Origin of the sequence: Roseburia sp. AM16-25, assembly GCF_003473825.1 — a bacterium.
GTDB lineage: Bacteria > Bacillota > Clostridia > Lachnospirales > Lachnospiraceae > Pararoseburia > Pararoseburia lenta.
Genome location: NZ_QUCW01000005.1, coordinates 57,672 through 103,565, shown reverse-complemented (window position 1 = coordinate 103,565; position 45,894 = coordinate 57,672). Strand labels below are relative to the sequence as shown.

At 39.3% G+C, this 45,894-nt stretch carries 52 protein-coding genes and 2 pseudogenes; 43 read left to right on the top strand and 11 right to left on the bottom strand.

The annotated features are described in order from the left end of the window. Positions 1–78 precede the first annotated feature (78 nt). The 7 genes from DW183_RS11605 (at position 79) to DW183_RS11575 (ending at position 8,224) form a co-directional block, all read left to right on the top strand. Positions 79–3,108, top strand: coding sequence for a type I restriction endonuclease subunit R (locus DW183_RS11605; RefSeq protein ID WP_118282331.1), 3,030 nt, complete (start codon positions 79–81; stop codon positions 3,106–3,108). A 10-nt stretch (positions 3,109–3,118) separates the two neighbouring features. After that, positions 3,119–4,108, top strand: a complete 990-nt coding sequence (locus tag DW183_RS11600) for a restriction endonuclease (RefSeq protein WP_118282328.1) — start codon at positions 3,119–3,121, stop codon at positions 4,106–4,108. A gap of 199 nt (positions 4,109–4,307) precedes the next feature. After that, entirely contained in the window at positions 4,308–5,552 is a 1,245-nt protein-coding gene (locus tag DW183_RS11595) for a helix-turn-helix transcriptional regulator (RefSeq protein WP_118282326.1), read from the top strand. A gap of 133 nt (positions 5,553–5,685) precedes the next feature. Beyond that, a complete protein-coding gene (locus DW183_RS11590) occupies positions 5,686–6,603 on the top strand; it encodes a hypothetical protein (RefSeq protein ID WP_118282323.1) in 918 nt (305 codons plus the stop codon). Beyond that, positions 6,600–6,818, top strand: coding sequence for a hypothetical protein (locus DW183_RS11585; protein ID WP_118282321.1), 219 nt, complete (start codon positions 6,600–6,602; stop codon positions 6,816–6,818). The genes DW183_RS11590 and DW183_RS11585 overlap by 4 nt, the downstream gene beginning before the upstream one ends. Positions 6,819–7,000: 182 nt before the next feature. After that, positions 7,001–7,210 (top strand): hypothetical protein, encoded by a 210-nt coding sequence (locus DW183_RS11580; protein WP_118282318.1) that lies wholly within the window; start codon positions 7,001–7,003, stop codon positions 7,208–7,210. 321 nt (positions 7,211–7,531) lie between these two features. Beyond that, the gene (locus DW183_RS11575) at positions 7,532–8,224 is read left to right on the top strand and encodes a hypothetical protein (RefSeq protein WP_118282315.1); all 693 of its coding nucleotides are present in this window, start codon (positions 7,532–7,534) and stop codon (positions 8,222–8,224) included. Positions 8,225–8,283: 59 nt separating this feature from the next. On the opposite strand, the pseudogene DW183_RS11570 reads toward DW183_RS11575, so the two are convergent. Beyond that, positions 8,284–9,327 (bottom strand): annotated as a pseudogene (locus DW183_RS11570) (DNA polymerase); the annotation flags it as partial. 85 nt (positions 9,328–9,412) lie between these two features. Here DW183_RS11570 and DW183_RS11565 point away from each other — a divergent pair. The 17 genes from DW183_RS11565 (at position 9,413) to DW183_RS11485 (ending at position 21,672) form a co-directional block, all read left to right on the top strand. After that, complete coding sequence (locus DW183_RS11565) at positions 9,413–9,913, top strand: hypothetical protein (protein ID WP_199649445.1); 501 nt, start codon at positions 9,413–9,415, stop codon at positions 9,911–9,913. Continuing rightward, positions 9,910–10,326: a recombinase family protein gene (locus tag DW183_RS11560; RefSeq protein ID WP_118282310.1), complete on the top strand. Its 417-nt coding sequence runs from the start codon at positions 9,910–9,912 to the stop codon at positions 10,324–10,326. The genes DW183_RS11565 and DW183_RS11560 overlap by 4 nt, the downstream gene beginning before the upstream one ends. After that, complete coding sequence (locus DW183_RS11555) at positions 10,319–11,887, top strand: recombinase family protein (RefSeq protein WP_118282307.1); 1,569 nt, start codon at positions 10,319–10,321, stop codon at positions 11,885–11,887. The genes DW183_RS11560 and DW183_RS11555 overlap by 8 nt, the downstream gene beginning before the upstream one ends. A 131-nt stretch (positions 11,888–12,018) precedes the next feature. Further along, a complete protein-coding gene (locus DW183_RS11550) occupies positions 12,019–12,210 on the top strand; it encodes a DNA-binding protein (RefSeq protein ID WP_199649456.1) in 192 nt (63 codons plus the stop codon). A gap of 5 nt (positions 12,211–12,215) precedes the next feature. Beyond that, the gene (locus DW183_RS12710) at positions 12,216–12,980 is read left to right on the top strand and encodes a phospholipase D-like domain-containing protein (protein WP_118282345.1); all 765 of its coding nucleotides are present in this window, start codon (positions 12,216–12,218) and stop codon (positions 12,978–12,980) included. A gap of 38 nt (positions 12,981–13,018) precedes the next feature. Beyond that, positions 13,019–13,657, top strand: a complete 639-nt coding sequence (locus DW183_RS11540; protein WP_118282301.1) for a GyrI-like domain-containing protein — start codon at positions 13,019–13,021, stop codon at positions 13,655–13,657. Between the two features lie 19 nt (positions 13,658–13,676). Continuing rightward, positions 13,677–14,681: a PDDEXK nuclease domain-containing protein gene (locus tag DW183_RS11535; protein WP_118282298.1), complete on the top strand. Its 1,005-nt coding sequence runs from the start codon at positions 13,677–13,679 to the stop codon at positions 14,679–14,681. A gap of 224 nt (positions 14,682–14,905) precedes the next feature. Beyond that, positions 14,906–15,136 carry a 23S rRNA methyltransferase gene (locus tag DW183_RS11530; protein ID WP_186854749.1) on the top strand — a complete coding sequence of 77 codons (231 nt, stop codon included), beginning with the start codon at positions 14,906–14,908 and terminating at the stop codon, positions 15,134–15,136. A 157-nt stretch (positions 15,137–15,293) separates the two neighbouring features. Then, positions 15,294–15,848, top strand: coding sequence for an RNA polymerase sigma factor (locus DW183_RS11525; protein WP_243069573.1), 555 nt, complete (start codon positions 15,294–15,296; stop codon positions 15,846–15,848). Next, complete coding sequence (locus tag DW183_RS11520; protein WP_118282295.1) at positions 15,817–16,587, top strand: hypothetical protein; 771 nt, start codon at positions 15,817–15,819, stop codon at positions 16,585–16,587. The genes DW183_RS11525 and DW183_RS11520 overlap by 32 nt, the downstream gene beginning before the upstream one ends. Further along, complete coding sequence (locus DW183_RS11515) at positions 16,568–17,446, top strand: ABC transporter ATP-binding protein (protein ID WP_118282292.1); 879 nt, start codon at positions 16,568–16,570, stop codon at positions 17,444–17,446. Before DW183_RS11520 ends, DW183_RS11515 begins: the two co-directional genes overlap by 20 nt. Further along, positions 17,443–18,666: an ABC transporter permease gene (locus DW183_RS11510; RefSeq protein WP_117889485.1), complete on the top strand. Its 1,224-nt coding sequence runs from the start codon at positions 17,443–17,445 to the stop codon at positions 18,664–18,666. The genes DW183_RS11515 and DW183_RS11510 overlap by 4 nt, the downstream gene beginning before the upstream one ends. Further along, the gene (locus DW183_RS11505; RefSeq protein ID WP_118282289.1) at positions 18,667–19,383 is read left to right on the top strand and encodes a M15 family metallopeptidase; all 717 of its coding nucleotides are present in this window, start codon (positions 18,667–18,669) and stop codon (positions 19,381–19,383) included. It abuts the gene before it with no gap. 221 nt (positions 19,384–19,604) lie between these two features. Further along, entirely contained in the window at positions 19,605–19,832 is a 228-nt protein-coding gene (locus DW183_RS11500) for a hypothetical protein (RefSeq protein WP_118282287.1), read from the top strand. A gap of 98 nt (positions 19,833–19,930) precedes the next feature. Beyond that, positions 19,931–20,128 carry a helix-turn-helix domain-containing protein gene (locus DW183_RS11495; RefSeq protein ID WP_118282284.1) on the top strand — a complete coding sequence of 66 codons (198 nt, stop codon included), beginning with the start codon at positions 19,931–19,933 and terminating at the stop codon, positions 20,126–20,128. 53 nt (positions 20,129–20,181) lie between these two features. Then, positions 20,182–21,129 (top strand): ORF6N domain-containing protein, encoded by a 948-nt coding sequence (locus tag DW183_RS11490; RefSeq protein WP_118282282.1) that lies wholly within the window; start codon positions 20,182–20,184, stop codon positions 21,127–21,129. A 138-nt stretch (positions 21,130–21,267) separates the two neighbouring features. Continuing rightward, on the top strand, positions 21,268–21,672 hold the full coding sequence (locus tag DW183_RS11485) for an LptM family lipoprotein (protein WP_118282279.1): 405 nt from the start codon (positions 21,268–21,270) through the stop codon (positions 21,670–21,672). Between the two features lie 143 nt (positions 21,673–21,815). On the opposite strand, the gene DW183_RS11480 is transcribed toward DW183_RS11485, so the two are convergent. Together DW183_RS11480 and DW183_RS11475 are read right to left on the bottom strand one after the other, a co-directional pair. Continuing rightward, the gene (locus DW183_RS11480; protein ID WP_008392857.1) at positions 21,816–23,111 is read right to left on the bottom strand and encodes a tyrosine-type recombinase/integrase; all 1,296 of its coding nucleotides are present in this window, start codon (positions 23,109–23,111) and stop codon (positions 21,816–21,818) included. Positions 23,112–23,271: 160 nt separating this feature from the next. Then, on the bottom strand, positions 23,272–23,901 hold the full coding sequence (locus DW183_RS11475; RefSeq protein ID WP_117719006.1) for a helix-turn-helix domain-containing protein: 630 nt from the start codon (positions 23,899–23,901) through the stop codon (positions 23,272–23,274). Between the two features lie 174 nt (positions 23,902–24,075). Between DW183_RS11475 and DW183_RS11470 the strand changes: the two genes are divergently transcribed. The 13 genes from DW183_RS11470 (at position 24,076) to DW183_RS12885 (ending at position 34,723) form a co-directional block, all read left to right on the top strand. Beyond that, entirely contained in the window at positions 24,076–24,306 is a 231-nt protein-coding gene (locus tag DW183_RS11470) for a helix-turn-helix domain-containing protein (RefSeq protein ID WP_003505382.1), read from the top strand. Positions 24,307–24,450: 144 nt separating this feature from the next. Next, positions 24,451–24,765 carry a hypothetical protein gene (locus DW183_RS11465; protein WP_041254741.1) on the top strand — a complete coding sequence of 105 codons (315 nt, stop codon included), beginning with the start codon at positions 24,451–24,453 and terminating at the stop codon, positions 24,763–24,765. Continuing rightward, complete coding sequence (locus tag DW183_RS11460) at positions 24,765–25,070, top strand: hypothetical protein (RefSeq protein ID WP_118049357.1); 306 nt, start codon at positions 24,765–24,767, stop codon at positions 25,068–25,070. The genes DW183_RS11465 and DW183_RS11460 overlap by 1 nt, the downstream gene beginning before the upstream one ends. Continuing rightward, entirely contained in the window at positions 25,046–26,767 is a 1,722-nt protein-coding gene (locus DW183_RS11455; RefSeq protein ID WP_118282276.1) for a MobA/MobL family protein, read from the top strand. The genes DW183_RS11460 and DW183_RS11455 overlap by 25 nt, the downstream gene beginning before the upstream one ends. After that, positions 26,745–27,455: a DUF6040 family protein gene (locus DW183_RS11450; RefSeq protein ID WP_118282273.1), complete on the top strand. Its 711-nt coding sequence runs from the start codon at positions 26,745–26,747 to the stop codon at positions 27,453–27,455. The genes DW183_RS11455 and DW183_RS11450 overlap by 23 nt, the downstream gene beginning before the upstream one ends. A 353-nt stretch (positions 27,456–27,808) precedes the next feature. After that, positions 27,809–28,522, top strand: coding sequence for a LytR/AlgR family response regulator transcription factor (locus tag DW183_RS11445; RefSeq protein WP_118282271.1), 714 nt, complete (start codon positions 27,809–27,811; stop codon positions 28,520–28,522). After that, positions 28,519–29,889: a GHKL domain-containing protein gene (locus DW183_RS11440; RefSeq protein WP_118282268.1), complete on the top strand. Its 1,371-nt coding sequence runs from the start codon at positions 28,519–28,521 to the stop codon at positions 29,887–29,889. The genes DW183_RS11445 and DW183_RS11440 overlap by 4 nt, the downstream gene beginning before the upstream one ends. Before the next feature lie 291 nt (positions 29,890–30,180). Further along, a complete protein-coding gene (locus DW183_RS11435; RefSeq protein ID WP_199535144.1) occupies positions 30,181–30,957 on the top strand; it encodes a FlxA-like family protein in 777 nt (258 codons plus the stop codon). Between the two features lie 21 nt (positions 30,958–30,978). Next, on the top strand, positions 30,979–31,734 hold the full coding sequence (gene fliD, locus DW183_RS11430; protein ID WP_117465675.1) for a flagellar filament capping protein FliD: 756 nt from the start codon (positions 30,979–30,981) through the stop codon (positions 31,732–31,734). A 29-nt stretch (positions 31,735–31,763) separates the two neighbouring features. Then, positions 31,764–32,663 (top strand): hypothetical protein, encoded by a 900-nt coding sequence (locus DW183_RS11425; RefSeq protein ID WP_118282265.1) that lies wholly within the window; start codon positions 31,764–31,766, stop codon positions 32,661–32,663. Positions 32,664–32,690: 27 nt separating this feature from the next. Continuing rightward, a complete protein-coding gene (locus DW183_RS11420; RefSeq protein WP_118282262.1) occupies positions 32,691–33,638 on the top strand; it encodes a hypothetical protein in 948 nt (315 codons plus the stop codon). A gap of 40 nt (positions 33,639–33,678) precedes the next feature. Further along, a complete protein-coding gene (locus DW183_RS11415) occupies positions 33,679–34,428 on the top strand; it encodes a DUF6033 family protein (RefSeq protein ID WP_118282260.1) in 750 nt (249 codons plus the stop codon). Between the two features lie 46 nt (positions 34,429–34,474). Beyond that, positions 34,475–34,723 (top strand): HTH domain-containing protein, encoded by a 249-nt coding sequence (locus tag DW183_RS12885; protein WP_334294467.1) that lies wholly within the window; start codon positions 34,475–34,477, stop codon positions 34,721–34,723. A 121-nt stretch (positions 34,724–34,844) separates the two neighbouring features. On the opposite strand, the gene DW183_RS11405 is transcribed toward DW183_RS12885, so the two are convergent. Then, positions 34,845–35,084: a DUF6061 family protein gene (locus tag DW183_RS11405; RefSeq protein ID WP_118282254.1), complete on the bottom strand. Its 240-nt coding sequence runs from the start codon at positions 35,082–35,084 to the stop codon at positions 34,845–34,847. Between the two features lie 736 nt (positions 35,085–35,820). Here DW183_RS11405 and DW183_RS11395 point away from each other — a divergent pair. Both DW183_RS11395 and DW183_RS11390 read left to right on the top strand, forming a co-directional pair. Continuing rightward, positions 35,821–36,129: a type II toxin-antitoxin system RelB/DinJ family antitoxin gene (locus DW183_RS11395; protein WP_118282249.1), complete on the top strand. Its 309-nt coding sequence runs from the start codon at positions 35,821–35,823 to the stop codon at positions 36,127–36,129. Next, positions 36,126–36,458: a type II toxin-antitoxin system RelE/ParE family toxin gene (locus DW183_RS11390; RefSeq protein WP_118282246.1), complete on the top strand. Its 333-nt coding sequence runs from the start codon at positions 36,126–36,128 to the stop codon at positions 36,456–36,458. Before DW183_RS11395 ends, DW183_RS11390 begins: the two co-directional genes overlap by 4 nt. A 110-nt stretch (positions 36,459–36,568) precedes the next feature. Here the strand turns inward: DW183_RS11390 and DW183_RS11385 are convergent. From DW183_RS11385 to DW183_RS12880, 7 genes and pseudogenes are all read right to left on the bottom strand, one after another. Then, a pseudogene (locus tag DW183_RS11385) lies at positions 36,569–37,210 on the bottom strand (phage tail tape measure protein); the annotation flags it as partial. Positions 37,211–37,341: 131 nt separating this feature from the next. Next, positions 37,342–38,250: a radical SAM mobile pair protein B gene (locus DW183_RS11380; RefSeq protein ID WP_118282243.1), complete on the bottom strand. Its 909-nt coding sequence runs from the start codon at positions 38,248–38,250 to the stop codon at positions 37,342–37,344. Then, positions 38,238–38,927: a radical SAM mobile pair protein A gene (locus tag DW183_RS11375; RefSeq protein ID WP_118282241.1), complete on the bottom strand. Its 690-nt coding sequence runs from the start codon at positions 38,925–38,927 to the stop codon at positions 38,238–38,240. The genes DW183_RS11380 and DW183_RS11375 overlap by 13 nt, the downstream gene beginning before the upstream one ends. After that, complete coding sequence (locus DW183_RS11370) at positions 38,924–39,361, bottom strand: radical SAM mobile pair system MarR family transcriptional regulator (protein WP_118282238.1); 438 nt, start codon at positions 39,359–39,361, stop codon at positions 38,924–38,926. The genes DW183_RS11375 and DW183_RS11370 overlap by 4 nt, the downstream gene beginning before the upstream one ends. 98 nt (positions 39,362–39,459) lie before the next feature. Continuing rightward, on the bottom strand, positions 39,460–39,741 hold the full coding sequence (locus DW183_RS11365; protein ID WP_118282235.1) for a type II toxin-antitoxin system YafQ family toxin: 282 nt from the start codon (positions 39,739–39,741) through the stop codon (positions 39,460–39,462). Beyond that, positions 39,738–40,010 carry a type II toxin-antitoxin system RelB/DinJ family antitoxin gene (locus tag DW183_RS11360; RefSeq protein WP_118282233.1) on the bottom strand — a complete coding sequence of 91 codons (273 nt, stop codon included), beginning with the start codon at positions 40,008–40,010 and terminating at the stop codon, positions 39,738–39,740. Before DW183_RS11360 ends, DW183_RS11365 begins: the two co-directional genes overlap by 4 nt. 137 nt (positions 40,011–40,147) lie before the next feature. Further along, the gene (locus tag DW183_RS12880; RefSeq protein WP_118282231.1) at positions 40,148–40,327 is read right to left on the bottom strand and encodes a helix-turn-helix domain-containing protein; all 180 of its coding nucleotides are present in this window, start codon (positions 40,325–40,327) and stop codon (positions 40,148–40,150) included. A 357-nt stretch (positions 40,328–40,684) separates the two neighbouring features. Here DW183_RS12880 and DW183_RS11350 point away from each other — a divergent pair, with 357 nt between their 5' ends. The 4 genes from DW183_RS11350 (at position 40,685) to DW183_RS11335 (ending at position 45,892) form a co-directional block, all read left to right on the top strand. Beyond that, positions 40,685–41,374 carry a response regulator transcription factor gene (locus tag DW183_RS11350; protein WP_118282228.1) on the top strand — a complete coding sequence of 230 codons (690 nt, stop codon included), beginning with the start codon at positions 40,685–40,687 and terminating at the stop codon, positions 41,372–41,374. Continuing rightward, positions 41,350–42,615: a sensor histidine kinase gene (locus DW183_RS11345; RefSeq protein WP_118282225.1), complete on the top strand. Its 1,266-nt coding sequence runs from the start codon at positions 41,350–41,352 to the stop codon at positions 42,613–42,615. The genes DW183_RS11350 and DW183_RS11345 overlap by 25 nt, the downstream gene beginning before the upstream one ends. A 161-nt stretch (positions 42,616–42,776) precedes the next feature. Further along, complete coding sequence (locus DW183_RS11340) at positions 42,777–43,451, top strand: ABC transporter ATP-binding protein (RefSeq protein ID WP_118282222.1); 675 nt, start codon at positions 42,777–42,779, stop codon at positions 43,449–43,451. Then, a complete protein-coding gene (locus tag DW183_RS11335) occupies positions 43,448–45,892 on the top strand; it encodes an ABC transporter permease (RefSeq protein ID WP_118282219.1) in 2,445 nt (814 codons plus the stop codon). The genes DW183_RS11340 and DW183_RS11335 overlap by 4 nt, the downstream gene beginning before the upstream one ends. The last annotated feature ends 2 nt before the right edge of the window (positions 45,893–45,894 follow it).

The window sequence follows — 45,894 nt, the reverse complement described above, 5'->3', positions numbered from 1 at the left end:
ATGTTGAAAAATTGCTTGTGTCTGCTGAGATAAATTATTGTTTAACATATTATTATTAAAATACATAAGGAGGGCCGTATGTCTATTAATGAAAATACACTAGAACAGGCCATCATAGCTGAACTTCAGGAAAAGGGCTATGCATATTCATATGGTCCTGATATTGAAAGAGACTATCATGACGTAATTATTGAGGAGACGTTTGTTTCTATGATGCAGACGATCAATCCTGGAATTACGGATGTGATTATCAATGAAGCTTATAAGGAAATTCGTAATCTTGGACTGCTTAAGCTTGAAGATTTAAATGAGACATTCCATAAGTACCTTATTGAAGGTGTGGGGATTCCATATCAAAAGAACGGTGAAAACCGAACGTTCACAGTTAAGCTGATCGATTTTGAACATCCTGGAGTTAACGACTTTAGGGTGGTTAATCAGTATACAATTATTGAATATAAAACTAAGCGACCAGACGTAATCGTGTTTATTAATGGCATCCCGATGGTGGTATTCGAGTTAAAGAATACTGCAAAAGATTACACCACAATTGAACAGGCTTACCAGCAGATTCGAAATTACCAGTTGGATATTCCTACTTTATTCCACTATAACGCCTTTAATGTTATTTGTGATGGATTGGATACCCGTATCGGAACTATTACCTCTGACTTTACAAGATATATGGCGTGGAAGTCAGAGAATGGCGAAAAGCCAAATGACAACGGTATAAATTTTTTTACTGTACTTTTGAATGGTGTATTTCCGAAAGAGCACTTGCTGGATATTATTCATAATTTTATTGTATTCCAAAATATCAAGGGCAAGACAGTGAAGATCCTTGCTGGTTATCATCAGTATTTTGCTGTTAAGAAGGCGGTTGAAAGAACAAAGCAAGCGATTCGTGACAAGAGTCGAAAGGTCGGGGTTGTATGGCATACTCAGGGAAGCGGTAAGAGCCTCTCGATGGTTTTCTATACCGGATTGGTTGTTAGCAATCCAGTATTTGAGAATCCAACTATTGTTGTGCTGACTGATAGAAAAGACTTAGACAATCAGTTGTTTGGTACCTTCTGTGCAAGTTCTAAGTTGCTGTTAAGACAGACTCCTGTTCAGGCAGAAAGTCGTAAAGAATTAAAAGAGCTTCTGGATGTTAATGCTGGTGGAATAATTTTTACTACGATTCAAAAATTTGAGGAAAGTAGAGAGGTTATTAACGCCAGATCTAACATTATCTTTATGGCAGATGAAGCACACCGTTCTCAATATGGAATGGAAGGAAAGATAGATCGAGAAACTGGTAAATGGAAGTATGGCATGGCGAAGTATATGCGCGACGCCCTTCCAAATGCTACGTTCATTGGATTTACTGGAACACCGATTGATATGAAGGATAAGTCAACAATCGAGGTATTCGGTAATTATATCGATGTCTATGATATGACACAGGCGGTTGAAGATGGCGCTACCGTACCAATTTACTATGAAAATAGAACTGCTAAGTTGAAGCTGAATGAAGCGATACTGAAGAAAATTGATGAAGAATATGCCGCGTTATCGTCAGATGCCACTGAGATTGAAATTGAAAAATCTAAAACTGACCTCACATCGATAGAGGCGGTTGTTGGCTCGCCGGAACGTTTGGATATGTTGGCAAATGATATTATTGCTCATTACGAGGATCGTCAGTATGTGCTTACAGGCAAGGCAATGATTGTCTGTATGACAAGACGAATTGCCATCAATCTGTATAAAATCATCCTGGAGAAGCGCCCTGATTGGAAAAATAAAGTTAAGGTTGTTCTGACCGCAAGTAATCAAGATCCAGAAGAGTGGCATGACATTATTGGCAATAAAACTTATAGAGACGAGCTGGCTACTGAATTCAAGGACATCACGAGCGAGTTCAAAATTGCAATCGTAGTTGATATGTGGTTGACGGGATTTGATGTTCCTTCGATGGCGACAATGTATATCGATAAACCTATGAAGGGCCATAATCTGATGCAGGCTATAGCCCGCGTTAACCGCGTGTATAAAGATAAAGAAGCAGGTCTCATTGTTGATTACATTGGAATGGCTGCAGATCTTAGAAATGCCCTTAAGCAATACACAAAGCGAGATCAGGATAAGGTTCCGGACCTGGGCGTAGCTTACGACATTGCTATGGCTAAATTAGAAGTTATGCGTGACTTCTTCTATGGTCATGATTATAAAGAATTCTTTGGGGATTCTGATACCGCTCGCCTCAAGGCGATTGCCGATGGAGTGGATTTTGCCCTCGGCTTTGAAGATGAAGAGCAGAAAGAATTTGTAAAAGAAGCGACTGCCCTTAGCCAGGCGGAGACTTTGTGCAGAAGTTTGCTGGATGTCCACACAAAACAGGAGATTGAATATTTTAAATGCGTGAAAGTTGGCGTGTCAAAGATTGGTGGTAATGGAAAGATAACTGCTAATGAAATAAATGCACGAATTACCAAGATGCTTAGTCAGGCGATTGAGCAAGATGGCGTATTTAATATCTTTGCAGAAACAGGAAAGAAGAATCCAGAAATCTCAATTCTCTCTGATGAATATATGGCGAGAGTACGAGCAATGAAGCATAAGAATATTGCTGCTGAATTGCTGCGCGATTTGTTAGAAGATAATATAAAAATCTTTTCCAGAACTGGTGTAGTTAAATCACAACTTTTCTCGGAAAAACTCCAAAATGTGCTGAAGCGGTATAATAATCGTATGATTACAAGCGCAGAGGTAATTGAGGAATTGCTGAATTTGTCTAAAGAAATGACGGACGCTTATTCTGCTGGTGAGGAAAAAGGCCTTACTCCAGAAGAATTGGCTTTCTATGATGCTTTAGTGGCTGATCCAGAAGTTCTAAGAAATATGGAAGATAAAATATTGGTTCAGATGGCGCATGAGCTGACAGAATTGATCCAAAGAAGTAGAACTGTCGATTGGGATAAGAAACAATCAGCAAGGGCGTATATGCGTACACAGGTTAAACATCTGCTTCGTAAGTACAAGTATCCGCCTGAACAGGCCAAGAGCGCAATTGATACTGTTATTAAACAGGCAGAGCTTATGAGTGCAAATATAGAATTGTAGGAGGAAACAAATGTCTGATATGGATAAGAAGATCTGGGGCATTCATACGCTAGACGATTACTTGTTTTTGAAACAAAATGTGATCGCATTAGGCTGGAAAGATATGGGTGACCTCAGCGTTATAGCGGATAATCGTGATGATTTTAAAGCCAAATATGTAGAAGTATATCCAGATGCAAAAAAGGGGTCAATTCCAACGAGCTCTGGAATGTTGTATCGATTTTGTCATGAGGTGCAGATAGGAGATTATATAGTTTATCCATCAAAGGTTGATCGAATGATTAATCTAGGTGAGGTCACCGGTGAATATAAGTATGTCGATTCTCAGGCAGAATATGTACAGCAGAGAGCGGTTAAGTGGATTAAACATTTGCCGCGTACTGAGTTTTCACAGGGAGCGTTATATGAGATTGGTTCTGCAATGTCATTCTTCATGGTGAAGAATTATGCTGATGAATACTTGGCAGCGCTGGACAAGAATTTCAAAAAAGGTAGTTCTGTAAGTGATGAAGACGAAACGGTAGGAGCAACAGCTGAGGCTATCATTGAGAGTACAAAGGATTTTGTACTTATGGAATTAAGTCGTAATTTAAAAGGATATGCGCTAGAAGAGTTTGTTGCTAACTTGCTTCAGGCCATGGGGTATAGAACTACCATTTCTCCTCAAGGTGGAGACAGCGGCATCGATATTACCGCATATAAAGATGAACTCCCGCCTAGAATACTGGTTCAGGTTAAGAGTCAGGATAGCGATATTCAGGAGAAAACTATACAATCACTTAAAGGCGCGATGACAGAAGGTGATTATGGTTTATTTGTGACTCTTTCGAATTATACAAAAAATGGTCAGAAGTATTTAAGGGAGCATCCAATTATAAAAGGGATTAATGGAACGGAATTGGTTGACCTGATTTTGAAGTATTATGAAAAACTTGATGACAAGTACCAGAAGATGATTTCACTAAAAATGGTATACATACCTGTTCCAAAAGAAGATTAGAAATACATGCCAACGACATTTATTGTTCGTTGGCATTTTCTATATGCAAATACGCCTTGTAAATGCATGTTAAACGAATAAAATGGGTTAAACAACAAGATAAAAAGAAAAAAGATATTCAAAATCCGCCCAATACGCCTCATTACAGCCCAATAAATACGTGATAATATAATGCTATAACGATAGAGGAGGCAAAAATATGTTGAATGAAAATCAAATCGAGATAATTGATAAATATGTACCAGAGAAATATTTTGATCGAAATAGGTTGAAGAAATATTTGGAACTCCATGATATGGTTGGCGTTGAGGTGTTTCAGTATGTTGCAATACGTAATGAGAATGGGCTACCGGACAGATTTGAGACCGTCTTGCCTTCTATGTTTGCAAACCCAGATGGTTGGAAGAAGCGTGATGACGATGATGAGGCTTACAGAGAATTTGTGGAATATCAGCCTGAAGATAGAGATACCTTTATAAGAAGGATTCCTTTTAATTTTTATCATAAAAATGATGATCGTAAATATGAAGAAGGAGAAAAAGAGTATACCTTATGGTATGCGTGCGAGATAGAAAATATTTTCTGTGAGCTTGGAAATGAACCGTTTAGTACGCAAAACTATCATAGAAGCACTCCGCTGGGATTGGAAGATGCATATCAAAAGCTCGAATATCTATTCTATGAAAGAGGCTATAGTTTAGAAGACATATTTGGATATTGTGATAAGGTTACGGATGGGAGTTTTGAATCTATTTATGGAGATTGGTTTGATTATATAGACAAATGTCTCCAGCTTGGCTGGGATGATGTCATGCCGGATGCTTTTTACTACAAATATAATCTTGCGAGAGAACTTACTGGTGAGGTACCAATAACATTTTACATTATGGAATATGATCCTGAAGCATGGAAGGAAAGGCGCGAGCAAGTTAAATTCTTTCGGCGTAATGGAAATAAATTGGAGTTCTATGGAAAGTTCCCTTGCGATGACAATGGCGAGCCGGTTCTCCGTTGGATAGGAGTAAATATAGACAATGCTGTATCTGTAGAATGTGTAAGAAAAAGAGGATTGGACTGTTACATGGAAGTAACGCTGGCTCCTAATACAGTTGTTCGAGCTTTAGTGACAGAAAGAGATGAAATTGGAAATGAGCTAGAAGATGTTGATCCGGAATGGGTGCAAATATATGCTGGCCCTCAAATCATGACTTTTAATTATAAATTATTGAAAAAAAGAAGAACGGAACTAGGTTATACACAACAACAAGTGGCTGATGCTGTTGAGGCAAATATCAGAACTTATCAAAAGTGGGAAAATGGAGAAACAAAGCCTGATGGATATTATTTGTTGAGGATTCTGAACTGGCTTGATATTCCGGATGTTAATGACATTATCACGTATGATGAAAATTTGAGAAAACTAAAACCTGCGTTGCAATTGTGATGGTGTTTCAACTCGTTGAAATAAAATTTCAATAAATTGAAATTTTATATTGACATTCATATTGTCTTGGTAGTATTATTATGTTGCAAGATGATGAAATGATATTTCTCGCTAGTGAAACGGAGGCGGTGATATGTATATACAATTTAGAAAACCTCAACAAGAAGAGATAGCTAAGCTAATTAGCGAAGTAAGAGGAACTCGTTCATTGATGAAATTTGCAGATGACATAAAGAGAACATCTCCAAATATTAAGGTCAGTGCATCAACGTTATCTCGTGCATCAAATTGTGGGGATAATCCGGTAAGTATTGAACTGCTGGAGGCCATAGCTGAGGTTTCTCAAAATAAAGAAGAGATTTTCGCAAAATTGCTAGAGGCCAATGGTACACGAAGTCAGGAAGATGATAAGCAACTGACACAGAAGAGCGCAATAGAGCTTAGAAGAGAATATAGAATTCAATTTGAGAACTCGGTCAAGATGCTATTGCAAAATGAAATTGTCGAAAGAGATTATCCGGTGAGAGCTTTAAGTAGCTTCTTTAAGGGAAATAATCTTCACGGCTATATGGCTCAAAATGACAGGGTATTCCCAAGGAATTTTGATTTTGGATTTTCTGTAAGCGGTATGTCTCCATGTAGTACGTGGAAGTTTATGCTTAGTTCGCTGCGTTTACCAGCAGGTTCACAAGCGCCATTGGAAGCACATGTTGGAAACTTTATAAATAGAGCTGCAGGTGTATTTGCAAGTGATGGTTTTGAAAGCGAATTATATGAAAATGAGAAGTACTCATTTGTATTCGTAGATAAAAAGCTTTTCGATGCATTTGTTAAGCGGCTCGAAGATCATAATATATTGGTTAATGGCTTAATGACTATAATACTAGTCGATGTGGATACCAATAGTGTGGTGATCGAAAAGCAAATAAAAAGATATGATGGAGAGGAAGCAACTTCATTTTTCAAACAACCTATTCCTAAGGATACTTCAGATGATTTGCTCACGGATCCATTTGAGATTATTGATGATATTGAGGAGGATAATGAATGACAGAATCGACGGACCCAAACACTAAAGCGCGTATGTATACGCATCATGGAAGAAAGAAAAATCAAGGGAAATGGGCGATGGTTAATAACGTTCCAGCCCTTGCATATACTGAAAATCTGGACGGTAGTGAAACAGTAGTGGGATATACAACTATTACTGAAATCATAGCAATGGCCTATGCAAAGGACTTACCTGTTTACCAAGTGGATTTTTAGATACATGGCGCGTGTCTGTCGAAGGTGTGCAGTCCAGCCGATTAATGAATAATAAGTTTACCTGCTCGTGCAGTTCAAGGGAGTAACAAGCCGGGGTAGATGATTATAGCGATGCTAATAGAGCATCGATCTATAACGCTACCCCGGCTTTATTTTATTTAATAACAAACTAGGAGGTTTTTATGGAAGTAATAAAAGATTGTCAAAGTCATGTAGTGTGCTTTGTAGATGCAAAAACAGGTCTGCTAGAATCGAAGTATAAAAAGCAGATCACCAGAATGGTGATCCCGATCGGAAGTGAAATTACCATCATTCGAGATGAAACACAGACCGTTATAAAAAGAATAAGCGAATCCGCTTTTGAGGTGCTGAGCTCATTAGCGGCAGCATAGAATCCACAGAGCTGCAGGACGGCCAGGATGAAGACCTTTATTTAGAAGGTTTTCCCTGGCCGTCTTTTTGTTTTTAGGTTCTGAGTTGAGGCAACTCTTGGTTGTTTCAACTGAGCATCTAAAGGCTCTCATCAGAAAACTGCATTCAGAGACGTCTGAATGGTCCTACGGGGATCTGGTGGACAAGTAAATAAGGAGTCAGTTTTTAGGACGAGCTGACCACAGAAAACAAGATGGAGGAATTTATCTTGGTGGTCAAATGCGCTCAAAAATGCTCTGCCATGTGGGTTCCTCCACGCAAATCACAGGAGGAAAACCGATATGGTAGAGACAAAATTCGAAAAAGATTACAGTAACAAAAAGCCTTATAACGGGGTAGCATGCATTGAAGGAGAGGTTCTGGTGCCATTCAGAATCAGCGATGAGATTATCAAAAGTCCAGATGTAATCGAGGAAAATCTTGAGACCTGGAAGTACGGCGGCAAGAAAGTGAAGGTTGGATTTTTCCCAATAAAAGAAGAGAACGCAGCAGACTGGATGAAGCTCTTTAACAGGGATGTGAATGATTATTTGGCGCAGTATAGAAAGCAGCCTTGCTACCTTCCAAACGGGAAAGGTGGATATACGCTTTGTGATCGTAAGGACTGCAATGGCTGCAAGTATTACGGCAAATTCGATTCTAAGCTTTTCACATCATTGTATTCTTCGCTAGATCAAATTATGGAAGGACTGGATGGAGAAGAGGACGAGGATGAAGGCGGTATGGATTATACCGGTAACACAGAAGATGCTGATAAGGCAGAGGTACTTGAAACTTTGAATTTTATCCTGGATGAGCTTAGGGTGATGGATGAAAGATATCCGCAGATTTTCTCTATGCACTATGAAGGCTATCAAAAAGGTGAAATCTTAAACAAGGTTGATTTAGGAGTGGCAAAGTCCCAAGGGTATGCCATTATCGACAAGGTCATAAAAACAGTACAGAAGATTTATACGAAAAACTTTCTTGATTAAGAATTGAAATAAGGACGGTGTGTAACCTCAAAGCAGAGGAAACATACCGTCCTTTTCGTTTAGTCTTTTTTATAAAATTCTGTGATATACCCATCAGCGCGAAGTAAGATATCCGGCATCCAGTCCGGTGTTCTTGCCATCTGTTGGCAGAGCACATCAAGAGATACTTTTTCGGAGCATTCGATAATCAGTTCATCGTGGACGTGACCGCAGATGAAGCAGTGCGATAAGGTTTTCATTGCATTCATCAGTAGGTCCCTAGAAATAGCCTGCACTACATTCTCGACAAATTTAGGTCCGTAGCTTTCCAGGCGTTCCCACTTCTTAGTGGCTCCGATACCTTCGTAGGTTACAGATTCACCACCGAATTTATTCTCACCAATACGTGGTTTGACGTAAGCGAGTTTTCTGCCGGATGGAAGAGTAATGAACAAAATACCGCTGCGCCAGGTGAATTTGATACCATGAGAAGCAGTGCTACAATGCATCTTGATTGCATTTTTGATGGCCGTATCGAAGTCCCACCAGAGAGCTACGATATTTGGATTGGACTGCCTCCAGGCGTCTACCAGCGGTTGGAGCTCATCTTCGGTAAGACCCATTTCTAAGGCACCCATTGCCTTCAGTGCGCCGACGCTGCCACCGTAGCCAAGGGCCAGTTCTGCGATCTTTCCTTTTTGACGAAGGTGGCCATTGATACCATGCTTCTCGACCGGAACATGAAACATCTGACTCGCAGACGCGCAGTAAATGTCACCACCATTTTTGAATACCTCTGCACGCCATGATTCTCCGGCCAGGTGAGCAATGACACGAGCTTCGATGGCGCTAAAGTCAGCCACATAGAATTTGTATCCAGGTTTTGCAATGAAGGCAGTACGAATAAGCTGGGAGAGGGTATCCGGGATATCGTCATATAACATAGACAGAGAATCATAATCGCCAATGCGGACAAACTCTCTTGCAGCATCCAGATCATCCATATGGTTTTGAGGGAGGTTCTGTAACTGGATCAAGCGACCAGCCCAACGACCGGTACGATTGGCACCATAGAATTGGAACATTCCTCTGGTGCGGTGATCGGTGCAGGCTGCATTTTGCATTAAGCGAAGGCAGCATTACAAGCCTAGCGGAAATTATGTCGCTTGGACCTGCAACCTTCATCTGGAAAATAAGGATGCCTGTTCCATGCTCTACATTCACGACGAAGCAATAAAGAATGCATTTGTACGCATGATGAGAAAGCTACAGGCAGCAGACACTAAGATGTTAAAGCCTTTTGTGGCGGGTCTGCAGGGGACAAACAATAAAGACCGCCTGCACCAGGTGATGGCTTTGGAAACTGCAATTGAGAAGAATACAGAGCAGCAGGCGGTGCTGGTAAATCTTATGAGCGCTGGATACTTAGAGCCGGAGATTTTCCACATGGAAAAGAATCAGCTACTTATTGAAGCGGATGAACTTTCAAAAGAAAAGGATCGAATTTCCAGAAGCATTAATGGAGATTTGACTCACCTGGAAGAAGCGAAGAAGCTGCTCCGGTTTGCAACTAAGAAAAGCAAAATAGAAAGCTTCGATGATGATACGTTCCTGGAGTACGTGGATACCATCTCGGTGAAGTCTAGAGAAGAGATTGTGTTCAATCTGAAATGCGGATTGCACCTTACAGAAAGACTGGTGGAAGAATGACGCATACACCATACGGATACAAAATTATAAATGCACAGGCAGTTATTGATGAGCCGATTGCAGAGAAGGTAAGACAGCTTTATGCAAAATACCTGGAAAGCGGATCGATGAGGGCAGCAGCTAAGACGGTCGGAATTGAAAAGACCCATTCAGTAATCGGAAGGCTGCTGAGAAACAAGGTTTACCTGAGAACCAATTATTATCCGCAGATTGTGGATGAAGAGATATTTGAAAAGGTGCAGGAGCTTCGGAGCAGCAATGCTAAAAGCCAGAATCGCATAAGAGAATTTGAAGCACCGCCGGAATTGGAACTGAAAGATTACAAGTTGGATAAGGTGGAAGAAAAGTACACCGATCCATACCAACAAGCAGAATATGCCTACAGCATGATTGAGGAGGACAAGCATGAATGAGAATGTCACATTGATACCTGCCAGACGACGTGCAGGGAATCGGATCATAAAAGAAGATAAACCTAAGCTCAGAGTCGCAGCGTACTGCCGAGTCAGTACTGACAGCGATGAGCAGGCAGGAAGCTATGAAACACAGGTGAACCATTACACGGAGTACATTGGCAGGAATAAAGAATGGGAGTTTGCAGGCATTTACACGGACGATGGTATTTCCGGAACCAACACCAAGAAACGTGAAGGCTTCAATGAGATGATTGAGGATTGCATGTCAGGGAAAATCGATATGGTAATCACAAAGTCCATCAGCCGATTTGCGAGGAACACAATTGACTGTCTGAAGTATGTCCGCCAATTGAAGGAAAAGAACATCGCAATCATATTCGAAAAGGAGAACATCAACACGCTGGAAGCCAGCGGAGAATTGCTTCTGACAATCATGGCTTCTCTGGCCCAGCAGGAATCCGCATCGCTTTCGCAGAACGTGAAGCTGGGATTGCAGTTTAGATACCAGGAAGGTAAGGTGCAGATTAATCATGAGCATTTCCTTGGCTACACGAAGGATGAGGATGGAAACCTAATTATTTGTGAAGAAGAAGCAGAGATTGTACGCCGCATCTACAGAGAATACCTGGAAGGAGCAAGCTTCCGGGATATAGCAGAAGGTCTGGAAAGAGACAAAATCAAAACCGGCGGTAAAAGGTACAAATGGCACCTCAGCACCGTTCATGGTATTCTTAGAAATGAAAAGTATATAGGTGATGCGCTTTTACAGAAAACGATCACTACAGACTTTATTGAAAAGGTCAGAATCAAAAATGATGGTACAGTCCCACGGTACTATGTTAAAGGAAGCCAAGAGGCAATAATTAAGAAGGATGTATACACTGCAGTCCAAGAGGAAATGGTAAGGCGAGCAAACCTGACAAGTGGCATTGGAGGAAAAAAGAAAAGAATTTATTCCAGCAAGTATGCACTTTCTAGCATTTGCATCTGCACCAAGTGCGGTGATATTTACCGAAGAATCGCCTGGAACAACCGAGGAAAGAAGTCCACGGTATGGCGTTGCTGTACAAGAGTGGAGCAGGGGCCTAAGGCTTGCGATGCTCCAACGGTAACGGAAGAAGAGTTGCAGCAGGCGACAGTCAAAGCAATCAACCAGCTGGTACATTGTCCGGCATTAACGATACAAATATTAAAGGAAAACATCGAGATTGCTATGGCGGATGATAATTCCGGTGAAATGAAAAAGCTAAATGCCATCATGATTGAGAAACAGAAGAAGCTGGTGAAGCTAGCCCATGCTAAGAAAGATTACAGCCTTCTGGCGGATGAGATTGACATCCTGAGGGATAAAAAGCAGGAACTTCTGGTGAAGAGAGCTGAGACGGAAGGGGTAAAGAAAAAGGTGGCGGAACTGGAGGATTTCCTTCAGGAAGCGCCACAGGAACTTACAGAATACGACGAGCTGATGGTCAGAAAGTACATCGAACAGATAAAAGTGTATGAGGATAAGTTCATAGTTTGTTTCAAGGCAAAGGTGGAGATTGATATTAAACGATAAATTATGGATAGAGATTGGGCAGGACTTCGGTTCTGCCTTTTTTGTTATATCTGCGAATTGATTTTATTCGTAGTTTGGAATATACTATTGTTAGTGAGTGTAACTGTAAAGTTATTTACGGAGAGATTATGATGGAATATTTATCAATAAAGCAAACATCAGAAAAATGGGGTATTACAGTTAGAAGAATACAGGTCCTTTGTACAGAGGGACGTATACCCGGTGCCACAAAGATTGGATCCTACTGGGCTATTCCGGCAGATGCAGAGAAACCGGAAGACCAAAGAATTAAGAGTGGAAAATATATAAAGAAGAATGGGTGATATTAATGGTTAGAGATGCTTTTATTAAGACGATGATAGAAGTATTAAAATATGATAAAAAATATAGATCAATTGAAACAAGAGACCAACTGTTGAGGTTGTTGGGTAGAGCAAGAGTAAATTTTGTTCCGCAATATGAATTTGCAAATCATGGACGTTCCTATCAGCATTGGGAAATTATAGAATTACGAGTTCCAGTTCCTTTGCTAGAAGCCGCAGAAGAAAATGAGAAAATTCTAGAAGAGTTGATAGTGTATGTATATGAGGAATCTGATGATTATGCTTTGCATCATGTTGAAATACGTCCGCAGGTGATTGATACACCAGATGAAGTGACAGAACATGATGTGGTTTTTGATGCAATTCAAGATGAAGTGGTTCAGGGAATTAGAGATGCTAAATTTATAATATGGGCAGCCGTTGCATGGTTTTCCAATGAAGCCATTTATCAAGAGTTATTAGCAAAAAAGAAGCAGGGATTAAATATAAGAATAATAGTCTCCCAAGAAGACTCAAATACAAATATGATTTCAAAGCTGAGAGAGAATAAGTTCGATATTGTAGTTATTCCGAGATGGGGAAGTAGAGGATATAACCGTATGCATGATAAGTTTTGTATCATAGATATGGACTATGTAATGCACGGATCATATAATTGGACCCCAACTGCCAATGATAATGAAGAAACTTTAGCCACTGCACTTGATCATGAACTTGTTGCAAAGTTTGCTAAGGAGTTTATGGAATTATATAATGGAATTTATTTTTAAATACAAACAAAGCATAATTTATATAAGGAGATGATATCATGGCATTTGACTTTAAGAAAGAATTTAAAGAATTTTATATGCCCAAGAACAAACCAGCAATTGTAACTGTTCCAAAGGCTAATTATATTGCAGTGAGAGGCAAAGGAAATCCCAATGAGGAAGGCGGAGCATATCAGCAGGCAATTGGTGTATTATATGCTGTGGCATATACGCTGAAGATGAGTTATAAGACAGACTACAAGATAGAAGGTTTCTTCGAATATGTGGTTCCACCTTTAGATGGATTCTGGTGGCAGGAAAATGTAGAAGGCGTCGATTATAGCAACAAGGATACATTTAATTGGATTTCAGTTATAAGACTACCGGATTTTGTTACTAAGGACGATTTCAATTGGGCTTTAGAAACAGCAACAAAGAAGAAAAAACTCGATTGTTCTTCAGCTGAATTTCTTACTATTGATGAAGGCTTGTGCGTACAGATTATGCATATTGGTCCGTTTGATAATGAGCCAAAATCAGTTGCTATCATGGATGCCTATCTTGCAGAAAACGGATACGAAAATGATTTGTCAGATACAAGATTGCATCATGAGATTTATATGTCTGATGCACGAAAAGTAACGCCGGAAAAATGGAAGACAGTGATTCGCCATCCGATAAGAAAACAGCAAATTTGAAAAGGAAAGGAATGATGGAATGAATGATTTGACATCTTATAATGATCAATTCCAAAAAGTTGTTGATATTATAGAAAATGCGAAAGAACGCGCTTATAGAAAAGTGAATGAAGAGCTTATTCTCATGTATCGTGATGTAGGTGAGTACATCAGTAAAAATTCCGAAAATGCCTCATATGGTGATGCATTTGTACAGAAGTTGGCTGATTTCTTTGCTGAAAATTATCCCGATTTGAAGGGATTTAACCGCCGTGGTCTGTATAGAATGAAGCAGTTCTATGAACTTTATAAGGACAATGAGAAAGTGTCAACGCTGTTGACACAATTGAGTTGGTCGAATCATTTGAAGATAATGTCTTCCTGTAAATCTATGGAAGAACGCATTTTCTATATGAATATGTGTATCCGTGAGAAATATAGTGCAAGAGAATTAGCTCGCCAAGTTGACAGCGGATATTATGAAAGATATATGCTGTCTAAGAAGCCTGCTCCACCTGCAATAGAGGATGCAAGGAAGCAAACAAATAATGTATTCTTAGATAATTATGTTTTGGATTTTTTGGATTTGCCAGAGACAGTGTCTGAACATGATCTTCAGAAATCAATCATTAGAAATCTCAAAGATTTTATCTTGGAAATCGGGAAAGATTTTACCTTTATAGGCGAAGAGTATCGAGTCCAAGTAGGTAATCACGATTACTATATTGATTTGCTTTTTTATCACAGAGGATTGTCATGTCTGGTAGCATTTGAACTGAAAATTGGAGAATTTAAGCCAGAGTATGTAGGTAAAATTAATCTTTACCTTGAAGCTCTCGACAGGGAAGTGAAAAAACAGAATGAAAATCCGAGTGTTGGAGTTATCTTGTGTGCAAGTAAAGATGATGAGGTTGTCGAATTTGCTCTGAGCAGAAGTCTTTCACCGACGATGGTATCAGAATATAATCTGAAACTGATTGATAAGGCTTTGCTGCAGAAAAAACTGAAGGAATATATAGAATTGGCTGATACAAAATTGGAATAACTTCCAATTTTGTGAGAGAACTGCGATTGGGACATTAGTAAAAGTGGGTTCACCTTTTAACGATTATAACGTTAAATAGTTTATGGATATGTTTCCGTAAACAACCGGCTTGATATGACGTACTTCCTGTCGTGTCGAGCCATGTGGAGACGGTTGTCTTGCTTTCCAAGGGTATAATCGACTCTTAGAAAGTAAAGGTTGAAATGTCTCTCGCAGATATGGATATGTCCAGATTTAAGAAGGGAGCCACATACGAAGCGATTAAGGACTATGTGAAGGAACAGACCGGATACAAGGTATCAAGTCTGTATATTGCGCAGGTAAAGGCAAAGCATGGACTTGATATGAGGGAGAATTTCAATCTTCCGAAGAGTGAAGATGCTAGGCAGCCAAAGTGCCCGGCTGAGAAGGAGAAGGCAATTGAGGATGCTTTGAGACATTTTCAGATGATATAGGAGTACAAATGCTATTGATAGGACATCAACCATAGAGGGTTGGTGTCTTTTTTTGAGAAATCTAAACCATAGACTATCTTTTTTGTGTAGTCAGTTGTTATACATATTAGAATGGAATAAACGTTTATACATTACTGAAATGGGAAAGGAGGGCAACTTGAATGATTTTCTTTTAATCCTACAAATGAAACAGGGAAACGAAAAGGCTTTTGATAAATTTGTACGGAAATATTATGCAGAAATTCTATCCTATTGCAGATATCATTGTTTGGATCAGGCAGAAGCAGAAGATCTCACACAGGAAACCTTCCTTCGATTTATGGAAAATATTGCATCTTATCAGCATATTGGGAAAGCAAAGAATTATCTGTATGTGATAGCAGGTAATTTATGTAAGAACTACGCAAAGAAATGGAAGGCAGAGAGTGTAGAGCAGGAAATATTGGAAAGAGAGCTGGTTTCGGATGGCGGTATTCATAGGAAAGAAAAACGAATGGATGTGGAACAGGCACTTGGCAGGTTAGCCCCAGAGTTAAGAGAAGTGATACTGTTAATTTATTTTGGAGACTGTAAGCTAAAAGAGGTAGCTGATATCTTACAAATTGGCTTGCCGCTGGTTAAGTACCGACATAAAAGGGCAAAAGAAGAATTAAAAAAACTTTTGGGAGAGGAGGACTCTGATGAATTTGGAAAAGATGATACAAAACTATAAAACGGAAACAAAAGTTATTCCAAGAGAAGAAAAGATTCTGGAAACGATTCAAAAATCGAAGGAAGTTATGATGGAAGTTCAGTCTGAACATACGATGAGCTATGGAGAGTTTTTATTTTCTCAATTTCGGCTGATTCGAAAGAGATGGTGGATGTTGCAGGCAGCATTACTGATAGTGACATTTTTTCTCATGAATTATCTGGATGATAGCGAATATTTGATGAGAACACTGGGAACTTCCTCTGTCCTTTTTATCGTTATGATCATTCCGGAATTTTGGAGAAACAAAGAAAGTGATTCCTTACAGATTGAGGCAGCGTGCCTATATTCCCTCAGACAGATCTATTCCGCACGAGTATTTTTGATAGGAGTGGCGGATGTATTTATGATAACGCTATTTATGTTCGTTTGCTGTGTGGGTATGAGAATGCAGTTTATGGATATTTTGGTGCAGTTTTTGTTCCCAATGGTCGTTGCTGCTGGAATCTGCTTTGCCATGTTAAACAGTAGCGCTTTGAATGAGGCAGCATCCATGTTCGGTTGCTTTTTGTGGAGTGTGATCTGGTGGATGGTTACAATGAATGATTTTATTTATGCTAAGATTACATTTCCTGTATGGAGTATCTTATTTGGATTAGCAAGCTGTTTCCTGATTGGTGCTGTGTATAAGGCAATACATGACTGCAACCGCTTATGTTCGACGATGGAGGGAAATCTATATGAAATTACAAATGGTTAATGTTACAAGAAAGTTTGGGGACTTTCGGGCAGTAGAGAACTTAAACCTGACGATAGAGAATGGAGTATATGGACTTTTAGGTGTGAATGGTGCAGGCAAGACAACGCTTATGCGAATGATCTGTACCCTTTTGCCACCGACAAGCGGACAGATTCTGTGCGATGGAAAGGATATTTTCAAAATGGATGGAGAATATCGAAATTTGCTTGGATACTTACCTCAGGAGTTCGGATTCTATCCGGATTTCACAGTAAAAGACTATTTACTGTATATTGCCAGCTTAAAGGGTATTCGACCTATGGTTGCTGGTAAACGGGTAAAGGACTTGCTTGCACAGGTTGGACTTACAAAGTCAGCAAATAAGAAGATGAAGAAGCTGTCCGGTGGAATGAAACGTAGAGCAGGAATTGCACAGGCAATGCTAAACAATCCCAAAATTCTTATTTTGGATGAGCCTACGGCTGGACTTGATCCGACGGAAAGGGTGCGTTTTAGAAACCTGATTAGTGAACTCTCAGAGGATCGGATTGTTATTTTATCGACGCATATTGTTTCAGATGTAGAGTATATTGCCAATGAAATCTGGCTGATGAAGGATGGACAAATCATGCAGCAGGGAAACCTTGATCAGACACTTGCTTCTATGCAGGAAAAGGTATATGCGTGTGAAGTATCACAGGCAGATGCAACGAAGATGATGAAAAAATTTAAGGTGTCTAATATGAAATCGGAAAGGGGAATGGTGGAATTGCGTATTATTGCCGGTGAGCCACCGATTGCTGGAGCATCTGTGGTGGAGCCGACATTGGAGGATGTGTTCTTATATTATTTCGGTGAAAAGGGTGGTGAGATGGAATGATTAGATATGAGATTAAGAAAATCTTTTCTAAGAGCCTCAGTAAAGTATCATTGGTCGTGTTGTTATTTTCACTTTTGATATCCTGCTATTTCGCAATCACGAATGTCAGTTTTTTGGATGAGCAGGGCAAATCTCATACAGGAATCGCAGCAGCAAAGAGTCTGCGGGAAGAAAAGCAGAAGTGGAAAGGTGTTTTAGATGAAGCAGCATTACAAGCGGTCCTGGATGAATATAAAAAGATTAGTGAAGAATATCCCATTCGCCCTGGAGATGATTCTGCTAACTTATTGCATGATTCCAAGGTACAAGGGTTTTCAGAAATCAAGGACATGATCAATATGGGATTTTGCGAATTTAGAGACTTTAATTATTATCGTATTGATTCCTTATCGAAAGAAGAAGTGGGACAGATCTATGAGAACCGTGGAAAGAGTTTGGAAAAATGGTTGAACTCCGAAGATGCTGATGGTTTATTCGATGAAAACGAGAAAGCATTTTTGATAGAGCAGTACCGTGAGATGAAAGCACCTTTATACTATGAGGACTACGATGGCTGGAAATCAGCACTGAGTTACGCTCAGACGATTATTATGCTCATTATGCTTGTGTCAGCATTCTTGGTGTCAGGTATCTTTTCCAATGAATTTAGTTGGAAATCAGATTCCATATTTTTCTCAACAAAATACGGAAGGGATAGGGGAACGAGAGCAAAGATCATGGCAGGATTTATCGTGGTATCAGTTATTTACTTTATTGTAATATCGCTGTATTCACTTGTGGTATTGGGATGTCTTGGATCGCAAGGTGGAAATGTCATGATACAGACAGGCTTCTGGCATTGGAAATCTTTTTACAATATCACCTATATGCAGTTGTATTTGCTCACGGTAGTTGCCGGATATATTGGAACCGTATTTTGCCTGTTTCTGTCTATGCTTGTGTCAGCAAAGACGCATACAGCAGTTGTTGCGGTTACAATACCTTTTGCAATCCTGTTTTTACCACTGTTTGTATCAAATTTCGATTTCTTATCGGGAATATTGGGTGTGTTCCCAGACCGCTTGCTACAGATCAATGAGATTATCAATACATTTGATTTATATCATATTGGCGGTAAGATTGTCGGCTCGATACCAATCATGCTGGTCATTTATCCAATCCTAAGTATTTTGATGGTTCCGCTTATGTATCATGTCTATCATAAAACGGAGATTAAGTAGATGAAAAGGAAAAAGAGCTTTCTGAAAAAGATAACTCTGTTGTTCGTTCTTTTCTTTCTTATTCATGTAGGACATACATTTGTAACCAATGATGCGGTTGGGCTACCGGAAAAGTTACAAGGTTTTGGGACTATAAAACAGGAAGAACATCCCATTGCAAGTGATAAGTATGGATGGGAATTGGTGTTGGTAAATCGGGATAATTATATTCCAGATGATTATGAAATGGATCTCATGGAATTGAGTAATGGTCAGAAAATAGATTCAAGAATCTATCCATACTTGCAGGAAATGTTTGATGATGCGAGAAATGCAGGTGTATATCCGTTTGTTAGAGATGGTTACAGAACAGCAGAGGAGCAGCAACAGATTTTAGATGACAAGATAGCCTCATATCGAAGTGAAGGTTATACAAAACACATGGCAGAGGAAACAGCAATGGAATGGGTAGCATTACCGGGGACAAGCGAGCATCAGCTTGGACTTGCGGTAGATATCAATGCAGATACTTCTAAATGTTCTCGTGATGATGTTTATAACTGGTTACTGGAGAATTCATACAAATACGGATTTATTCAAAGATATCCGTCCGGAAAGACAAGCATTACAGGAGTTGCTAATGAACCGTGGCATTATCGCTATGTGGGAAAAGAAGCAGCAGAGGAGATTCATCAGAGTGGATTGTGCTTGGAAGAATATGTGGAAAATCTTAAATAGAATAAAAAATTTTAAATATTCTATTGACTCCTACGTTGCGTAATAGTTTAAAGTAAGGTTATAATAATATCTAATCCTATCTAGAGAGCAGGAAGTATTCCTGCGTTGATGGGATAGGATAAGATCGAAAAGTAGTAATCATTTATAGTAATTTTATGAGTGGCTTGTTTTAGGAATTTCCTAAGGACAGGCTTTTTTATTTGGAAAACAGGAGGATTTTGATGACAAGATATTTTGAAGATGATAAAGACAATGTTGCTTTTGAAAGATGCATCGATGTAATGAGCAGGATGTTAATGAAATATGGTCCGCAGATTTTGCAGAAGCATAGGGAACAGATGGCAAGCGCTATAAGTTATGAACCATTCTGCAAAAACACAAATGGACGATTAATATACTATTTTAGATTGAGTACAGGTATGGATATAGGAGCAGTTAAAGTGGCGTAAAACAGAATATATGCATTGCATATATTCTGAGATGCTGATATATTATAAGTGAAGGTATACGATTAAAGAAGTTATGAGATATATTTGGAGGTACCAAGATGGATTGTGCAGATAAAATTAAAGAAATAAGAAAAATGTCGGGTATGAATCGCAGAGATTTTTGCGATACATATCAAATCCCATATCAGACGGTTACTGATTGGGAACTAGGTCATAGAAATGCACCAGAGTATGTGGTTCGGATGCTGGAGTATTATGTAAGAATGCACGAGATTATGAAGAAGGACGAAAAGTAGACTTGAGGTCGAAAATTGCGACATCAAATATATTGTAAGGATGAGGATGCACAATGGAAGAAAAAGTGGAATTAGTTATAGCTGATGATATTAAGATTCAGAATCTGATATATAACGTTCGCGGGAAACAGGTGATGCTGGATAGTGACTTGGCTATGTTGTATCAAGTTGAAACAAAACGTTTGAATGAGGCTGTGAAAAGAAATATATTAAGATTTCCAGAAAGTTTTAGATTTCAATTGACAAATGAGGAGTTTGAATTTTTGAGGTCGCAATTTGCGACCTCAAAGCCAGATGAAATGATAGAAGAACGTGGCGGCAGAAGATATATGCCATATGTATTTACTGAACAAGGTATTGCGATGCTTTCTGCGGTTCTAAGAAGTGAAATTGCCATCAAAGTTAGTATCAGAATAATGGAAACATATGTTGAAATGAGAAAATATCTTGCAAATAATTCTCTGCTGATTGACAAGGTAAATCATTTAGAAGCAAGACAAATAGAGTCAGATTTGCAGAGACAAGCATTCGAGCAAAGAACGGATGAACGATTTGAGCAGGTATTTGCCTATATAGCAGACCATGAGGAATCAAATCAAAAAGTATTTTATGATGGACAGATATTTGATGCATTTAATTTATTGACAGAGCTTATAGCAAGGGCAGAACAAAGTATTATCTTGATTGATGGCTACATAGATGTTGTGACATTAAATATCCTGGCAAAGAAAAAAGATCAGGTATCTGTTCTGGCCTATACATATCCGAATGCAAGGATTACGAATCAGGATATCACAAATTTTAATGCACAATATCCAACATTGGAAGTGAAAAGAAGTACGGCATTTCATGATAGATTCCTAATTCTGGATGAGAAGGAAGGATATCATATCGGGGCTTCGATAAAGGATGCAGGGAAGAAGTGTTTTGCAATCAATCGAATAGAAGACATTGGTGTGATAAGGGATGTAATTCAAAGAGCAGAACTGACGGAACAATAGGAGCATGTTTAAACAGGGCGAATTCGGTATGTTTAAACTTGACGTCACAAAATGTGACATCAAATAAAGTTGAATTATAACTTGAGGTTCCAAAATGGAATCTTAAGTTAGGAAAGTCGAAATTTAAGGAGGTCTTGTATGAAGAAAATCGTATGTACAATGCTATGTATTATGCTTTTATTTGGTTTGAGTGCTTGTGGTGGAGATGTCAGTGAAGTAAAAACTCATAATGTTGAATCAGAGAGCTATTCAGAAGAGGATATTAAAGCCGCTATTGACACAATAAAAAAGGAGTTTAAGAGTGACTGGAAAGGATGCACTCTCACAGAAATTTACTATGCCGGAGATGACTGCACGAAAGATCATAAAGATTGGGCAGACAGAAACAATGCAGATGAAGTCATTGTTTTATTATCTTCATTCGATGTTGATTCATCTGGTGGAAACGGATCTTTGAATCCAAATAGTACATACAGTGATTGGAAGTGGATTTTAGTTAGAACAGATGGCGGAAAGTGGCAGCATGTTGACCATGGATATTAAGTCAAATTCAAGTTTGCCGAAATATCTGGCTAACTTTCCCTATTTTACAGGCTCTCCAGCCCATTCATTAGTGAAATGATATGTATTTTCCCTTATTTTTGCCCTTATGAGATAATTGTAAGGAAAATAAGGGAAAGTTTTATTTAGTCATTGCCTGCCACTTTATCAAGTAACCTTGCAGATTCCCGCTTGGCTTTTCTTGTAGAGTGTGCATAGACATTCATGGTGGTACTGACATCTGAGTGCCCTAACAGTTCCTGCACATCCTTTGGTGCTGCTCCATTTGCCAGAAGGTTGCTTGTGTAGGTGTGTCGCAGCTGGTGAAAATGAAATCCTTCAAATCCATCCAGTTTCTGAGCAATCTTCCTGCAAACAATTCCTAACGTGCTTGGCAGTTCCAGACTTCCATCCGGTCTTAAGCAGACAAAGGATATTTCCTTATAATCCTCTGGAACATTCTCTGTTCCGTCCAGATGATAGAACTCATAGTAAACTCTGTTTTTGTCTTTTACTTCTCTGTAGTAGTTTTTGTGGTAAAGTTCTCCGTACTGCATTCGGTTTTTAAGCTGTTCCTTTCGGGCATTGCGAAGAATCTCTGCCAGCGTATCTCCAAAATCAACAATCCTTACCTTTTTTCGTTTGGTTGGTCCGATGATATTCTTGTGCCTTGAACCATCATATCGGATACTGCGTCTGATTGTAAGGCACTGTTCTTCAAGATTTACATCCTGCCATGCCAGACCACAGGCTTCACCGATACGAAGTCCTGCATAATAAGCTATCTGGATTGGAAGTATTGCCGGTGGATTGTAATCCTGTAGAAATTCAATCAGTCTTTCATAATCCTCTCGTGGAATTGGCTGTATATCGCCATCCATGTCATCATCAGAAAACAGGTCAACCTCATCCGTCTGGTATTTCAGCTTAATATACTGCATCGGATTGAAAGTGATATATTGCTTTGGTGATACTGCAAATCGGAATGACTGCTGTAATACTGCCGAGAAAGAACGAATGTAATCTTTGCTATAACCTTTTCTTTCTGAACCATCTGGATAAGTGCCACCAAAGGAAAGCAGATCGAAGAAGGCTTGTAAATGCTCAGATGTTACATTTTTCAACTTTCTCTCTGAAATTGGATGCTTCTTGATGTTGGTAATAGCACCGAGGTAATTCTGGACTGTCCCATTACTGAGAGTACCGGTCTTTAATTCTTCCTCTGCCCATATATCAAGTAATTCTCCAACTGTAATATTTTCCGACTTTGCAATGAATTTCTTGCTTTCGTAATCGTCCATTGCCTGACGGAGCAGTTTTTCCGTTTCACTTTTGCTTTCTGTTCCAGCGTATTCTTTCTGAACCAGATTTCCGCTTGCATCTTCTACATAGAAGCGGTAGTACCATTTCTTTCCTTTTTTTCTTACAGATCCTTTTGCCATAATCGTGTGTCTCCTTTCGATATCAGACAATCGGAACTGATGAAATGCTTCTTGCGTGTAGGCATCTTATGGACAAGTCCATAAGCCAATTCGCCGCTCGTCAAATCTGTAAACAGCCTGACTCGCTCGTGCTCATTGTATCATAACTCCGGTTGTCGTTCTATACCGAATCGGAATCCTCATACGAAACTTCTGATAAAAGATTTTCAAGCCTTTGTTCTGCCATTTCCGGTTTCTTGGAATAGAGCCTTACAATATCTGCCATGTCATTAAAGGCATTAACAGTATGGGTGATCTCCCGGAGAAACATAATCTCGTTATATTCATCATTCGATTCAAACCCCATTACCTTTGCAATATCCGATTCATTCGTGCTGCCCTTGTAATTCTTGCAGGCAAACTGGAATGATTCCAGAAACAGGTTATATTGCTTTAACATTAACAGCAGTAAATCTTTTGAAAAAGCATCTTCCTTTTTATTAAGGTCGAGAGGTAACTGTTTGAGAATATCGCCCATTGCATCACGAATCTGTAATTCTTTCTTATCCGTAATATCGGTTTCGTATTCATCGGTTTCACCTCTGAGCCATTCAATAGATACATGAAGTGCTTCCGAAAGACCTTCCAGCACCATCTTTTTGGTATTGTCAATCGAACCATTCTCATAACGCAGGATTGTGGAAGCGGTAACTCCCATCTTCTCTGCAACATAAGGCTGTGTCAGATTTAATTCCAGACGACGCTGTTTTGCCCTGCTGCCTATCAGCTTGCGTAGTTCTTTATCTTTCATGCTGATTGCCTCCTTTTTCGGTATGTATGAATTATAGCATGTACCTTACATAATTGCAATATGCAATTTAATGATTATTTTTAAAATTTCATAACGCTTGACAACGCAATATAAAACCGCTATACTAACAGCACAACAAAAATTGCATAATGCAATTTAACGGGAGGTGACAAGATGACGGAAAGAAAGATTGCATTATCCATCGAGGAAGCAGCCGACTATACAGGAATTGGCAGAAACACTTTGAGAAAGCTGGTTGAATGGAAGAAGCTTCCGGTATTAAAAGTCGGAAGAAAAGTCCTTATTAAAACTGACATTCTGGAAAAGTTCATGGAAGCCAACGAGGGGCGAGATCTGAGGGATAAAGGAAATGTAAAAGCTGTCACAAGAAATGTGGCAACTTAAAAAGGCGGCTTCCTACGAAACCGCCAAAGGTTCTATCAGACCGAAGCCATGATATACCTACACGCAAGAGGATTATACCATGTGCTTCTCCTGATATGCAACCGAGAACTGTTGTTTACCGGAAAAAGAAAGGATGAAGACGATATGGCGAAATCAACAAAGACTTATGAAGAAAGAATACGTGCATTAGAGAAAAAGGAACAGGAAAGCATTGAAGCTACAAAAAAGCTCATAGCACAGCGGAAGGAACTGGAAAAGAGAAAGAAAGCGGAAGAAAGTAAAAAACGAACCCACAGGCTCTGTCAGATTGGAGGAGCGGTGGAATCAGTTCTTGGCTGTCCGATTGAGGAGGAAGATTTACCAAAGTTGATAGGCTTCTTAAAAAGGCAGGAAACAAACGGGAAGTTTTTCTCAAAAGCGATGCAGAAAGAATTAGTTACAGACATGGAGGAAGTGTAATGGCGGAGGGAGTGGGTTTTCCATTCCCTTCATTGCCTTTGAATGAAGGGCGCACTTATGGACAACCAGAGGTCGTCCTTATAAGTTTGCCACAAGTGGCAACCGGTCTGCGCTTACGCTTGCCGGGCTCGTTCCGTCGGCGGGGCTTTCAGCCAGACCTGCTCATGCCGCAGGGGACACTCTTGCGCAGAGGGCGTTCCGACAGCTTCACTCCTGCCAAACCAGAAGAAGATGCTGTCGGAAATCAATGCCGGATACGGCAGAAAGGGGGAATCATAACATGGCGATATTTCATTTTACAGTAAAGATTGTCGGACGCAGTAAAGGAAAATCTGTCATATCCGCATCTGCATATCTTAACGGAGATGTGATGAAGAATGAGGAAACAGGCAGGATCAGCTACTATACTTTCAAAAAGGAAGTCGTCTACACCAGTCTGATGATGTGCGAAAATGCACCTCCTGAATGGCTGCATGTACCGGAAGAAAATATAAAAAGGTTTCAACTGTCTATCCGTTATAAAAGAGCGGATGATAAAGATGCCGCACTGGAAAAGTTTAAAATCACATTTCAGAAACAGCGGCTATGGAATGAGGTATTGAAGATAGAAAAAAATGCAGATGCACAGCTTGGACGCTCATTTGAATTTTCCTTACCGAAAGAATGGAGCAGACAGGAACAGATTGATTATACAACCGAATATATTCAAAAAACTTTCGTAGATAAGGGAATGTGTGCCGACTGGAGCATACACGATAAGGGCGATGGAAACCCACATGTGCATTTACTTGTAACCATGCGACCATTCAATCTGGATCATTCATGGGGCAATAAAGAAGTTAAGGAATGGGATTTTGTCAGAGACACTGACGGAAATATCGTGGTTGATGAATCCCATCCGGACTGGTGGCAGGATAAGAAAAATCCTGACCGACATGGAATCCGTATTCCGGTACTTAATGAAAACGGAGTACAGAAAGTCGGGGCAAGAAACAGAAAACAATGGAAACGGGTTCTGACCGATGCTACCGGCTGGAACAGTCCAAAGAATTGTGAGTTGTGGCGAAGCGAATGGGCAAGGATGTGTAACCGGCATTTATCCATAGACAATCAGATTGACCACCGCTCTTATGAAAGACAGGGCAAATTAAAAGTCCCTACGATTCATGAGGGTGCGGATGCAAGAAAGATTGAGGAAAAATATCTCACCGGGCAGATAAGGAAAGGTTCATGGAAGGTCGAGGAAAACCAGATGATAAAAAAACAAAATGCACTGCTGCAAAAGGTAATTGCAACCTTTGGTAAGGTATCCGGTGCATTGTCAATATGGAAGGAGTGGTTGAATGACATTAGAAGAAAGCAAAGAAATAATTCCCATGATGGAAGCAATGATTACACAGATAGAGGAACAGCAGAATATCATGGCAGAGATGCTTCAGGAGATACAGGAAAAGGACGAGAAGCTGATGTGTTTTCAAGAGCAGGAAGAACGATTGCAGCAATTAGAGAAAGAATTGTCAGAGCTGCTACAAATCTTACCGAATACAGAAGAACTGTTGATGCTTCTGGAAGAAAAGACAGACCAGATACAGAAACTCACAGACGAAAATCAGCAATGGCAGGAATTGGCACAGAAATTAAACAGCGAGAACCGATTATTACAGAAACAGAACAGCGAATTGCTGACATTGAACAGCAGATAGAGAAAGCGAGGAATATAGATGACAGAATACGAAAACTCAAAGAGCGACGATCAACTGGAAGAGTTGCTGCTGCTGACGGAGCAGATGCAGGACGAACTCGAACAGAAAGACCGGACTATCAGGGAACTGAAAATGCAGCTCGACGAATCGCTGACCTTGAACGAGAGGTTAAACAGCGAGAACAGAGTCGGGAACATTCAAGCCTTAAAGAACGACTTGAGGAAAACAAAAGAATTATTGCAGAGCGAGAAAAAGAAAACGCACACCGCCCAAGCCATGATAGAGGAATGTCGAGATAAGCAGAGACAGGCAGAACAGGAACGGGACTATGCACTCTCTCATCAGAAAAAAGTAGAGATACCGGTTGAAAAGCCGGTACTCTATCAAAAGTGTCAGAATTGTAACCAGACAGCTTATCTGAGAGCTAAGGAAAAGTATGATATGCAGAGAGAAAAACTTTCAGGTAGATATAAAGCAAAAACAGTCATGTATGAAGCATTGATGTTTCTGCTGATATGGTATTCCGCATCAACTACTCTTTTTCAGATGATACGGTCAAATGTATTTATTTCTGATTGTGGAAGATTCTTTGATATAATCGCAACTTTTATACAGACCATTGCTGGCTGTATTGTACTGACAGGAAAGAATGTGGCACAGATTAGTGATGGAATATCCAATCCAGTCGTTGCCGGAATTGGATATTGGCTGATAAGAATATTGGTTTGTGGTGGCTGTCTGGTGGGTGCAGGAATACTTTTAGCATTCATCGGGATAAAGATTGCAGGGTTATATAAGAAGTGCTGCTGGGATATGATTACCATACTGGTAACACTTATAAGCATGGAAATAGCAATCTACTTTGGAGATTGGATAAAGACAGTCTTGCCAATCAATCTGCTATTTTTCTTATTATTCGTGCAACTGGTATATGTTGGAATCAGGTGGTATGTAAAAGGCTGTCGGGAAAACAGAGGTTGTGTTTAAAATGAAAAACTTGTCTGAGACGCAGCGAAGTAAATAAAATGAGTAGTATAGGAAGGCAGTAGTGTGTGAATAAACTGCTGGCTTCTTTTTTGATAGATACAGTCACGCCCAGAGGTATGTCGCATAGTAAAGTAATAATATCAATAGGACGATATAGAAAATGCGGGGAAGCATGGTATTTCAATGAGTTTGAGATACAGTGCTTTCGCGTATTAACAGGAAGCAAATAACGCGTTATATGTGATATTCTATTTCACAACAAAAAAAGGTCGGTTCACAACATGGCGGCTAGCTATTAAAAGATTTTTTCCGATATAATAAATATAATTGTATGTAAGTAAGGAAGTGACAAGATGCAAATAGCAATCTGTGATGATGAAAAATCTATAGGATTGATATTAGAAGAAAAAATAAAGAAATTATTACCGGATGCAGTAATAGAAAAATATTTATCTGGTGATGAATTGATTGCAAGTGGTTGTGAGCCGGATATTCTATTTTTAGATATTCAGATGCCAGGAATGGATGGAATGGAAACGGCAAGGATTCTTCGTCAGAAAAATGAAAGAATGGTATTGATATTTGTAACTGCTGTGGAGGAGTATGTTTTTCAGGCATTTGATGTTGCAGCATTTCATTATTTGGTGAAACCATTTTCAGATGAAAAATTTGAGGAAGTTGTGAAATGTGCAGTCAGAAGCATTGAAAAATATTCTGAAAATCAATCGGATGAAAAATACATGATGGTGCAGTCCGGAGGAAGCCATATGAAAGTGTTTTTGAAGGATATTGTGTATGCCGAGGTATATAATCGAAAAGTCATTATCCATACACGGGATACGAATATTGAATATTATGGAAAATTGCAGGAACTGAGTGAAATTGCGGGAGCAGATTTTTTTCGTACACACAGAGCCTACCTCGTACATTTCAAATATGTTCAGAAATATGATGCAAATTGTGTGACGATGGAAAATGGAACTGCATTGATTGCAAAACAGAATTATTCTGAGTTTGTAAAACAATATTTGAAATATAATCAGAGGAAAGGAAAAGAAATTGGATGAGTTTGGTAGAAAAATGCTGGATGGTTACATCGAAAATTTCTGTTATTGCACTCCTTATGATTACAGGAATCTATTTTGGAAAATTTGTTTGTCCCTATATAAAAAAGAAAAAAGGGGCTGCGGCAGTCAGTATTGTTTATATTACGATTATGCTTGTTTTATATATGATTCCGCCACAGATTGATAATTTTTCCGCATATCTGATTGGAGTTATAGCAGCGTTTCTTGTGATGTATGCAGAGGACAGAAGAAATATATATCAGAAAATATTTCTTGCAATTACTTTCTTTTCTATCCGATGGTTAGCGGTTGCAATGGCAGCCAGACTTGATGATCTTGTTACAAAAGCACTTGTATTTCGGAATATGGGTGCAGAAAAAGTGTGGCTGCAATACGGACTATATGTTGGAACCAGAGTTTTGGATATTGTACTTTGTATTGCTTTTATTGCGGTTGCAATAGGACTGATCAATAAAGCGTATATATACAAAAAAGATGAAATGAGTGTCAAAGAGATGGTAATGCTTATTATACCTTCGCTTGTAGGCGTCACTGGGTATGGCATTTTACAATATTATCTCATGATATACGAAAGAGATACTGGAAAGAACTTGATTGATACATATGGATTTTATGGAGCTTTAAGCTTTTTACACTATCTGATTTCCATAGTCGCTATTCTTGTTGTGATTGTAATGTTCCAAAACTGGAAAGAGATGCAGGAAGAACAGCGGGGACAAGAGCTGGTATTAAATCAGATCAGTGACATGAAAAAGCATATCGGGGAAGTCGAAAAGTTGTATCGAGATATCCGCTCCATGCGCCATGATATGGGAAATCATATACAGACACTGGAACATCTCGTGGCACATAATAATATGGATGATGCTACAGAATACTTGGAACATCTGAAAAATGAATGGGACGAGGTATCTCCGGAAATAAAGACAGGAAGTTCGGTAATTGATGTCATTTTGATGGAAAAGTTGAGAGAAGCAAAAGAAAGGCAGATTCGGTTTCTGTCAGATTTTCATTATCCGCAGAATACGAAGTTAAATGCATTTGATTTGAGTGTGATCATGAATAATGCCTTGAATAACTGCATGGAAAATGTAAGTGGAGATGATCCGTATATCAGCATTTCTTCTTTTCGGAAAAACAGTATCTTTATGATAACCATAAAAAACAGTTTTGGGGGTCAGCTTAATTTTGGTGATAGCGATTTGCCAGAAACAACCAAATCTGGGAGGGAACATGGAATGGGTTTGAATAACATTCGCCGGGTTGCCAGAATGTATATGGGAGATATATCTTTGGAGCAGGGAAATGAGGAAGTAATCCTTAGCATTATGATGCAGGTAGAATAAAGAAATAAATTGGCACTATGTATTTTGTAAATTACAGAAATTACAGAAATATGTAGTGCTTTTTTTGCGCAGGTAGCGATGAAAATATGTTGCTTGCAACAATATTTGAGGAGCACTGCGACAGTCTGAAAAGCATTTTCAGACTGCTTCACAACGAAAAAAGGGCGGTTCACAACATCACAGTTTATTGTGAAGAAAGATATGCCGAAAGAAAAAATAAAGAGAAATCATGTTATACAGATTTTCAGGAAACGGATTTCAGAGTATTAGCTCAAGGAGGACAACGAAATGATGAAAATTAATGGATTTAACGGAACGAATACGCAGACAGGAGCAATAGGAATGGCACAGGCGAATGATTCTGTGAGTAAAAATATTCAGAATCAGATTGCAAATGCACAGCAGAAATTGCAGGACTTATCATCAAATGAAGAACTGTCATTAGAGGATAAGATGAAGAAACGTCAGGAGATACAACAGGAAATTACAAATCTCAATCAACAGTTAAGACAGCACCAGATTGAACAGAGAAAGGAACAGCAGAGTAAAAAATCATCTATGGATGATATGGTGGCTGGTACAAAAAATACATCTGCAAAGAAAGGAACAGGCTTGTCACAGGCAGGTATGCGGGCAATGATTTCCGCAGATTCATCTATGAAGCAAGCAAAAGTGCAGGGTAGTATGGCAACACAGATGGAAGGAAGAGCCGGTGTGCTTGAGTCTGAAATCAAGCAAGATGCTGGAAAAGGCAATACCGAAAAGAAAGAAGAAGAACTGGCAGATTTGCAGGCAAAAGCGCAGTCTGCAACAGCAGCACAGATGTCTTCACTTTCAGATGCAAATAAATCTATGGAAGAAGCAGCAAAGGCAGACAACCGTACAGATGCAGCAGAAACAAAGAAGAATCAAACTCAGAAAGCAGAGAATACACAGGAAAATGCAGATACGACAACAGATGCATCAGAGAATGCAGATGTCAAAATAGAAACAGCAGAAACAATAACAAATCCAGCATCAGAAAGTGGACAGTCGGTAGTATATACACCGATAGATATACGTTTATAGTTCGGAAAGGAGGCTGGTGTTATGTCAGAAATCAAAAGTTTTAGTGATTATACAAGTAAATATAACAGCAATGTAGATTTTTCAGCGTTGTTTAGTGGAACGTCAGATAGTTCATCAGTAGGCAATACAAATATGCTTTCTGATTATGCTGCAATCAAAAATGGAAGCTATGGAAAACTTATGAAAGCATATTATGCAAAACAGGATGCTGAAAAATTATCGGGAAAAGGTGATACTTCACAAAAACTTACCTTGATGAAAACAAGTGCAGATTCTCTGAAAAAATCAGCAGATGCTTTGAATGACTCTTCTCTTTGGGAAAAAAAGAAAATAAAAAAGAAAGATGAAAAAACGGGGGAAGAGATTGAGGTAGAGGATTATGACTGGGATAAAATCACCAAGGCAGTAAAATCTTTTGTTGAAGATTATAATGATGTAGTTAAGGAAGCCGGAGAATCTAATACAAAGGATGTATTGCGAAATGCTTCATGGATGACTGGAATGACAGACAAAAACAGTAATATGCTTGCCAAAATAGGTATTACCATAGGAAAAGGAAACAAGTTGGAATTAGATGAGGATGCTTTAAAGCAGGCAGATATCAGTTCGCTGAAAACGGTCTTTACAGGATATAATTCTTTTGTAAGCAAAATATCGCAGAAAGCAACTGGTATATCGAATGCTGCAAACCGGGCGAGTGCAACCTATACAAATAATGGTACGTACTCTAAGACGGATTCTTCTTTGACATCGAGCAAGATAGATAAAGAAGTATAGAAAGTGTGGACTAACTTAGGGAGGTTGCTATGAAAGTTCAAGGAAATAGGTATATTAATAATCCTGAGATGATAAAAAATAAGGTCGAGAAGAAAACAACTGTTCCTCAGAATATTATTTCGGAGGATGATGTGAAAATCAGTGATTCAGCAAGAAAGTTAGTTGAGACTGCTCGTAATAAGGTATCGGATTTTCATACAATGCATTTTTCATCTATTAATGGAGCAATAAGAGAGATACCAGCAGAATATAAATGTGAAAATTTATTCAAATTAGATTTGAAAGCAACTTCCATTTCTGGAGAACAAAGTGCGTTTGAAGGCTGTTCGGAAAATCAGTCAGAGGTTTTTGAAAAATGGCTGGACGAAAATGCTTCTGAATATTTGACAGAAGATGAAATGAAAGATTTAAAAGAGAAGATTAATGCAATGACAGCAGATGTAGATTTTTTGAATGCTCAGGAGGGATATAGAGGAACTTCCTATGAATCTGTATTTTTGTTAAGTGCAAGTGAAGCGGGGCTAAGAAAAGTAAATGAAATGTATGTTCCAGAGCAATTACAAGCAGGTTTTTCAGACATGATTGACGAATATGTTCATTTTAATGATTCGGCACGTAATTCTATCATGGAGAAAATGACACCAAATTACATGGTTGTTGGAATTGGAAGCAAAACAGAATCTTATAAGTACAAGTCAGAAATAATCTCAGATGAGACAGCTTTTTATACAAATGAGAAGAAAGAGATAAGTGGTATCTGCAATCAGTTTTTAAATGGTAAAACAGATCAAAAATTATTTTGTAATGAGATGAAAGACCGTTTAAATGATTACTATGGAAGCAGGTATGAATTAAGGAATCAGCCAGAAGCTGTTGAAGGCAGAGTAAATAATATGCTGGACAAATTGCAGCATATGTTTGGCGTTTAATGTTGAAAAAGGGTTTGGAGAATAATTATGAAGACAGTGACAGATGTAAACACAGTAAACCAGCTATTGACATATTCAAAACAGGCAGAGGCAGGAATACACCAAAAAGCAATACAGATGTTGCTTGGAGCAGGAAATAATAAAAAACAGGACAGTTTAAGTATTTCTGATGCTGCACGAGGCTTTTCAAAGCAATCAATAGCTGCACTGATAGATAAAAATGCGAATATTTCTAACAGTGAATTGGCTTATTATTTTGCAAACTATAATAATTCAAGTGCTATTTTGGATGCAATCAATTTTGGGGAGAATGTTTCCTGTGGATATAATTCTGATTTTAAGGAGTACGGGGTTATTTCCTTTGACCTTAATGGGAGCAGACAGGTAGTACCTAATTATGCAGTACCGAAAATGAATACAAGCACCATGTCAGGCATTTGTGCTGCAAATAATTCTTTGGTATTAAGTAATAAAAGTTATTATTCATGGACAACATCAAGTGGCGGTAAATATACATGGACGGTCAACAATGGAAGGATAGGCTGGGCAGCCTCGGAATCGTTGCTTGCAGAGAATACAAATCAAAAAGGGACAAATTATAAGTGGGAAATGCGCAAAGCAAGTAATATTTTATCTGATCTGGCACAGGGAAAGAGTGTGTGGGGTTATCTCTACAGTAATGAGGAAGTACTGTCAGTCTGTGAGAAAGTCGGGATTTCTCCGGGATTCTTTTCTATAGATACGGGAGCAGGAAAACACACTTATTTATTGCAGGAATCAGGAAAGACCATAAATGTTGACGCCAAGATAAAACAGTTAAATGATATAAACTGGATAGAAATCGGGTATAAAGAAGGAGATACGTTTTCCGTTTATGGTAAAGAGTATGCTATTGACAGCAGTGGGCATATCAATGTTTCGGCAGAAGATGAATTTACATCAACGGAAATTAAATATCCAAGTCGTTCAATATAATAGAAATTATTTTAAGTTTCAATAACAGGGAGGTAGGATTATGGCAATTACAGGTATCAATAACAGCAGTTGCACATCGTATTATGCTTCAAATTACAAGAATACTGTTAAAAAAACAGATAGTGAAAAGGATAGTACAAATACAAAAGACGGCAACGTGACAAAAAGTACAGTTGAATTAAAAACATCACGTCCCGGTGTGACAAAAACAGAGCAGATTAAGACGGGGTATAGCAATGTAAATGATTATTCAAAATACTTGCAGGGAAAATACCATTATGTGAATACGGGAACGACTTCAATGCAAGGGGTTCCGACAACAGTATCCGTTTCAAGTGCATTTTTACAGAAGTGTATGAATGATCCGGAAAAAGCAAAGTATCTGGAGGAAAACTTAGCAGCCATTCCAGATTGTGCCAAAAGTGCGGTTAATGGATGTTTGGGCACTTTGACAAATCTGAGTTATAAGGTTGATGAAAACGGAAATATTTCGGTGGCAATATCTGGTACAAATGATCCAGATGGGAAAATAGCGAAAGAGAATGCTGAACGAAAAGTAAAAGAGAACAGAGAAAAAGAGGAAAAGGTAAAAGAAAAAAGAGCTGCTAAAAAAGCAGAGGAAGAAAAAGCTGCAAAGCAACGTGCAGAAAAATCGGCAGAAAGAAAAGAAATGGGTGAATATACCTTATCCATAACTGGTAATGATGTAAAAAGTATGACACAGAGCCTTGTAGCAGAATCTGTGAGTATTTCTGCACCTGATAGATCAAGTTTTGATATTAAGGCATAAGAGGGTTCGGTAAAAGGAAAATATCAAATCAATGCATTAGTTGGAAGTGCTTGTTTCCTATTATGGCATATCCAAGCTAACGATAGCAAAAATGGCTGGTGTTGAGGAAAATGATATTGACAGGCTTTTAGTCAATCCACCAGAAAAGATTGAAATCGAAGTAAAGTATAAAATTGCTGTGACTGTTATGGAGGGAGTATCCCAAACAATATTAAAAAAGGTAATCTTAGTGCTGTTGAAAATAAGCCGGATGATCAAGAGTAAATGTACGTTCAGATTTTCTGGGTGCTCTTGACATACCGGCTTATTTTTGCTATTAAATAAGCAACGGCTTAACAACAGAAAACTGCTGTTAAGCCGCATCAATTATCATAGAAGATCTGAATTTACAGAAAAAATTTCACACCGTCAAAAAATCACCATAGTTCTAATGAATCTTCTGCATCTACCCACATCTGCATATTCCCGTCCAAATATAATCGTACATATTCAAGTGGTTCATCAATAGCAAGTGCGTTTAATGCACAGTCTGATCCGGGTGTAGTTTTTAAATTCTTTTCAGCTTCCCAGCAATCAATGCGGAGCATATAGCCAGCAGAGCTGTAAACATCAATACTATTGCGCTGTGGATTGTATTCTGCAAATATTGTTCTCATCGTATCTTATCTCTCCTTATCATTCAATCAATTATCAGTTACAAAAATCAGAAGCATTTCAATCAGTTCACCATGTCACTTTTATTTTGTGTTATACTGTTTTATAGATTTTTCTTGCCCTTGTATTTGCCCTTATCAGAGTTCGTAAACACTGATGGGACGATATAACACAAGGGAAACAATAAGGAAAAGCTCACCTGCGATAAATCCAGTGTTTTCAAGGGCTTGTGGAGAATTTAATAACAAAATATAACAGTTATTAAATCTCTTAAAACAGGTGAAATCTCAATTCAAGTTTGCAGGGATGACATGAAAAATGAAGTTTAAGGAACAGAACTTTACCCTGTTTGCCTATACAAATTATAGGACAATTCAAGGTTATCGCAGGCTCGAAACCCTAGATTTTAAGAGAAAAGGTGCGTTCCACCATTTCCTTGTACAATAGGGGGTGAGTATGTTTTTCGTTGAACAACCGAGCCATGTGGAGACAGTAGTCTTGATGTCAAAAGTGAACCCTGAGGTTCACTTTATAACGATAAGAAAAGTGAGAAAAACAGCGGCTGGAGAAGTTTCCGACCGCTGCACGTCATTAACGATAATTCTTATTGTAGAGCTCTTTTTAATCAACTGGTAGATTTTGGAGTATGAACAATTTGTAAAATATTGATTTTGTATTGCCCTTGTCAGGACAAATGGATATAATATAGTTAGAAAAAACTCGAAAGGAGTGTTTACTATGGCAACAAAATCAGCAAATTTATACGCACGCATAGAGCCTGATGTAAAAGAACAGGCAGAAGGAATCTTAGCAGCATTAGGAATTCCTGCATCCAATGCAATAAATATGTTTTACAAACAAATTATTCTTCAAAGAGGGCTTCCTTTTGAAGTGAAAATGCCATCCACTCGTCCTGTAGACGTTAGTGCATTATCAGAAGCACAGATGAATGCAGAACTAGAAAAAGGATATGCGGATATGCAGGCTGGTCGTACTAGATCAGCAAAATCTGTTTTTGCTGATATCCGCAATGATTACAGTTTATGATTTATGATATCGAGATTTCAGATCAGGCCGAGATAGACCTTCGTGGAATCTTCGAATACATTGCTTTTGAACTGCAGGCACCAGAAAATGCAAGTGGTCAACTTGATAGGCTTGAAGCATGTATTATGGATCTTGATCATATGCCGAAGAGATATCGACAATATGAATTGCAACCATGGAAAAGTCGAGGGCTACGCGTAGCGCTAGTAGACAATTATCTTGTTCTATATATTCCGGATGATGATACACAAGTGGTTACGATTATCCGTGTTATGTACGGTGGAAGAGATGTAGATACGCAATTAAACAGATTTACAAAAACAAAGTAATTTGAAAGCATCAATCAGAAATGGTTGGTGCTTTTTTATGCCTGGAGAGATCGGGGCTTTTTTTATGCCCATTTTTACGGAAGGAGGTATCGGCCGTGGCTAACAGAATTATCCGATGTGGTGGCAAGGCCCTCACCAGATGCCGCAGCAAGGTTCATGATACCTTCGATACCATCCAGCATGTCGGAGGTTTTCCATCCGGCCATCGCCATATAGTTCATGGCATCCGCAGCCTCGGATGCAGAGAACTTGGTCTTCGCACCCATCTCACGAGCCTTTGCGTGGAGCTTGTCGAAATCCTCTCCGGTTGCACCGGACACGGCGGCTACCTGGCTCATAGAAGAATCGAAATCGGATGCTGTTTTTACAGCAGCAACGCCAAGAACTGTAACTGCAGCAGAGGCAGGAAGGAACTTTTCACCGGCGGAGGAAACCTTATCGCCTGCAGACTTCAGGCTTTCACCAGCAGTAGCAATCTTCTGCACAGCAGTGGCAGACTGATTTGCCTGCTCTGCAGCAGTCTTGAGAGTAGTGAGTTTTTCCTTTGTTTCACTGACGGCGCTGGAGAGGAACTTCTGCTTCTGCGCCAGCAGCTCGGTGTTGCCTGGATCTAGTTTCAGGAACTTTTCGACATCCTTGAGCTGGTTCTGCGTATTCTTGATTTCTGAATTTACACCCTTTAAGGCTGTCTGTAGTTTGGTGGTATCGCTGCCGATCTCGACAGTGATACCCTTGATTCTACTTCCCGCCATAGGCTCCTCCTCTCTGCAAAATGGGTATAAAAATTGCCCGGCATTTTTGCCGAGCATAAAGAAAGCACCTATCAGATTTCTCCGACCGATGCTAATAAACTGCTATTCTATTGAGGTTTACAAACTGGAAGTTAGCGATTTCTTTTTCCGGTATTCTCTGTCCCACGGATTTCCTCATGATAGAAATAATCTACGATCACCGGATGTCCCTGCGGGACTCTGCCATAAGGCATTTCATTATCCACAAAGGGACAATCATACTTCTTAGCCATTTCCGCAGCTTTTACTTCAAGTGCTTCAAAGTAGCTGCGGTTATGCCTGTTATAGATCTCGTCGTAAAGTGGTACAAGATCAGGATATTTTCCGGCGATATAATCCATAATTGTCTTTTTGAAACCGCCTCGAAGATTGAGATTTTCGAGCCAGAACAGATCGCACTGATCCTTTACCCGCTCAAAGATTGCTTCAAAATCCGTGATACCGGGGAATACCGGGGATACGAAACAGACTGTACGGATACCGGCTTCATATACCTGCTTCATAGCAGAGATACGGCGCTCAATGCTCGAAGCAGAGTCCATATCGTTCTTGAAATTTTCATCTAGTGTGTTGATCGACCATGAAACGGTTACACGTCCAAGCTTCTTCAGCAGATCAATATCCCGTACCACAAGATCCGACTTTGTGCAGATCAGAATATCTGCGTCACTGCCGATCAGCTGCTCCAGAAGTTTTCTGGTATTTCCGAATTGCTCCTCCTGTGGATTGTAGCCATCTGTCACAGAACCGATGACCACCCGCTGTCCGGCATATTTCTTCGGATTTTTAATTTCCGGCCAATGCTTCACATCAAGGAAAGTGCCCCATTCCTCCTTGTGCCCGGTAAAGCGCTTCATAAAAGAAGCATAGCAATACTTGCAGGCATGTGTACAGCCCACATAGGGATTGACCGAGTAACCGCCTACCGGCAGACTAGACTTAGTCATGATGTTCTTTGTTTCCACCTCACGAATGAGGATTCCATTTATTACTTCTTCCATGATTTCTGTACCTCTAACACTTTATTGAATTCATCCGGCATTTCCTGAATCATATTTTCATCCCCTATGATAAGGACAAGGTCTTCCTTCATAAACACCGGAATGCCGAGCTTATGTGCCTGGTCCGCCAGAGACCATGCCCATTCCGGCTCCGTATGAATCTTCCTGCTCTGAGCTCCGGTCATGGTGCCGACAACGATCCAATTGATTCCGGAAAGGTCAACTGTGCCGGGATCGTCGAATAACGGCTCAAAGGTAACATGGTAATGTTTTGCTCTGACGTTTTTCCGAAGGGCGTCGATACGCCACAGTTCTGCTTTCCTCGTCACCGTAACGCCAAACCATGCGTTTTCCAGATCGGTATCAAAATCCAGCAAATCAGGTCGCTTGGTAAGGAACAGGAACTGATGCTGTGGATTTTCACGGATCTTTGCAAATACTTCGTCTCTCCATTCCGGCTTCCATCCGGAGAGATCGCTCATCCCGGTAAGAAGAAAGTTCTGCGGACGTTTCTTTTCCATCATCTTGAGCTTACCCGGAAAGAATTCAGGGTCAGCGAAATCATCAATCATATGCCAGCGTTTCACGTTGTTGCGGGCATAGCAATATGTACACCCCACTGTGCAGCCAATGACGATATTCATGTTCTGAATCTGATCTTTGATACAAATACTCATGACTTCTGCCACTCCTCAAGATTCTTTCTGATGCGGTCGAGGCATTCCTCAAACCGGGTAATTTCTTCCTCTGAAAAACCTTTATAGTAAATATTGCCCATCTCATCAGATACAGAATCGTACTCGCCCTTTAAGGCATGTGCTTTCTCAGTCAGAAACAGGAGTGTTTTCCTTTTGTCCGTTTCAGACTGAACACGGCTTATCAGCCCTTGATTTTCCATTCTTTCCAGCATCGTAGTAAGAGATGTTATCGCTAATCCGCATTTAGTCGAGAGTGACCTGATTGAGATACCATCCTCCTGCCACAGCACATAAAGAATACGTCCCTGAGCTCCATTAAACGCATCAATATTCTTTTCACTGAGAATCTTCTCGAAAATCCGGTCTCCAAGTTGTTTTATTTTGGTAACAAGAAATCCGCCATTCATTTTCACACAAAAACTCCTATATAGTATTTTATCAAATAATACTATATAGGAGTTTTACTGTCAACAGTTTGTATGTCTAAGTAGAAGTAAATTTCGATTTGTACTTATTTCTTAAACAACTCAGAATGTGAACCAAGTCGGTAGAGCATTAAAACAAGCACATCTCCGTGGATCTCATAAATAAGCAACCAGTCCGGTTCAATGTGACACTCACGCGTTCCTTTATAGTTGCCTGTAAGATCATGATCCCTGTATTTTGCATCCAGCGTACCGCCATTCGCTAGAATATCGATTACCTCAAACAGCTTATCAAGATTTTTATTTTGCTTTTTGGCAAGCTTCAAATCCTTTTTAAACTGATTGGTAAACTGAATGTCGTATTTCATACGTCGAGAGCTGCCTTAAGCGCATCCATACTGGAATAACGTGGAGCAGAAGGATCCTTCATTATTTTTCTGCCTTCCTCAATGGCAGCGGCTGTAGTATCATTCGGTACTTCCAGTTTTAATTCAAAAGGAATACCATGCTCACGGATAGCGGTTCTCAGGAACATATTTACAGCAGTTGTCATATTCAGACCAAGCTCATTGAAGATTTCTTCCGCCTGATCCTTGATTGCCTTGTCTGTACGAATATTTAAATTAGTTGTTGCCATACAGAACACCTCCATTCAAGTATAGTATATGCAGAAATTCGGGCGATGTCAACACAATGTCATTATACAAGCTGTGAATTTTCTGTTAAAATGCATCGAATTCCAATTCAGCAGTCGCCTTTTTTTCGTCGGATAATTCATTTCTTTACGTTTCTATACTCTGTAGGAGTTAAGGAATACATTCTCTTAAATGTTTTACAGAAATAATCTGTATTACTGAATCCAGTTTCTTTTGAAATGGCACTTACTTTTTTTCCTGTATTGGTAAGAAGTAATGCTGCCTTCCTTAACCTGTAGCATATCCGGCATAAGTGCATATATTATGTTCATTAAACCAATCCTCTTTTCTGTAAAATTCAAAAAGCATTTCAAGCAGTTCACACAGTCCGTTCATATTATGCTATAATGTGTTATGCGATTTTGCTTCCCTTATTTTTTCCCTTACGAGGGTTCGTAAAGCCTTGTGAAACGATATAACACAAGGGAATACCTAAGGGAAAACTCACCTACAGAAAAGTTAGTGTTTATAAGGGTTAGCGGGGAGTTTATTAATAAAATATAACAGTTAATGAAACCCTTAAATTAAGTGATTATACAAATCGGAATTTGATGAGATTGTCTAAAAGTTGCAATTACACTTAAATACATAGTTAATAAAGAGAGGGGCATATGCTATGCCAGGTATACTCGTGGTTGAAGATGATGAAAATTTAAATCGTGGAATTACATTCTCACTGAAAAAATCCGGATATGAGGTTTTTTCAGCAGAAACAGTGAAAAAAGCGAAAAGAATTGCAAGTGATCATAATGTGGATGTCACCATTTGTGATGTGAACCTTCCGGATGGGAATGGACTGGAATTTGTAAGGTGGATGAGATGCAATTATAATACATACATTATTTGTCTTACAGCACGAGATCAGGAGATGGATCAGGTCATGGGATATGAAGCAGGGGCAGATGATTATATTACAAAGCCGTTTAGTCTTTCGGTACTTCTTTTGAAAATAGAAGCACATTTCCGCCGCAGACAGGAGAAAACGGAAGCCCGCAAGATGATTTCGGGAGATATCGTATTTATTGCAGGAGAAATGAAAGTCCTGATAAAGAGTCGTGAAATCAGTCTGACAAAAACGGAGTTGAAAATGCTGACTTTTTTTCTTCAAAATCCGAAAAAGATTCTTTCAAAAACACAAATATTGGAAAATGTGTTTGATCTAGAAGGGGATTTTGTGGATGAAAATACAATCGCTGTCAATATCAGAAGACTCCGTGAGAAAATCGAAGACAATCCGGCTGCACCGGTCTATATAAAGAATATCAGAGGTCTTGGGTATATATGGAATCAGGAGGTAAGGCAGTGACAAAGAGATATCGCAAGAAGAACACAGCAGTGCTTTCCTTGGTATTGCCTGTCATAGTATTATTTGCAATATTAAATTGCTTTACCACATATGTGTTTTATGAAGATTATAAAGATAAAATGAATCTTATGACAGAGATTGCTGCAAAGGAAGAAATTTCCGGGCTGGATGCTGTTTCGGAATTGCTTAAGGATAAGGATATTGAAACGAACGAACAGGGAAGGCAATTATTGGAGCAATATGGATACTGGGAGAATAAAGGGAATGCATTTTATTCGCAATTCCGGCATCAGGTTATGGTGACCAGTGCTGTAAGCACTGTGATATGTGTGCTTCTTTTGATTATTTTATTTTATTGGAAGAAAAAAGAAGATGCGTGTCATCAGAAAATTTTAGACCAGTTGGAAGAAATTCTGATCAGATTCCGTGAAAATAAATTTGATGATTTACTGCAAACGGAAAATTACGAAGAACTGGAAAAATTGAATGACCAGCTTGAAGCAATCGGACATCATATTCAGTTGCTAAAGGAAGAAGCACGGGCAGAAAAAGAGAGCACGAAAGAAATGGTTTCTGATATCTCTCACCAGTTAAAGACACCGGTTGCAGCTTTGGATACATGTTTTAGTGTACTGATGCAGAATGACTTAAGTGCCACAGAACAGGAGGAGTTTCGTATCCGTTGTCGAAGTGCTCTGGATGGACTGGAGACATTATTGCAGTCGCTTCTTGAAATATCCAAGATGGAAACTGGGCTGATTCAGATTAATAAGAAAAAACTTCTGCTTATGGATACTGTCATATCTGCTGTGAACCGTACTTATCCCAAAGCGGATGAGAAAGAAATGGAATTCGTTTTTGACTATGCAAAAGAGTTGGAAACATGCATGGTTATGCAGGATAAAAGATGGCTTGGTGAAGCTGTGATCAACGTTTTGGATAATGCAATCAAGTACAGTCCGGGTGGTTCAAAAATATTTATCCGATTACAAAAAAGAAACAATCTTGTAAGAATGGAAATTGAGGATCAGGGAATCGGCATTCCGCAGAATGAGTATCACAAAATTTTTCAACGATTTTACAGAGGAAGTTCCAAGGAGATCAGGGAAGAGAGTGGTACAGGAATCGGACTTTTTCTATCGAGAGAAATTATCGAAAAACACGGAGGAACGATTACGGTAGCCTCCGGCAAAAAGAAAAAAGGAAGCACGTTTGTGATTCAATTACCATATGTTGGTTAAAGTTTAAGCGAGCAGAAATCTTACAATTCTGTAAGACTTCTGCTCGTTTTTTGAAAGTGAAATGAAAGATTGTCCTGCTACAATCTGGATATAGGTTGAAAAAAGACCAAAGAAAACGTACTGAAAAGATACGCTTTATAGAATTGAAAAGGAGGCAACACATGAGTGTGATATTAGAAACCAAGCAGCTTTGTAAGTATTATGGCGCAGGTGAGAATCAGGTCAAAGCGGTAAATCAGGTGGACATTCAGATTGAGCAGGGAGAATTTGTCGCAATTGTTGGAAAGTCAGGTTCCGGTAAAAGTACATTACTTCATATGCTTGGAGGGCTTGATACCCCGACAAAAGGCAGTGTTATTTTAGCAGGGAAAGATTTATACAGGATGAAGGAAGATGCCCTTGCTGTTTTCCGCAGAAGAAAAATCGGATTTGTTTTTCAGGCATTTAATCTGGTTTCATCTGTTAATGTCTGGGAAAATATTGTACTGCCCCTGGGACTGGATGGAAGAAACGTGGATGAAGCATATGTAAATGATATTATTGCAACTCTGGGGATTGAAAACCGGATTTATAATCTGCCAAATCAGTTATCCGGAGGACAGCAGCAGAGAGTAGCGATTGCAAGAGCACTGGTAAATCGTCCGGAAATTATATTTGCAGATGAGCCGACAGGAAATCTTGATTCTAAGACCAGTGATGAGGTAATCGCTTTGCTTAAGATGACAGCAAAAAAATATGGACAGACAATTGTAATGATTACCCATGATGAAGAAATTGCACAGGTCGCTGACCGTATTCTGGTAATTGAGGATGGACAGGTGGTGGATTTCAGATGAAGACAATAAGCAGGATTGCATATAGCAATGACAAAAGGAACAGGACAAGAAGTATACTGATCATGATGGCAATCTGTCTGGCCACGATGCTGCTTGTTATCATCAGTACTGTGGGAAATGGGGTAATTCATTTACAGAAAAGTCAGGCGGCAGGATCATATGGAAGCAATTATGGTCTGTTTGTTTCCGCAGGCGGATCGCAGTTAAAAGAAGTAAACCGACGTGCGGAAATAGATGCTACAGGCACTATGTGCACCGAAGGTATCATAAAAGGCAATGAAAAAGGCGGGTTTGTCTGCATGGATGAGACTGCAAGAAAAATGCTTCCTTATAATAAAGAATATGAGTTGAAGGAAGGAAAGTATCCGGAAAAAATGCAGGAAATTGCCGCAGGAAGAGCATTTTTTCGTGCAATGGGGTATGGTGATGTAAAGATCGGAGATACGGTTACACTGGATTACCGCGCAGGTATGCAGTCAGAATATAAGCCGGAAGAATTTGTTGTCAGCGGAATCCTATATGATCGGGATGAGTATACCATCGAGGCATCTTATGTTGCTTTCGGGTCACAGGAGTTTTATGATGAGCACGTCGCAGAGAATGACAGACAGTATAATATTTATTTTACTTTAAATGATTCTGCAAATGTATCTATGAATAATATTGATTCGGTTATAAAGCAGATTGCAGCAGCTTGTGGGATTGAAGAAAAAAACGTTATAGTCAATGATCTCTATTTGCAATGGGTCTTGCAGCCGAGTTATGAAACGATTGCGGTATGCGGGATTTTGATTCTTGCAATTGTACTTTTCTCTGTTGTGGTCATTTATAATATTTTTCAGGTCGGTATTGCCAACAAGATACAGGAGTATGGAAAAATTAAGGCTCTGGGAGCGACAAAAAAGCAGATGAAACAACTGATCTTCAGAGAGGGCATTTTTTTGGCAATTTTTTCCATACCGGTTGGATTGCTTCTGGGCTTTCTGATTGCAAAATGCGGTTTTAACTGGCTGGTAGAACAGGGAAACCTTGTATCAACCGAAACTGGCTCTATGGGAGTTCAAAATCAGCAGGTGCCACTGTTTTCCCTGCCTGTTATGCTTCTATGTATTTTCGTATCATTTCTTACCGTTGCTTTGGCACTGCGTAAACCAATGAAAATTGTTTCACGGATTTCACCTATCGAAGCAACACGGTATTTAGAAAATGCAGAAACACACAAAAAAGGAAAACGAAATGGCAGAAAAAATGTCACCGTGTTTTCTATGGCAATGGCAAATGTAATGGGTAACCCAAAAAGAACCATTGGTACCATCCTCACACTTGGGCTTTCCTGCGCATTGTTTGTGATTATTTCTAATTATGTGGGAAATATTGACACGGAGCATGAAGCACGTCTTTCCGTTAATCATGGACAATTTGAACTGCAGCTTGACTATTCTGCTGAGTATGATGAAAGATATCCGGAGAATAATCTGGATACGATTCTGACGGATGATCCATTGAATGATTCGCTGATTGAAGAAATCAAAAGCATTTCGGGAGTGACAGATGTCATGACGAGAGAGATTGTCTCTGTAAATCTGAACGGAACAAGATATCCGGCTGCTGTTGTGAGTAAAAAGGATTTTGATTTTATGCGCCAGGACGGGGATATTGGCTCTATGGACTATGATCAGGCGGTAAAGAATGGTGAAATTTTCTTTGGTTGGTCGATGTGGATGGAACAAGATGGATATGCTCCGGGTGAATCCATTGCATTTGACTTTGAGAATGGAAGTGGAACCTATACCTATCAGGGAAAGATTGCAGGATCCTTTGTAAGTGCGGACACTTACCTTGTCATTCCGGAAGGCGTATACCGTTCCATGAATCCGAGAGGAACAGCCTATGGCTATCTGTGGGTGGACTGTGACAAAAAAGATGTGGCATCTGTGGAGCAAAATCTGAATACATTGATTTCTAATACTTCGCATATAAAAATGGATACTTATCATGCGCAGTTACAATCTGCAGAATTCTCAGCTCGCACGATGAAACTTGGCTGTTATCTGTTTATGGCGGTTGTAGGATTCATCGGTTTTATGAATATGGCAAACACCATGATCATGAATATTACGACAAAAAAGCAGGAATATGGTGTATTGCAGGCTGTGGGTATGACAAATAAACAATTAAACTTATGCCTGCAGTTACAGGGACTGATTTTTACGGTTGGCACTATATGTGTAGCACTTATCGTTGGCCTGCCACTTGGCTATGCACTTTTTTCCTATGCAAAGCATAATGGGATATTTGGAATGAATGTCTATCATGTTCCAATTACACCAATTCTTGCTATGATTTTGCTGGTCGGTCTTTTGCAGATTGTGCTTTCCCTCGTTTTAAGCAGTAATCTGAAAAAGGAAACGTTGGTTGAAAGAATAAGGTATCAGGGATAACA

Excerpts from the sequence above, each read along its gene's own strand:
- DW183_RS11605 (WP_118282331.1), top strand. The coding sequence starts at position 79 with ATGTCTATTAATGAAAATACACTAGAACAGGCCATCATAGCTGAACTT.
- DW183_RS11600 (WP_118282328.1), top strand. The coding sequence starts at position 3,119 with ATGTCTGATATGGATAAGAAGATCTGGGGCATTCATACGCTAGACGAT.
- DW183_RS11595 (WP_118282326.1), top strand. The coding sequence starts at position 4,308 with ATGTTGAATGAAAATCAAATCGAGATAATTGATAAATATGTACCAGAG.
- DW183_RS11590 (WP_118282323.1), top strand. The coding sequence starts at position 5,686 with ATGTATATACAATTTAGAAAACCTCAACAAGAAGAGATAGCTAAGCTA.
- DW183_RS11585 (WP_118282321.1), top strand. The coding sequence starts at position 6,600 with ATGACAGAATCGACGGACCCAAACACTAAAGCGCGTATGTATACGCAT.
- DW183_RS11580 (WP_118282318.1), top strand. The coding sequence starts at position 7,001 with ATGGAAGTAATAAAAGATTGTCAAAGTCATGTAGTGTGCTTTGTAGAT.
- DW183_RS11575 (WP_118282315.1), top strand. The coding sequence starts at position 7,532 with ATGGTAGAGACAAAATTCGAAAAAGATTACAGTAACAAAAAGCCTTAT.
- DW183_RS11565 (WP_199649445.1), top strand. The coding sequence starts at position 9,413 with ATGCTCTACATTCACGACGAAGCAATAAAGAATGCATTTGTACGCATG.
- DW183_RS11560 (WP_118282310.1), top strand. The coding sequence starts at position 9,910 with ATGACGCATACACCATACGGATACAAAATTATAAATGCACAGGCAGTT.
- DW183_RS11555 (WP_118282307.1), top strand. The coding sequence starts at position 10,319 with ATGAATGAGAATGTCACATTGATACCTGCCAGACGACGTGCAGGGAAT.
- DW183_RS11550 (WP_199649456.1), top strand. The coding sequence starts at position 12,019 with ATGGAATATTTATCAATAAAGCAAACATCAGAAAAATGGGGTATTACA.
- DW183_RS12710 (WP_118282345.1), top strand. The coding sequence starts at position 12,216 with ATGGTTAGAGATGCTTTTATTAAGACGATGATAGAAGTATTAAAATAT.
- DW183_RS11540 (WP_118282301.1), top strand. The coding sequence starts at position 13,019 with ATGGCATTTGACTTTAAGAAAGAATTTAAAGAATTTTATATGCCCAAG.
- DW183_RS11535 (WP_118282298.1), top strand. The coding sequence starts at position 13,677 with ATGAATGATTTGACATCTTATAATGATCAATTCCAAAAAGTTGTTGAT.
- DW183_RS11530 (WP_186854749.1), top strand. The coding sequence starts at position 14,906 with ATGTCCAGATTTAAGAAGGGAGCCACATACGAAGCGATTAAGGACTAT.
- DW183_RS11520 (WP_118282295.1), top strand. The coding sequence starts at position 15,817 with ATGAATTTGGAAAAGATGATACAAAACTATAAAACGGAAACAAAAGTT.
- DW183_RS11515 (WP_118282292.1), top strand. The coding sequence starts at position 16,568 with ATGAAATTACAAATGGTTAATGTTACAAGAAAGTTTGGGGACTTTCGG.
- DW183_RS11510 (WP_117889485.1), top strand. The coding sequence starts at position 17,443 with ATGATTAGATATGAGATTAAGAAAATCTTTTCTAAGAGCCTCAGTAAA.
- DW183_RS11505 (WP_118282289.1), top strand. The coding sequence starts at position 18,667 with ATGAAAAGGAAAAAGAGCTTTCTGAAAAAGATAACTCTGTTGTTCGTT.
- DW183_RS11500 (WP_118282287.1), top strand. The coding sequence starts at position 19,605 with ATGACAAGATATTTTGAAGATGATAAAGACAATGTTGCTTTTGAAAGA.
- DW183_RS11495 (WP_118282284.1), top strand. The coding sequence starts at position 19,931 with ATGGATTGTGCAGATAAAATTAAAGAAATAAGAAAAATGTCGGGTATG.
- DW183_RS11490 (WP_118282282.1), top strand. The coding sequence starts at position 20,182 with ATGGAAGAAAAAGTGGAATTAGTTATAGCTGATGATATTAAGATTCAG.
- DW183_RS11485 (WP_118282279.1), top strand. The coding sequence starts at position 21,268 with ATGAAGAAAATCGTATGTACAATGCTATGTATTATGCTTTTATTTGGT.
- DW183_RS11480 (WP_008392857.1), bottom strand. The coding sequence starts at position 23,111 with ATGGCAAAAGGATCTGTAAGAAAAAAAGGAAAGAAATGGTACTACCGC.
- DW183_RS11475 (WP_117719006.1), bottom strand. The coding sequence starts at position 23,901 with ATGAAAGATAAAGAACTACGCAAGCTGATAGGCAGCAGGGCAAAACAG.
- DW183_RS11470 (WP_003505382.1), top strand. The coding sequence starts at position 24,076 with ATGACGGAAAGAAAGATTGCATTATCCATCGAGGAAGCAGCCGACTAT.
- DW183_RS11465 (WP_041254741.1), top strand. The coding sequence starts at position 24,451 with ATGGCGAAATCAACAAAGACTTATGAAGAAAGAATACGTGCATTAGAG.
- DW183_RS11460 (WP_118049357.1), top strand. The coding sequence starts at position 24,765 with ATGGCGGAGGGAGTGGGTTTTCCATTCCCTTCATTGCCTTTGAATGAA.
- DW183_RS11455 (WP_118282276.1), top strand. The coding sequence starts at position 25,046 with ATGGCGATATTTCATTTTACAGTAAAGATTGTCGGACGCAGTAAAGGA.
- DW183_RS11450 (WP_118282273.1), top strand. The coding sequence starts at position 26,745 with ATGATAGAGGAATGTCGAGATAAGCAGAGACAGGCAGAACAGGAACGG.
- DW183_RS11445 (WP_118282271.1), top strand. The coding sequence starts at position 27,809 with ATGCAAATAGCAATCTGTGATGATGAAAAATCTATAGGATTGATATTA.
- DW183_RS11440 (WP_118282268.1), top strand. The coding sequence starts at position 28,519 with ATGAGTTTGGTAGAAAAATGCTGGATGGTTACATCGAAAATTTCTGTT.
- DW183_RS11435 (WP_199535144.1), top strand. The coding sequence starts at position 30,181 with ATGAAAATTAATGGATTTAACGGAACGAATACGCAGACAGGAGCAATA.
- fliD (WP_117465675.1), top strand. The coding sequence starts at position 30,979 with ATGTCAGAAATCAAAAGTTTTAGTGATTATACAAGTAAATATAACAGC.
- DW183_RS11425 (WP_118282265.1), top strand. The coding sequence starts at position 31,764 with ATGAAAGTTCAAGGAAATAGGTATATTAATAATCCTGAGATGATAAAA.
- DW183_RS11420 (WP_118282262.1), top strand. The coding sequence starts at position 32,691 with ATGAAGACAGTGACAGATGTAAACACAGTAAACCAGCTATTGACATAT.
- DW183_RS11415 (WP_118282260.1), top strand. The coding sequence starts at position 33,679 with ATGGCAATTACAGGTATCAATAACAGCAGTTGCACATCGTATTATGCT.
- DW183_RS11405 (WP_118282254.1), bottom strand. The coding sequence starts at position 35,084 with ATGAGAACAATATTTGCAGAATACAATCCACAGCGCAATAGTATTGAT.
- DW183_RS11395 (WP_118282249.1), top strand. The coding sequence starts at position 35,821 with ATGGCAACAAAATCAGCAAATTTATACGCACGCATAGAGCCTGATGTA.
- DW183_RS11390 (WP_118282246.1), top strand. The coding sequence starts at position 36,126 with ATGATTTATGATATCGAGATTTCAGATCAGGCCGAGATAGACCTTCGT.
- DW183_RS11380 (WP_118282243.1), bottom strand. The coding sequence starts at position 38,250 with ATGGAAGAAGTAATAAATGGAATCCTCATTCGTGAGGTGGAAACAAAG.
- DW183_RS11375 (WP_118282241.1), bottom strand. The coding sequence starts at position 38,927 with ATGAGTATTTGTATCAAAGATCAGATTCAGAACATGAATATCGTCATT.
- DW183_RS11365 (WP_118282235.1), bottom strand. The coding sequence starts at position 39,741 with ATGAAATACGACATTCAGTTTACCAATCAGTTTAAAAAGGATTTGAAG.
- DW183_RS11360 (WP_118282233.1), bottom strand. The coding sequence starts at position 40,010 with ATGGCAACAACTAATTTAAATATTCGTACAGACAAGGCAATCAAGGAT.
- DW183_RS12880 (WP_118282231.1), bottom strand. The coding sequence starts at position 40,327 with ATGCACTTATGCCGGATATGCTACAGGTTAAGGAAGGCAGCATTACTT.
- DW183_RS11350 (WP_118282228.1), top strand. The coding sequence starts at position 40,685 with ATGCCAGGTATACTCGTGGTTGAAGATGATGAAAATTTAAATCGTGGA.
- DW183_RS11345 (WP_118282225.1), top strand. The coding sequence starts at position 41,350 with ATGGAATCAGGAGGTAAGGCAGTGACAAAGAGATATCGCAAGAAGAAC.
- DW183_RS11340 (WP_118282222.1), top strand. The coding sequence starts at position 42,777 with ATGAGTGTGATATTAGAAACCAAGCAGCTTTGTAAGTATTATGGCGCA.
- DW183_RS11335 (WP_118282219.1), top strand. The coding sequence starts at position 43,448 with ATGAAGACAATAAGCAGGATTGCATATAGCAATGACAAAAGGAACAGG.